Genomic DNA, 43,026 nt, shown 5'->3' with positions numbered 1-43,026 from the left:
GTTGTAAAGAAATCGGAGTTTGGGCTTTCTCCTGTTGAACGACTTTTCAAATTCGTCCGCTGTCTCGTTCAGGGTGGCCCATCTGCTCAACCCTTGTTGCGGCTTCCGGCTTCCTCGTTCTCAGGGCGGCCCGCTCGTTCGAAGGCTTTCACGGCTTTGAGCGTCGTCGGGTTCTGATTGTTCTTTGTCACACCTGGCATATTGTTTCACGTTCCCCGGCATTGGGTTCATAAACTCCGGTTCCTCACCCATTCGCCACCGTGAATCAATCTGCCAACAATTGCTTCCACCGGACCGGGCTACAGCTCGTCTCTTTGGAAGTCTTTAGTTTTTCAATCTTTTTCGCCCATCGGCCCAGCGTCTCGGCTCGCCGCCCGGCCGGTGAAGCACACGTTGGCAGTCGGACGAACGCCTGGATAAAAAGTAGAAAATTGATTTGCTCTTTCAAAAACAAATGTTGTAAAGAAATCGGAGTTTGGGCTTTCTCCTGTTGAACGACTTTTCAAATTCGTCCGCTGTCTCGTTCAGGGTGGCCCATCTGCTCAACCCTTGTGGCGGTTTCCGACTCCCCCGTTCTCAGGGCGGCCCGCTCGTTCTAATGCTTTCACGGCTTTGATCACCGTTTGGTTCTGGTTGTTCTTTGTCACACCTGGCATATTGTTTCCACGTTCCCCGGCATTGGGTTCATCAGCTTCGGTTCCCATCTATTCGTCACCGTGAATCAATCTGCCAACAATTGCTTCCACCGGACCGGGCTACAGCTTGTCCCTTTGGAAGTCTTTAGTTTTTCAACCTTTTTCGCCCATCTGCCCGGCGTCGCGATTCGCCGCCCGGCCGGTGAAGCACACGTTAAGCATCAAAACCAAAAATATGGAATACGTAGCTTACAACTATTTCGAAACCCCTAAAGAAGAAGCCATATATTCTATAGCGTCTGCATTTGTTCGTCCTGATTTTGATATTTCAAATGCAGGTAAGAATGATCCCCCTAAAAAGTTCAACGGTGGAATAAACGATCTTTGTGCCTTGATCAAGGGCGGAACAGAATTGACAAATTACACATTTCTCAAGAGTCGCAAAGCAAAAATAGAGGTAACAATAGCGGTCCATAATGATCCACGATGGGAACATTCGACATTTTCTTTTAGTGGTCCTAATAGAAAGGCAGTTGAGGATTTATGCTTATCATTAAATAGTGTTGTGAATTCATATCTCTGCATTTCTGGTGTATCGGGTCATGGGCCAAAACAAGAGTGGTTGTTTTTGTATCAAAATGGTAATTGCCCAAAATCTTTATTGGATAAATTATTAAATGCTTAACAATCGCTTGCACCCGATCGGGCTACAGCGCCGCATTTTTCAGCGGTGTCGTTTTTCAACCTTTTTCGCTTCTCGGAGGATTTCGTGATTCGACGCCCGCCGGGTGAAGCGTACGTTGGCAGTCGGACGAACGCCTGGGTAAAAAATAGAAAAATTGGTTTGCTCTTTCAAAAAGAAATGCTGTAAACAATTCGGGCAAGGACATTTTCCTGTTCAGCGGCTTTTCAAATTCACCCGCTGTCTCGTTCAGGGTGACCCATCCGCTCAACCCGTGTGGCGGTTTCCGGCTCCTTCGTTCTCAGGGCGGCCCACTCGTTCGAAGGCTTTCACGGCTTTGATCACCGTTTGGTTCTGATTGTTCTTTGTCACACCTGGCATATTGTTTCCACGTTCCCCGGCATTGGGTTCATCACGTCCTGTTCCCCATCCATTCGCCACCGTGATTCAATCTGCCAACAATTGCTTCCACCGGACCGGGCTACAGCTTGTCCCTTTTGGAAGTATTTAGTTTTTCAACCTTTTTCGCCCATCTGCCCGGCGTCTCGATTCGCCGCCCGGCCGGTGAAGCACACGTTGGCTCTTCATATAAAGAAAAAAGAAGTAAAAAATTCAACCGTTCTTTTGAAAAAATATGGAATCTCGATTAAAAGAATTGTTGTAATTTATAAACGAAATTGTGGTTTTAACCGCTGTCTCATTCCTGGTAATTCATGGTTCATGGGTTAATGTGCCTCCAACAGTTTCGTTCCTATGGTGGCCCGCTCTTTCAAACGTCAATGTGAGCTCTGGCATTCTCGTTCTCCGGGTGGCCCGCATTATCAAAGTTTGTATTTGATTTTATCCGTTATTGGTTTTATCAAATAAAATATAAATTCTGGGCGGTGTATCGTCGAAACTGATGCTTTTTCAGGTTTAAATCACTTGTATAATCAAACGGTTTTGCAACTATTATCCGCCAACAACTGGTTGCAGGTGACGCCTCCCGCTGCGCGGTAGTCGCCCCTGAACCAGAGCGTTAGGTCTATAAAGATTGAACTATGGAAAAACTAGAAGATAATCTAAACAATCCAATTCCTCTTAAAAGGTTACGCCAAACAGTAACCCTTTGTGCATTGATATTGGCGATAGCACATCTCATCTGGCCACATATCGCAATTGATGCCATCACTCTTGCTTTGATCGTCATTGCTATTCTCCCGTGGCTGGCTCCGTTAGTGAAATCGCTTGAACTCCCTGGTGGATGGAAAGTCGAATTTCAGGAATTGCAAAGGGCTGCATCTCGTGCTGATACTGCGGGCCTATTGGCAGCCGAGCCATCGCGCACTGAAGATTCATTCTCGTTCCAATCTATTTCAAAAAGAGATCCAAATTTAGCTCTTGCAGGGCTCCGAATTGAAATAGAAAAGAGGCTGTCAAAATTGGCTGAGGTCAATAACATTGAGCAGCGTCGGCCAATGGGCATCGGTCAACTTTTAAGGGCTTTAGCGCAACGGGAGGTACTTACGAATGAGGAGCGTTCTATTCTGTCGGATATGGTAAATATGTTAAATGCGGCAGTTCATGGAGCCACAGTGGACCGGCAGACCGCAGATTGGGCTATTGATGTCGGCCCTCGACTACTTACTTCATTGGACGAACGAATAGAAGAAGCCAAAAAGACCTAACAAGCCCCTTGCACTCGGACCGGGCTACGGCGCGCCCTTTTGGGGGTTTTCATTATTCAACCATTTTCGCTTTTTGGCGGCTATCGCGGTTCCCCGCCCGGCCGGTGAAGGGCGCGTTGGCAGTCGGACGAACGCCTGGGTAAAAAGTAGAAAATTGATTTGCTCTTTCAAAAAGAAAAGTTGTAAAGAAATCGGAGTTCGGGCATTCTCCTGTTGAGCGGCTTTTCAAATTCAACAGCTGTCTCGTTCAGGGTGGCCCATCCGCTCAACCCTTGCGGCGGTTTCCGGCTCCCCCGTTCTCAGGGCGGCCCGCTCGTTCGAATGCTTTCACGGCTTTGATCAGCGTTTGGTTCTGGTTGTTCTTTGTCACACCTGGCATATTGTTTCCACGTTCCCCGGCATTGGGTTCATCACGTCCTGTTCCCCAACCATTCGCCACCGTGAATCAATCTGCCAACAATTGCTTCCACCGGACCGGGCTACAGCTCGTCCCTTTTGGAAGTCTTTAGTTTTTCAACCTTTTTCGCCCATCGGCCCAGCGTCTCAATTCGCCGCCCGGCCGGTGAAGGGCACGTTGGCAGTCGGACGGACGCCTGGGTAAAAAGTGGAAAATTGTTTTGCTCTTTCAAAAACAAATGATGTAAAGAAATCGGAGTTTGGGCTTTCTCCTGTTGAACGACTTTTCAAATTCATCCGCTGTCTCCTTCAGGGTGGCCCATCCGCTCAACCCTTGTTGCGGCTTCCGGCTCCCTCGTTCTCAGGGCGGCCCGCTCGTTCGAATGCTATCACGACTTTGATCAACGTTTGGTTCTGGTTGTTCTTTGTCACACCTGGCATATTGTTTCCACGTTCCCCGGCATTGGGTTCATCACCTCCGGTTCCTCACCCATTAGCTACCGTGAATCAATCTGCCAACAATTGCTTCCACCGGACCGGGCTACAGCTTGTCCCTTTTGGAAGTCTTTAGTTTTTCGACCTTTTTCGCCCATCGGCACAGCGTCTCGATTCGCCGCCCGGCCGGTGAAGCACACGTTGGGCGTCATAAATAATCTATGGAAGAAATAAAAATCATCAAAGATAAGGCCGAATTGGAAGGCACATGTTATATCGAACTCAGTCTTGGTAAGTATCAAGGGAAACATTGGGAAAAAACAAGCCTTTTCTTTGAAGAAGAAGTATTTGGACTTATTGAGCCGATTTTTGAAAAAATTGCACCAAATTATGATCATTACAATATGAATGATATTGATTCAAATTCATGGGATAATATTCTCTCTGAACTAAAGGCATTGAATGCCTTGCTTGAATCGACAAATGATTTTGAAGATATTCTAGGCAAAGTTGGTTTTATTTTTGCTGGTTCCCGTGACTACTTTCAGAATCATTTGTTAAGTTGCAAAGATCAACTTATAAAATTGATAACAGAATTAGTTGAATGGGTTGAAAATAATATAAAAGAACATGGATGTATTGCAGTTTTAGGCATTTAGAAACATTTCAGCGCCCAACAATTGCATGCAGGGGATTGCTTCCGCTGCACTCCAGCAACCCCTGATGCACACGTTCGGCTTAGATTAAAATAAATATTATGACAGATCAAACAATCAAAATAAAATCTCTCAAAGAACATGTAATTGAATCAATTTCGAGTGTCCTTTGGAGCGAAAAATTTCCTTCATGTGATGATACGCCCAATGGTGTGTTGGCTTTGGTTGACGAAATTGCATCATATCACGAAGAAGGAAAAGAGTTGTTTCCTCATATTCTTATAACAACAGACTTCACTGAACTACTCAAGTCTTTGCCATTTATACAAAAAATAATGCTCAAAAAGGATATTTTGAGTGTCAAAGGATTTCAAGCCGCCTTAAAGCTGTGTGCCCCTTTGGCGGTTGATGGTTGGATAATTTTCATTGAATTAAATATCTCTGAGAAAAGTATAAAATACGGTTTATTGTCTTCTGAATTATCAGAAACAAGTCCTTCATTACATCGTCAGTTACTCGGGGATTTGTCTACAGAAAATGCCAATTTACCATTTATTTACATATCAAATATTGGACAAAGAACTGTTTTAATAGAAGGAGTAAAAAATAGGGTTGCAGTTTCTTTATCATTAAAAATGATTGAAGAAATATCATGTGATTCAGTCAATCTATTATCAGAAAATGTCACAACAAAAATAAGATCAGAAATTCGCGACACTATAAGCTTCTATTTCGAAAAATTACTTAATACATCTCTTAAACAATGCCATGGAACATTGATTGGAGTTGTTGAAGATGATCAATCATCAATTGAATTTTTAAAAGAAAAACTTGAAGATGGAATATATCTTGACGAACCTATAGATTTTGCATTTTTAGTCGAAAACTCAGAGCAAGAAAAGTCAAGAGAAGCTTCAAGTATGGTTAGAATATATTCAAGCATTGTTCACAATATGTTAAATTTTGACGGTATCACCGTCTTATCTACTGGTGGAAAAGTTATCGCCTACCATTGTTTTGTCAAGCAAGGTGACAACCAAGAGGATTTGGGTGGAGCAAGATCTCGCGCATTTGAGGCAATGATCCATTCTAAAGCTTTTGTTTGTTGTTTGTACAAATCGCAAGATGGTAATGAGAAATTTTGGAGAAAAAATGACTGATAAAGCATTAATATGGAAAGGACCAGCAGGATTACCGTTACCTGTTACAGCAACAAGTGCAAACGATATCGTACCCTATGCCCAAGCTTTAACAGAAAAACAAAAAAACCATGTCATAAGGGCCTTTAACGATGGGGCTTTTGACATGGGAGCTGAGTATTTATGGCGCAGGTCTATGATAAAATTACGTAACGCTCTGCAGTCATTGGGAATGAAATTTATTGGAGAGATGCTTGGTAATACGGACATTGATGAATTTTCGAACATCGAATCTGTCCTGACAGACTACGATACAATTAAGCTCTCCGAACAGCTTGGCGTTGTCAACAGTACAGGGGCTTTGAAATTAAAACAATCCCTGGAGATAATAAACCATTTCTTCTCAAGAAAAGCCGAGGAAGATGGTGAAGAGCTTTCAGCTGTTGATGGGATACAAATTATTACAACATGCGTAAAATATATTTTAGGCGAACAGAACCTTGGGGTTGCCCTTGAATTCTCTGAATTCAGGAAAAGACTTTACAACGAAACTCTTTCACATGATGACTTACAAGTTCAGTATCTGCTTAACTCTCCAACTTTTTATGTTCGTACCGTTGTAAATGTCTTGCTTTCTGTAATTCGAGAATCCGAAGGTGCGAAGCTTGAACATTCCCTTGCCAACTTAAATACAATTATTCCATTATTATGGTCGAGTATGGCCGAAACAGATAGGTGGGGTATAGGAACTGCTTATAGGGATGTTACGTCTGATGGAAATATCATTGCGGCTAAAGGTTTGAAGGAGGCATTGCTTAAGGTTTCTGGTTTTGATTATGTACCAGAAAATTTAAGATCAACTACATTTAAAAAAGCCGCTAAAGCAATTATAGAAGCACATTATAATAACAATAACTTTTATACAGAAGGACCGCTGGTAAAGGTTCTAAACAACCTTGGTACGACAATTCCAGCACCAGCAATTATAGATTGTATTCAAGCATATCTGTGTGTTTATTTCGGTAATTCTTATGGCGTATCATTTACAGCCGGTCCTTTGTCACTCATCGGCATAAACAATATAACACCTGACAGGTGGCAATATTATTTAAATAACGCAATCCACACTGATGAAGTTATTTTGGATAAATTAGCCTGGATTAGCAGGGCCCCCTCCAGATTCGTCCAAATTATTACTGAAAAATTAGACATTAGTGTATTAGATACGCTTTCAAAAAATAAAAATAGACGATTGGTTCAATATATTTTTGATAACAATACATCTAAAATTCAATCCGTTGCAAAATCAATGTATGACGAGCTGAAGCAATGAGACAACCGCCGAACAAATCGCTAAACTCGGATTGCCAAAAGCCGCGCCGCTTCGCTCTGCAACTTTTGGCAACCGGTTAGCTCAAACGTTAGGCATCAAATCAGCAACGATAGAGATAAACAATGAGCGCAGGGACATATGAGGAACCGCTACCTTGCGGAGGAAAGTTGAAGGTAACAAAAACATCATGGGAGATATCGTACTACTTCTCCGGCCCTGACTTGAGATATAACGGAACATTCGTTTCTGTTCACGGGAAATCTGTTGAACAATACATTTCTGCCTTTCATGACAATTGGGAAGAGTATAAGAAATTGAAGGAATCTATACCCAAGGGTGGCGAATTTTCGAAAGCCGGTAAAATGGGTATGTCAATTCGCATTGGTAAATTCGCGCAGGGTGTGTGCATCCAGTCGTATCACATGCCCATTAGCTCTGAACAGCAGCTTGAGAAAATTATTTCCGGTTATCGGTATGCGGCACAGCGAGCACCACAAATTCAACAATTCCTTGCCTCTTTGTAGGCTGGGAGTATTGCCTAACAAGGCTTTTGCAGCGGAGCGCAAAAAGCCGCGCCCGCTGAAAAGCAACGTTAGCTTTCAAAAAGTATGAAAAAGAAGAAGTATAAAGATAAGAAGATCCCAATAATCCAATATATTTTTCCGATTCTAATCATTCTGTCATGTTTAGCCAAATTGGATTCTATACAAAAAAAAGGGTACTATGTTGAGCCAAGAGGAGATTATTTAGTTGAAGGTTTTGGCATAGCCAAACCCCTATATTCATTAATAACAATATCTTCAATGGTGATAATTTATTATTTATTAAAAACAATCTATATTCTAATTTTCATCAAAAAAGAAGATAGAATAGATAATTTTCCGCCACCTTATGTGACTTGCGTAAAGTGTAAAAAAACTTATGACTCATACAAAATTCACGATTTAACTTGTACTGAATGTGGCGGTGATCTTGAAGATTTAAAAGGATTTTACGAACGACATCCAGAACTAAAATAAAAGCTAACCAACAAATGCACTGGACCGTGCTACTGCTTGCAGTGATTGCAGGCTGTCTTTTATCAACCGTTTTCGTTCACAGGCCGCTTTCGTGATTCGCCGCCCGGCCCGTGATTTTGGCGTTAGCATTTCACAGGAGAATTTAATTGCAGAATTTCATCCATGGCTTTTTAGAAAATGTCTACAATAAATTTCTTATCGATATATCAAGTTTACCGTCTCTATGTGATTTAAAAAAATTAAGATTTGATGATCCAAATGTCCAACCTAATTATGCTGATGTTACAACACAACGTCTATATCTTCTGAGATATGGATATGCATACTTTTCAGAGTATTATTATTTGTATAGAAACATATTTGAAAAAAACAGAGGCAAAAACATAAGAATATTATCTATTGGTGCGGGTTGTGCAATAGATTATTATGCAGCATATTACGCAAATTTAGACAATAAAGTGAATTTAGAATATTGCGGAATAGACATAATAAATTGGGTGGATAGAGAAAATATCGGTAATTATCAATTTCTTATAGAAGATGTAGCAAAAATTGATTTATCGCAATTTTCAAGAACTAACATTCTCATTTTTCCAAAGTCACTTTTTGAATTCCCAGAAGATGTTGCAAATAATTTTTTTCAGGCTATTCAACAAAATTCATTTTTAAGCGATTCCTCATTAATCATATCATCTCAAAGACCATATTTTTTCAATAATGATAGTAACCGCTTTAATACTCTTGTTCAATCATTTCATAAATTAGGATATGTTAAAGAATCAGGAAATGTAATTAAGGCACCTTCTGGTTATACTTCTTGCTATCATATAGTTCATTTTTCGTGCCCAGATTTTATCAGGCCTTTACTGGAATCACTTGCCGATAGATGTAAAAATATTGAATTATGTCCCAATGGATATGGCCGCGGAATATGCGACTCAAGAGACCAACTCAATAGAGGTCCAATGTTTAGTCCAAATCTAATGAACATTGAGTATGCTTTGGTAAAAAAGGTAATTAAATGATTTTAAGTGTAAGCAGAAGAACTGATATACCAGCCTTTTATTCAGAATGGTTTTTTAACAGGATCAAAGAAGGCTTTTTGTATGTTAAAAACCCTATGAATAGAAAACAAATATCTAAAATCTCGATTAAACAAAATGTCATAGATTGCATCGTTTTTTGGACTAAAAATCCAAAACCGATGCTCGACAATTTAGATCTATTAAACGAATATGCATATTATTTTCAATATACTCTAAATCCTTATGGAAAAACAATTGAACAAAATGTGCCATTTCTGGATGAATCAATCAATATTTTTAAAAAATTATCAGACAAAATAGGGCCAGAGAAAGTAATCTGGCGTTATGATCCAATTTTTATAACAAATGAATTTAACTCTAAAAAACATATATCCTCTTTTGAAAAAACTGCAAAAAGCCTTTCCAAGTATACAAATAAATGCGTTATCAGTTTTTTAGATGTTTATAAAAAGTGTGAACGTAATATGAAAACATTAATGTATCGAACTTTAACTGATGAAGAAATATTGATACTTTCATCTGAAATTTCAAAAATCGCCATGGAACATGGAATTATTCTTGAAACATGTGCAGAGGAAATTGATCTTACTTCAATCGGCATTAATAAAGGCAAATGTATTGATGATGAACTTATATCAAAAATATCAAATAAGAATTTAATAATTGGAAAAGATAAGAATCAAAGGGAAATTTGTGGTTGTGTTGCCAGTATTGATATTGGGGCCTATAATACCTGCAAACACAATTGTATTTATTGTTACGCGAATTACGATTCGGATACAGTTTTAAAAAATTCAAATGAACATGACAATCATTCAGCACTTTTGTGTGGTTCTTTATTAGGTGATGAAAAAATTACCGAAAGAAAAATGGTCAGTAACTTTGCATCCAAAGGTAAAGGATGTCAATTGGAGTTATTTTAAAAAAAGATGCTAACAATAGCATGAACTCGGACTGGGAAACGGCGCGCCGCTTCGCTCTGCGCCATTCCCCAGCCGGTTATGCTGAGCGTTGGCAGTCGGACGAACGCCTGGGTAAAAAGTAGAAAATTGTTTTGCTCTTTCAAAAAGAAATGTTGTAAAGAAATCGGAGTTTGGGCTTTCTCCTGTTGAACGACTTTTCAAATTCGTCCGATGTCTCGTTCAGGGTGGCCCATCCGCTCAACCGTTGTTGCGGTTTCCGGCTCCTTCGTTCTCAGGGCGGCCCGCTCATTCGAAGGCTTTCACGGCTTTGATCTGCGTTTGTTTTTGGTTGTTCTTTGTCACACCTGGCATATTGTTTCCACGTTCCCCGGCATTGGGTTCATAAACTCCGGTTCCTCACCCATTCGCCACCGTGAATCAATCTGCCAACAATTGCTTCCACCGGACCGGGCTACAGCTTGTCTCTTTTGGAAGTCTTTAATTTTTCAACCTTTTTCGACCATCGATTCAGCGTCTCGATTCGCCGCCCGGCCGGTGAAGCACACGTTCGGTTTTAAACAAGAATCATAGACTTTAAGGAATTTATGAACAGGAAAATTTTATTTATAATTTCAATATTGTTTCTTACAGTTTTTTGGGGCTGTGGTGATGATAAATCAGAGAATATTGTATTGCAAGGTGAATGGATAAGTAATTGCAACGAATCTTTGATTGAAGATGGATTAGGATCGAGAGTAGCATTTTGTAAAACTCAATTTTCGTTTAAACCTGATTCTTCAATGCATGTTGGAATGATTTGTTCAAACGATGAAAATTGTATTTCAGAGGAATATGATATTCAACCTTTATGTGAATATGAATATGTCCTCGGTGAAAAGGTTCAAACTGTTGATGGTCAACCCGCTCAAATAATGGATCTTACATATATTCATCCTGAGGGAGGCCCAACACCAGCTCCTAGTATCATATTCAATATCACGGGAAACAACCTATATTTAGGTACAATCAATGAAGATAGCACATATACTTTAAATTTAGATATCCCTTATACCAAGATTTAAGAAATATTAACCGAACAAGCTGGCTGCTGCACATTATACTTCTTTAATTTTGGAAAAATCGGGTAAATTTCCTGGGCAACCTCACCGGCAAGGTCTATCCCACCGGCCATCGGTATGTTTTATGGACTGTTTGATCACTGATCAAATGACTGGACGGCTGCGGCCCGCCCAAATAAAAAAGGGTCAAGCTTTTCGGCTTAACCCTTTTGATTTCATTGTGGTAGCGGGGACAGGATTTGAACCTATGACCTTCGGGTTATGAGACCAAAGGGATTGATTAATCTGAATTTACCTCAATTTACATTAACCATTAAAAATAAGATAGTTATCCATTTACCATTTGCCTTGACTTATCCTGTTTTACCTGTATATTTATCAAAAAGGTTGGAAATAGGGTTGGAAAAATGAATATTGGAACTATTTGAAATCGTTGATTGTGTCTTTTGGGGGCCATATGTCAAAACGGGAAAAAACAAACTATCCGGGCGTGTTTTTCAGAACCGTTGATCGAATCGGCGGCAAGGGCGAGGAGAAGGTTTATTACATCGTTTTCAAAAAAGACGGCAAGGTGATTGAAGAAAAAGTTGGCCGCCAATACATCGATGACATGACCCCGGCAAAGGCAGCCGGTATCCGCGCCGAACGGATCGAGGGTAGACGAGAATCCCGAAAGGAAATCAAGGCCAGGAAAGACGCGGTGAAACTGGCCGAAAAGAACAGATGGACCATCAAGCGCCTGTGGGAAGAATACAAGGCCGGCAATCCGAACATGAAGGGTTTTGTCACAGATGAAAACCGCTTCGTCAATCACATCGAACCAGCTTTCGGCTCCAAAGAGCCCTTTGAAATCCTTCCCCTGGACGTTGACAGGGTACGTTTGAAGCTTTTGAAAAGCCACTCCAAGGGGACGGTAAGAAACGTCCTTGAACTGCTCCGCAGGATTATCAATTTCGGTGTCAAGAAAAACCTGTGTAATGGCCTGAACTTCACTATCGAAATGCCCAAACTGAACAACGAAAAGACGGAAGAACTTTCACCTGAACAGCTTGACGCCCTTTTAAAGGCACTCGACGACGAACCCAATCGGCAGGTTGCAAACCTGATGAAAATGGCCCTCTATACAGGTATGAGGCGCGGTGAGTTGTTCCGGTTGAAATGGCAGGATATCGACTATGCGCGTAACACCATCCATCTGAGAGATCCCAAGGGCGGTATCGACCAAAAAATACCCCTTAGTGATTCGGCACGGGCGATACTTGAAGGCCATGAAAAGACAGGCAGCCCATTTGTTTTCCCAGGAAGGGGCGGGGGCCAGCGGAAGGACATCAAAAAGCAGGTGAACCGGATTAAAATAAAGGCAGGGATTCCCGATGACTTCCGGGCTCTACACGGACTCCGACACGTTTACGCCAGCACCCTTGCAAGTTCCGGTAAGGTGGATATGTATACCATCCAAAAACTGATGACCCACAAATCACCTCAGATGACCCAACGATACGCCCATCTGAGAGACGAAACCCTTCAAATAGCCTCGAACGTCGCAGGGGATATCATAGACCGGATCGGAAAGAAGGAGCCGGAAAAGGTCAAATCACTTCGTGTAAAGCGGAAATAACACAGCTTGACAAATTATCACCAGATGATAACATGTCGCAGGATGAATATGGATACAGGCAAAGACGGTTCACTTGATACCTTGCTGGACTTGAACGGTGAAATCTTCCCCATGGATAACGGGTATTGGGTGAAATTCAGCGCCAAGCCCACCGAACCAAACCCGCACATTCCGCACGGGATCAGGTATTCGTTGACCCTTCATGACCGTTACAACAACAGGGTTGTGGGCTTTGACAATGCCCATGCCGTGAAGCCCACCAGAAAGAAGGGGTTCACCGGACGAAAGGTCACATGGGATCACACACACCACATGGATAAAGTTGAACCGTATGCTTTTGAATCCGCCGGTCAGTTGCTTGAAGACTTTTGGGCGGCGGTGGATCAATACATGGAAGGATAAAGCCTTATGCCCGGAAAAATCATGAAGATTGGCATCATGTCAAAAGACGCTTACCGAAAAAGAACCATTGCTATTGCCAAAGGCGAATACAAAACCCGGAAGGATGAACCCAAGGTCTGGTTTGAGTCCATGGAGTCTTTGGGGCAGGTTTTAAGCGGCCAGAATCAACAGCTCTTGAAGCTGATCCGGGACCATCACCCGGCATCCCTGGTTGAACTGGAAGCCCTGTCCGGCCGAAAAAAATCCAACTTGTCACGGACGTTGAAAACCCTTTCCAATTATGGAATTGTCGATCTGATCAAAGACAAGGGCATGGTTCGGCCTGTAGTCAATGCGACAGACTTCCGGGTTGAATTGCGGATATAGGCCCGTCATCGTAAAAATGGCGGAGGTCCAGGCAGGAGCAGGGACCGCAACCGTGACGCGGATGCTTGCGGAGAAGGTCAACGAGGGGGCGGCGCAGGGGGATAGGGTTAGTGGTGAGGCGTTAAAGCAAAAGGTGTTTAGGCACGAGGGCGTTATTGGTACGAACCGTACTAATAACACGCCCGTAAAAGAACCCCCATCCCCGACAACCCCCACCGAACAAATCCGGGCCGGGCTTCGTGGATCGGGACTTATGCAACGGAAGGGTTATTTGCGGAATTTCCGCAAATAACCAGCCCTTAAAAGGTCCATTGGACCAAATAAAGATGGCTTATCTGCTCAGAACGAGCAAATAAAACCCCAAAGAGATGATTTTAAAATGACGGAACGTCATAATAACACACCCGTACAATACCGATGTTTTTAAGATTTCACAGTGAGAAAATTAAACCCAAGGGGTGGACGAATCTATTTGGACGAAACGTCCAAATAAAACAGAGGGGGAATCTGTGAGAACCGCACAAATAAAATCAGGAATCCTGAAAATAACACGCCCGTAAAAGAAACGCCGATCCCCATAAAGCCCACCGAACCAATCCGGGTTACACCTCCGAGACCAGTGAGTTGATGGACGTGCGACGGGTTATTGTTGATGGGCCGGTTGAGATCAGGGGGCAGGATAGCGGAAAAAGAGGTTTGTACACCCCGAAAATAAAAAAGGCCCGGAGTTTCCCCCAGGCCCTTGTTCGATTAAATAGCTTTTACGCCATCAACAGATCATCCGCATGCCCCATGGTCATTCGGATACTGCTTTCGAGTTCGTATATTTGGGCCGTCAGAAGATAAGCCAAAGCCTCGGGGTCAATTTCTGAATTTTCTTTCTTGTTCAGGGCATCGCTGAAAACTTCACGCACACAGGCCAAGTGCTTGACGTGCGATTCCAGTTCCTTCTTGATTGCGCTTGCGGAAAAATCGATCTTTTCTTTCAAGGTGGGGTTTGTTAAAACGTGCGTAGTCATGGACGAACCTCCTGTTTAGGTTTGTGTGTGATTAGGCCCTGGTTGGTGTTGCGAGCACCAACCAGGGCCGCTTTAATTTCCTAAAAACCTATCAGCATCAAATCCCTTTGTAAAGACTTTTTTCATAAAAAAATCATTGTTTAAAGACCTGTGAATATTGATCTTTTTCTTGTTTCTGATTCGCTTCAAACCATCGCTTTATCTGGCCAAATAAGCCGTTTAAGGACATCATGAAGGTTTATAAATAGACAGGTTGCCAGATAATATTATTACTGGACAGATGGCCAATTATTCGTTATTTGATTTAATACACAACAAGCAATAAAAGCCTAAATATCGAAAACATCAAAAAGTTTCCATACACGACAGATCACATTTAAGGACTGGACTTTTGAATGCCAAATAAGGTTCATAAACAATGAAAATAGAACAGTTTTTTATTAAGATAACAGCCTTCATGGTTATATGTCTGGCATTTTGTGGTTGCCCGCAAAAGATGGTTCATCCAAATATTCGACCAGATAAACAAAAAGAGCAGTATAAAACTGCATACGATGAATGTTTTGCATGGGCTTATGGCCAAATCCCGGCAAAGCAAATCCACCTTAACAGCAAAGGTGACTCTTCTTCAATTGGTACTTTCTCAGGCAATGATAACCAAGGAACGACTTATTCGGGCACATATAACACCCAAACGCAATATAATGATCCGGCCGCAAATATTGTCGATATAGCGAATCTGACATCCTCACTCGCTTCAACATTGGCAAGGGCCAAGGCTATTGAGCAATGCATGAAATCAAAAGGATGGCGAGAACAATCACAAGGGCAGGCCTCGTTCTGGAGGATTTTAAATGAAAAAAAACCTGGATGGATAGATATTGAGAATGATCAAGATTTCCAAATTTGGCTACAGGATAATATTAAAGTTGTGGATTATTCGGATGCAGTTAGAGGCTACGACCACGAATTTGTCATATCGATAATGGATGAGTGGGAGAATGAAGTTAGGGATATCAATGATGTTTTAAAAACTGACCTCTTCCATAAGTGGCTCCAAGATCAGCCGGAGTATTTTAAAACCGTCGCAACCTCTGGTAGGCCACATCAGAAAAAAGCACTTTATGAGCATTATAAGACGGTTGTAATGCGTGAAGGTGTCTGTGATATTCCATATGATTTTTTGTTTAAAGACATTGGTATATGGAGTGCAGGCATGCAAGCTTTAAATGAAAAGAAGAATAGAGAAGCATTTTATTATTTTGGAGGTTTGGCGGCATGGGGGAGGATACCTCTATATTATGATTTAGCGTCTCTTGCATTGGATAACCTTGGCTTAAACGATAGGGCTTTTTTGTGGGATATTAAATCAGCGGAGGAGGGCTTCCCCAACTCACAGTATTATGTTGGAGCAGCATATTTTTATGGTGGAAGGATGGTTGAAAAAAATTATAATTTTGCCTTTAAATATCTGTTTGATTCTGCAGAACAAGGTTATCCCCAAGCGCAACAACTTATTGGGCTTATTTATTATTTTGACAGAAATAGACACTCACCTAAAAAAATATTTTATTACAGTATGCTATCTGCATTACAAGGAAATCCTGAGGGCCAATCATTGTATGCTGCATGCTATGGAGAAGGAATTTTTACACCCAAAAGTTATTACAATGCGTATAAATGGTATTGTATCGCAAAGGCAAACGGGGCACAAAATATTAAAGAAGTAATAAACGCCGTAGAACGAATGTTATCGAATCAAGAGACTTCTGAGGCCCAAGAAGAAGCATCTCGATATATTAAAATACACCGAGAGAAAAATTTTGGGCAAGGGTTCGTCGTCGCAATGCATAAATCCTTTTCTGAATCCATTCATATTTCCTACACGTTAATCAACCCCGACCAGTATCTTGAAATAATGAATGCGATACACGATGATATATCATACGAATTGGTTGCCACCGTGAAAACAGATCGAGTTGAGCGCCTTTATAGAGATATTAAGGACTATTTATATGAATTCAAAACTGACCCAGCGATTTATAATATCGATAACGAAAAACTAAAACAGGTTTTAGAAAAGAGTCTTGATAGTTCAGAAAAGGTCATCTATTATTAACGCCTTTGGACCAGCGAAACCTGCGCACGAACTGAAAAATAATAAAAAGTATTAGGCTGTGTTTTTAAAACCCACCTCCCCCTGAAACTTTTTTCCTGTCAAATTTCGCAAAATTTTGACCCCCTTGAAATCCGTGAAAATCAATACAAAATGCTGTTTTTATTAATTATACCCATGAATACCTTTTGATTTTGTTGGTTGACAAAAGTCGTGCAACCACAATATGTAGATTTTTTTCCGATTTACACCACACGGGATTGTGGCTATGCTCCAAATACGGGGATAGTCCGCGACTGATCATTGCGGGCGACAAGGTGGCCCCCTGAGCCATTTTCCCCGATCCTCTTTTTTCAGGGCCAATCATCAGGGGGGATTCATGCCACAGATTACAGATCGTCAAACCAACCGTTCACAACTATTCAGCCCAGAGATCGCCAGTCCCATTATCAAAAATGCCAATAGGCACATTTCGTTAGCAACCAGTTTCACAGACATAAGTATTGCGTGCAGACAAGCATTAAATGATGGGTGCATATGCCTTGATAGTCTCCCTGGACTTATGTCTTTCGAGAAACAATATCCAGATAGCACAATAGAGCATATTTACAATCAATGCGGCTGTGATAGCCGTCGGCCTCTCCAAAAACATGACCCGAAATGGAAGTTTAGGGCGTGGTGGGATATATTTTATCGTGTTGCACACGGTGTAATTCAAGGAAGCCCAACCACCCAAAAAAGTGTGTATAAAAAGATCAATACTATAGGCGACCCGTCAATAGTTCGTCTTATCGACTTGGAGGCGTTTTTAATAAACGAATTCAAAATCCCATTGCCGCGAGCCTTATTCCTTCAATGGCCTGGGGAGCCGTTTATGGTAGGCAACGATTCTGACGGGGAATTTTATGTAAGGTCTGTCGATATTGAACATCCCGACGAAGACCCGGAAGAATATCAAAAGATCGCCCACCTATTGAGCGATGAAGCCCAAATAAATCGAAAAGAAAATGCAATGGCTATGCGTGAGCACGGGGCAATCAGCCTTTATGGGGCAGCATATGCTTTATCCATGAGTTCGGAACACTCAAAGATGCTTGAGGCCCTGTGGGCACTTTGCGGCTTTAATTCCGGCTTTTCAGTCGAATTTCCAAAATGGGATGATGTAATTCGTGCCGATCCAGTCTACCGTGTTCGTGCTTGGTTCTGGATATTGGCCCGGTTGACGGTGAACGAAAACGGGAGTTTTTATTTTGCCGCCTTAAAAAAACAGCACCCAGATGAAGATGGGAAAATCAATTTAAACGCTTTTAAAATCACCCTATACAAGGAAGTTGATTCTGGCGGCTTCCGGCCAATCGATCCTTTTATGATTAAAATTGACAGTGAAGGCCGACGGATGCCCCAAGATTATTTCACGCCCGATGATCTCATATTCTTGGATGAACTCACCGACACGCTTACAGCCATCCACAGAACATTTAAAAGCAAGTTCGCCGGAGTGCCCCTACCCGGCCCACTGTTTTCAACCGATCCGACTGGAAGCCAGGATGTTGGACCGGGTGCAGGGGAGCAAAAGACGAATAGGGAAACAAAAAAAGACCGTCTCATTAAAAAAGTCGGCAGAGAATCACTTGCAGAAATATCCAGCGAAATAATAAAGTCTCACGACTCAGCGATCAAAAACATTCCATCAACCGACATCGAAGCCCCTGAAAAATGGAAACGGGGGCTTGAGGATGAAATTTCTAACGAATCTTATCGGTGGTTCGATAAAGAAATAATTAGCGCCCTATCGTATGCGTACACAACCAGCAACAAAAAAAGGGATTACGCGGGCGATGCCCTGGGGAGAATCCTTATAACCAAGAGAGGCATTAGGGCCGAGGACATCCCATCCGAAAAAACTTGCGGTAAAATCGTGCTTGAGCATTCGAAGTAACAACACAGATCCGCGACAATAAGGGCCGATTTGCAGCGTATGTAAATCGGCCCTTTTTTATTTCCCCAAACAACCCAAGACATCGACCCACACCCCGACCCATCGACCTATACCACGACAAGGTCGAGACGGGCATAAAAACAATGGGTTATACAGAGTCATACAACAACCATTGAAGAAAGGGGTACAAAAAAATGAACGAAAAATTACTAATCGGAGAGAGAGAAGCGGCCCACATGACGGGACGAGCGGTTCAAACCCTTCGGAATGACCGGCACAGGAGCCAGGGCCTACCTTATTGCAAAATTGGACGGCGGGTTCTGTATTCGGTCGAGGACATCCGGGCCTTCATTGAAACCCACAAAATCACACCTGCGAATTAAAAAGGACTACGCACATGAACCAAAATATGCCAACACCGAGCCCAGCACCGTCGCTTGTCGCAATCAGCAACGGAAGGCCCACCACAACGTCTCTGAGCGTCGCAAGCGTGTTTGATAAGTCTCATAAAAACGTGATGCGCGACATTGAATCTCTTTGTTGTTCATCTGAATTTTTCAGGCTCAACTTTGAGCCCAAAATTTACAAAGCCCGGAAAGGCAACGGGGCTGGTTATTTGAGCAATGAAGCGATGTACGAGTTGACCCGCGACGGTCTGGTTTTTGTCGTGATGGGCTACACTGGCCCCAAGGCCGCCGCCATTAAAGAACGCTACATTGCCGAGTTCAACAGGATGGAGGATCTTCTTAGGGGACCGAAGGTGCAAGTCTATACCCCTATCGGCAAAGTTCAATCCGATGTTGCCAGACATTTCCGGGCAACACTTTCAATCGCCAAAAACGCTGGTATCCGGGGACCACAGGCGATCATCCGGGCGAATCACATCACAAAACTCGAAACGGGCCGTAACTGCCTTGAGATGTTGGGGGTCAAGGCCCTTCCCGCACCTGGGAATGAGCAGGATTTCGTACCGAGTGATCTTGGTAAGAAGCTGGGGGGAATATCTGGACGCTCTGTCAATGCGCTTCTCGAGCGAAAAGGTTTTCAAAAAGCCTTCCGCACACACAGTGGAAAAATCCAATGGGTTCCAACCGAGCAGGGGAAAAAATACTCGGCAATCAAAGAGTCAGAACGGCGGCACTGCTCCGGGACATGCCAGCAGGTTTTTTGGCGTGAGTCAGTTCTTGAACACCTGGCGGAATAAAAGGCGAGGACCGGATGACTGCAATCAAACGGGCACATGCAAACCCTAAAACACAAAACTTGCAGCAGAGGAGAATACTTACATGAAAAAAACAAAGAATACGAGCCTTAAAGCAACAGCTAAATCACTAAATATGGAGCACAAGTCCCTGATTGATAGCTTGCTCCGTGACGAGCTCTTGATCAGAATCGACGGGAAATTAGAGCCGCGAGCGAAGGCGATTATCAAGGGCTATTTTACGCTTGAAACAGGAACCTTCGGGCGGATCAAAAACCGGGTCCGGGTCACGCATGAGGGGTGGCATATGATCGCAGATTCTTATTGCAGCGAGCTTCGGGAAGTGTGAGCCGGTCTCGTAAAACGGCGAAAGTCCGGACATGGGGCCAACCATACCGGACTCTCGGGAACTCAATGTTTAAACTTGTAAAAGGAACATACCCGAAATGTTCATAGAACACAAATGCTATTTTAAATTGAAATATTACAGCGCCTTGGACAGTATCATGCTTTTTCTCATCAGAGTATGGCGTGGTTCACTGGAAAGCCGGATCGACTTCAACCGGTTCGATCAGGATCTTTCCCAGAAAATTGACACAGCTCTGGACGCCGAAGAGGTAGCCCATGAATTCTGATATCCGGTTGTCGATCGGCTTCAAAAACCACCGGAAACGGAAGAAGCTTAGAAGGCTTGTAGGTGATCGGGCCGATTCGTATCTAATCGACCTTTGGTTGACCGTTGCTCTTGATCGGCCTGACGGGGTTCTCACCGGCTGGAACGCAGATGACGTTGCCGATTCATGCGGATGGGAGGGCGAGCCCAAGATGCTGCTTGATGCTCTGACGGAATCTGGGTGGATTGACGTTGCCGAGGACGGCCTGATGGTTGTCCATGATTGGTCTGAACATCAAAGTTGGGCATGTAAAGCCGGTTTACGATCAGAACTCGCCCGTAAAGCCGCCGAAAAGCGATGGTCCCCCCAAAATGACAACAAACACAATTCAAGCGAATCACATTATAATTCAAGCGGTTCAGATGCAAGCGACGGTAAAAAGGAATGCGGACAGAATGCGGACAGCATGCCGCCCGTATGCGGAGTGCATGCAAACGGCAATGCCCCTTTCCTTGCCTTACCTATCCTATCCAAAGATAATACGGGCTCATCAAGCAAATTCAAAAAGCCGACCATGGAAGAATTGACAGACTACTGTTCGACACATGGCAAAGATGTTGATCCCGATGCATTTTTTGATCACCATGAATCCAATGGCTGGCGGGTTGGCAAGAAAAACACACCCATGCGAGACTGGAAGGCGACAGTGCGGACATGGCAACGCAACCACGACAAATGGCATCCAAAGCCTGTTCAAGAGCCAGAAAAGCCATGTAAACCCATCTATATGGCATGTGATGGATATGCAAATCTGGCTTACGACAGGCTGGCTATGAACTTCAAACAACCTATTGAATATCCGAACATGATTACACGCCATTGGGAATCCTTCACCCACGAGCGAAAGAAAGAGGTTTATCAAAACACCTTGGAATTTTTAGCCACTTACGATCCAGAATACAGGTTACCTTATGAAATTTCTTGAAAAGATGGCTGAATACAGCCTTTACCCTGGTGAGATAAAAGATCTCGGAAGGATTCAGCGTTTCCCGGTTGATGGCCGGAACCTTGACGGGTGGCTTTTTTATAATCAAACCGATGGTGCTTCTTATGGCTGCTTTGGTGATTGGTCTACCGGTCTTTATGTCAAGTTCACCGATTTTGGGGAGGGGAAAACAGCGCAGGAAATCGAAGCTGTAAAGGCTGAGTTCGAAAAAATCAAAGCCGATTGCGAATTGATCCGGCAGCAAGAGAGTATGGCCGCTTCCGAAAAAGCAGAAAAGATTTGGAACGAATCACAAGAATCAACCCATGAATATCTCGAAAGGAAAAAAGTTTTGCCCCTTGGGACACGGGTTTATCGTGATTCGTTAATTGTCCCTGTCAGAAAAAATCATAAAATCATGAGCCTCCAGTTCATCGGCCCGGATAAGTCCAAAAAGTTTCTTTCGAATGGCACGACTAAAGGCGGTGCGTTTTACATCCCTGGATGCAAGGAAATATTTGTAATTTGCGAGGGGTTTTCAACAGGTGCAAGTATCCATATGGCGACCGGGTTTAGTGTTGTGGTGGCGTTTTATGCAGGGAATTTAACCCCTGTGGCTATCAGTTTACGTGAGGCTCTGCCAAAGGCAAAGATTGTAATCGCATGCGACAACGACCAATACAAAGACATCAACACAGGCGTGAGATATGGAACCGAAGCTGCAAACGCAATAGGTGCAAAGATCGCAATACCCGAATTTAAAAGTACATCAACGAACCCCACAGATTTTAATGATCTGCATATCTTGGAGGGATTAGAAATGGTCAAAACTCAATTGTCTGGAAAAGAAAACACCCTATACGACGATGTGAAGGAATGGTGCTGCCGTCATACCGGGGAGTTTATGTTTTCCGAGATCGTCTCTCATTTTGGCTACAGAGAAAAATCCCAGAAAGACGCGCTCGATAAAGCCATCCAGAGGCTAAAGAAAGAAAACATTGTCAAGGGTCACGAGACAAAGCGCAATACATTTAGGGTCGTAGAAACTGAAGAGCAACAAATCGATATTACCAAAAATATCAAAATCAACCCCCTGAATATCAAGCTGCCGTTTGGATTGCATCGATACGTTGTGATGCAACCGAAAAATATTATCGTGATTGCAGGGGAGTCCAACGCAGGCAAAACCGCTATCATGCTGGAAAACATGCGCGAAAATATCATTGAATCAGAATTTCAAAATCCTCTCTATATCTCGTCTGAAATGGGTGAATCCGAATTTAAAATGCGTGTAGTCGGCATTGATCCTGATTTAGAGATGTGGTCAAAAGCTGAAATAATAGACAAATCTGATAATTTTCAAGACGTTATATCCAACGGAAGAAAAAACAAGCTCGTCTACATTGATTATCTGGAGCCGCCTTCTGACGCTGGGTATGCGGGTATTGAGAACAGCATAAAAAGCATAAGAGACGCATTGGACAAAGGCGTTTCAATGATAGCACTCCAAAAAACGAAGGGCAAGGACACGGCCAGGGGTGGAGACGGTACGCTTGCAAAAGCGAGGCTCTATCTATCGTTGCACCACTGTTACCAAGGGATATATGGGACCGTAAACCGATGTAAAATTGAGAAATGCAAAATGGTTAAAGAAGGTTTTAACAACCCGACCGGGAAGACGATTTTTTACAGCATAACGAAGGGCGGGGGGATTCGAATAGAATCTAACTGGGGCTATATTAAAAATCTTGATCTTGAAATTACCCGGATGAAGGAGATTAACCCGGAGGCCTCCGACTCTGACCCGATATTGTTCAACAACGAACAATACAGTGGTGAATTTTAGAATGAAAAGGATACCACAAGGCCCCAAGGAAAAACCAAGCGGCAAGGACCGCCCCAATATCGACCGGGGCAAAATTTTAACACTCAGAATCAAAGGGCAAAGCCAATGGACCATTTTTGAACATCGAAATTTTCATAAACACTTACTCGAACAAGAAAGGAAATAAATATGGCAGGCTTACAAATTCCGGGCATTGAACCGGTTTTCGAAAACAAGACAACAGGGCTTGACCGTGCGACACAGCTTATGAGTCAGGCAAGGTCAACAGCCGGGGGGATGCAGCCGAATATCCCGAGGCCGGACAAGACCGTGGGCCAGGGCTTGACGGCAGGGCTTGCAGGGGCAGGGGCCGGGGCATCTATTGGCGCGGCACTGACAACCGGGGCGGCGACGGGCGCGGGACTCGGGCCAGTTGGGGCCGGTGTCGGGGCTGCCGTTGGCTTACTTGGGTATTATTTATCATAAACATCGGCGGGCCTCGCTTTCCGGGGGCCTGTCATAAAAAGCCAAACGAAGGGAAAAATTAAATGAAAAAAATCTGTCTCTTAACAATCATCCTTATCTTGCTGACCGTTTCAAACGCTCTATGCGCCAGGGTTGAGGCGCAACTTGTAGACCTTGGAAACAACGGGACGACCGACCAGCGGACCGTTGTATATTTCGACGACCAGGGCAGGATTTACCGGCAGGACTTCGACGAGAACGTGGATGGAACCCCTGAAAGCTATCGGGCGGACACTTACCTTTCGGGGGTCCGAATCAGCACCAGCAGACGGTTCGAATACGGAACTGACACTCTCCTTTCCGGTGGGGCCTGGACATATGACGGGTCCGGGCGTCTCTTGACTCAGACTATCGACACAACCGGGGATGGACAGCCGGAGCATACCTACACCTATGTTTACGGAGACGGTGGCAGCTACACGATGACGGAGACGAGCGGAAGCGGGGTTATCCTGCAAGTCAAGACGGTCACGGCTGTTCAGCAATAAAGCGGGTCAAACGGGGGCATCGTCACGGTGTCCCTTAACCCTAAAAAGGAATCCTCATGGACTTTCAAGCATCAAGCACGGAGCGGGAAATGTTGACGGGAGAACTGAACTACTTCTGTGAACTGATCGAAGCGTTTCAGGACACCGGCGCGTACGAGCATAACCCCATGATCACCGGGGCCACAAGACGGATCAAGACGGGAATCGTCAGTCTCAGAACAGGCCTTGAAAATGAAATGGTGGGGCCTGAACCGGAAAAGAGCATGATTGTGAACGCTATCCGGAGGGGACGAAAGCATGAACATTGAAACGGCATCCCCATTCCCAAAGCTGGATGTCCCGATGAAGCCGGGGGCCTTCGTCCTTTTTTGGTGGGGGTGGTCTGAATACCTGGGAGCCCTCACGGGAACACGTCACACAGGACAAGGTGGTGGCATGGCCGTGGGCTGGATTATGGGAAAAATGAGGGACGGTAAATAATGAAGAAACTGACCGCAAAACAAGAAATGTTCGTCAATGAATATATCATTGATCTGAATGCAACACAGGCGGCGATAAGGGCTGGATATTCTCCGAAAACAGCGGCAGAGCAAGGCGTAAGGTTGTTAAGAAATATTAAGGTCCAAGAGGCCATTCAGGCTGCGATGGCTGAACGAGCCGAAAGAACCGATCTTAAAGCGGACACCGTGGTGGACGAACTGAAAACCGTTGCTTTTGTCCCCCTTCATGAAATTTCAGAGAGAGGGGGTTCATGGGCCGTGAAGGTCCGGGCCTTGGAACTCCTGATGAAGCACCTTGGTTTGTTCGAGAAAGACAACAGCCAGCAGGACAAAGGGATGACTATCAACGTTGAGTTTGTCGATGGGACTGGTAATGCCGTCGCCGATTTGATGGGTTGATTATGGCAACACCCGAAACATGGCCGGGGCAAGATTTTTTGGGGGTCATTACGCGAGCTGATAGCCGATCAAGGTGGTCTTTGAATAACAACACATAAAAAACAGATAAGGATTTGATATGACAAAGAAAGAGATCAACAGACACAAGATTATTGAATACATTGGCGATGCAGAACACCCGTTCCCGGATCGGCGGACTATCGCCCTAACCGTTTGCGGATACAAGAATCACGAAACGCTGTACAAACATTTTGCACCGGCTGAACTCTCAGAGATCGAGGCCGAGGGACTGAAGTTCAGGCGTGAAAAGTATGCCCCTCATCTGGCAAGTGCGGACCGGGCTTTGCTCAAAAAAGCGGCTGAGGGCGACGTTCAGGCGGCGAAGCTTTGTTATCAGAGGTTTGAGGGGTGGTCTGAAAAAACAAAGCTCGACGTTGGTGTGACTATCGGTGATGTCCTGGCCGGGCTTCCACCTGAGATCCAGAAGCTTTTGAAAGAGGCAATGGCTCAGAAACTTCAAAGAATGTGATCGTGACGGACAGGGGCGGGTGGTTCGCATGCCTCCCCTGTCACCGCAACAAAACATTGGTTGACCGATGCCGTCAGTGGGGTTACAGTTTGACATAACCCTTACCCTGCGAGGCCACCATGGAAAAACAGGATAGCAAAGACCCCAAAGACGAGAACCACGAAACAGCCACCAGGCTCAAAGTCGAATACCGCACCAAGGACGGCCAGACGCTTCAGGATTTTTTGAAGAATGCCCCCAAGGGCACAACGATCAAAATCAACGGCAAGGTGTTCACGATTTAAAACTCCATCCCTACTTTTCCAACCGTATTTCCAACCCCCCAGGCATTCAAAAAACTGTTCGTCTATTTTCCGTGTCACCTTAACCCGATCCAGGCCCCTTACCAAAAAAAAATATGGCTGAACAAAATAATAGATGAAAACCCTTGGTTTGCCGTGCGGGTTGGAAATAGGGTTGGAAAACATCAAACACCCAATAAAAAAAGGGCTAAGCATTTACGCCTAACCCTTTGATTTCATTGTGGTAGCGGGGACAGGATTTGAACCTATGACCTTCGGGTTATGAGCCCGACGAGCTACCAGACTGCTCCACCCCGCATCAAGTGTTGGTACTTATATAAGCGGGCGGGGTGAATGTCAAGGGTTTGTTTGGGTTTTTTCGGAGGTCAGAGCCAGGAGCCGGGATCTTATGTCGGCCTTTTCGGAGGAGGGGTCGCCCTGCCCCGGGCATCGGATCAGAAGCTGTTTGTTTCGGCCGGTGTGGCCGGAAACGATTTCGATGGCGGATTTGGGCAGTTTAAGCGTTTTGGACAAAAAGGCGATGCAGAGTTTGTTGGCGGCGTTGTCCACGGGGGGAGCCGTGAGCTTGAGTTTGAGGGCGCCGTCATGGATGCCGGAGATCATGTTCCGCGAGGATTTGGGCAGCACGAACACGGAAACGATCACCCCCTGTTTGTCGTCTCTCATGTCAAGCGTCGTCGTCTCTGGCGGGTTCATCAGTAGAGGTTTTTTCTGCCGTCGAAGGGGTTCCGGGCGGCGGAGGCGCTTGCTCCGGAATAAGCCATCAGTTCAAGGATCATCTCCTTTTCGGACACCCGGGCCGTGCCCGGTTTGCCCACCACGATCCCGGCGGCCACGTTGGCCACGACGGCGGCGTCTTTGAACGATCCTCCGGTGGCCAGGGCCAGGGCCAGGACCGCCACCATGGTATCCCGGGCTCCGGTCACGTCAAAGACCTGACGGATCTCGGAGGGGATGACAAAGGGTTGCGATCCGCGACCGAAAAGCACAAGCCCGTCCTTGCCGCAGGTGACAATCAGACCTTCGGCCCGGGTGATCCGTAAAAGTTCGGTTCCGGCCTTGAACAGCGAGGCCTGATCGGTGACGGCAAGGCCGGTTTCCCGGGCCACTTCCCGGACATTGGGCGTCAGCAGAGTGGCTCCGGTGTACCGCTCGAAGTGCGATCCCCAGGGATCCGCGATGATGACCTTGTTCTGTTTGCGGCAAAGGGTGACGATCTCGGTCATCATCGGCCGGGTCAGGGTCCCCTTGCCCCGGTCCGAAACGACGACGATGTCCATCCGGGGCAGAATCTCACGGAGGGACCGGATCATGGCGCTCTCATGGGCACTGGTCATGGGGCGGGAACTTTCGCGATCGATCTGGAGCACCTGCTGACCGGCCGCCGTGATCCGTGTTTTCCGGGTGGTCATCCGGTTGGGGTCGGTACAGACACCCGTGGCATCGATCCCGGCATCGCCAAGAATTTTTTTGAGCAGATCGGCGTCGGGTCCGGCCCCGGTCAGGCCGACGACCGACACCCTGGCCCCCAGCTCTGCAAGATTGTGGGCCACGTTGCCCGCACCGCCCAGGGAAACCCGTTCGTCGGACACGGTCACCACGGGGATGGGCGCCTCCCGCGAGACGGACTCCACGGCTCCCTCGATGAACTCATCGATGATCAGATCACCGAAAACAAGGACCTTACACGTCTTGAATTTCGAAATGTCGATGGCCATGGGCGTGACTCCCCGGGTTAAGCGAGCGATTCCATCGCGTTTTCAATATGACCCCTCAGCTGGTCGTAATCGGTGGTCACCGGAAACTGGGGGAACTCGTCGATCACATTCTGCGGCGGGCAGAACAAAAAGCCGCGGTCCGCCTCCTTGAGCATGTTCACGTCGTTATAGGAGTCACCAAAGGCGATGACCTTGTAATTCATGCTTTTCAAACCCATAACGGTCTTGCGCTTGGCATCGGCCTGACGAAGCCGGTACCCGGCAATGCGGCCGCCCCCGTCGATCAGAAGTTCATGACAGAACAGCGTGGGCATGCCCAGCTTCTTCATCAGGGGGCCTGCAAACTGGAGAAAGGTGTCGGACACCACGATCAACTGGGTCACAGACCGCATCCAGTCCATGAATTCCCGGGCGCCGGGAAGCGGATCGATGGTGGCGATCACGTCGGTGATGTCCTTGAGCGTAAGACCCTTGTCATCAAGAATGGCAAGCCGCCGTTTCATCAACACGTCGTAGTCCGGGATGTCCCGGGTGGTCAGTTTCAGGTCTTCGATCCCGGTTTTACGGGCAACGTTGATCCAGATTTCAGGGACAAACACCCCTTCAAGATCGGAACAGATAATATTCATGGTGTCCTCTGATTCGTTTAATGTCCGGCATCCTCGCCGATGCGGATAATCACGGCGTTGCCGTCGGTGATGGTCAGCCGGTTGATCTCGGCGACGGCTTTTTTCACGTCCGACTCCATGGCCGGGCCGGTCACCATCACAATGGGGACGGGGCCGTCACCGTCCCCTTCGGCCTGCTGAACCGATTTGATGCTGATGCCCATGTTGCCCAGAATACCTGAAATGGTGGACAGGACGCCGGGGCGGTCCACCACGGTGAACCGGAAATAATAGCGGGACATAATCCGGTCCATGGGAATCACGGGGATGGTTTTGATATGGCCGTCCTGGAAGGACAGAAGCGGCACGCGCTGGCTGGTGCAGGACAGAATGTTCCGGGAAATGTCGATCAGGTCGCTGACCACGGCGCCGGCCGTCGGCATCATCCCGGCTCCCCGCCCGACAAAGAACATGTCACCGACGGCGTCTCCGTTGACGTTGACGGCGTTCACCGAATCGTTGACGCTGGCGAACAGGTTGTCCGCGTGAATCATGGTCGGATGGACCCGGGCCTCGACCCCGTCCCCGACGTGTTTGCTGATGGCGAGAAGCTTGACCCGGTATCCCAGCTGTTCGGCGAAACGGATGTCCTCCTGGGCGATGCCGCTGATGCCCTCCACGTAGATATCCTCCAGATTGATGGTCATGCCGTAGGCCAGGGCCGTCAGGATGGCCAGCTTGTGAGACGCGTCGATCCCCTCGATATCCAGGGTGGGATCGGCCTCGGCGTAGCCGTTGTCCTGGGCGTTTTTCAAAGCCTCGGTGAAGGTGCTGCCTTCGGACGTGATTTTAGACAGGATGTAATTGCAGGTCCCGTTCAGGATGCCCGATACCGAATAAATCCGGTTGGCGGCCAGGGATTCCTTGATGGATTTGATGATGGGGATGCATCCGGCCACACTGGCTTCGAAACCGATGTCCACCTTGTGTGTCCGGGCGGCGGTGAAAATATCCAGGCCGGACCCGGCCAGAAGGGCCTTGTTGGCCGTAACCACGTGCTTGCCGTTTTCGATGGCCGAAAGGGTCAGCGCTTTGGCGACGGTGTCCCCGCCGATCAGTTCCACCACGATATCAACGTCCGGATCCGTCACCACCTTTTGGGCGTCGGTGGTCAGAACACCGGGGGCCAGGACAACGCCCCGGTCCCGTTCGATATCCAGATCCGCCACATGTTTCAAAACCAGTTCCGCACCGATCCGTGACGAAATAATCTCCCGGTTTTCCGTGAGCAGCCTGGCCACGCCGGTACCCACCGTTCCGAAACCGATCATCCCAACTTGAATACGTCTCATACACCTCTCCCGGACCGATGATCGTCACCCCGTCGGCAATCGATCTGCGGTCAAAAAACGCCATATCGGCTGAAAATCAAAAAACATGCCTGAATTCATTTTTTTCCAGTTGCGCAAAGCCCCTATTTACCTACAATAAGAACCCTTTGATGTCAAAAAATTTGTTTTGACTTTTGGCCTGAATCGGTTTAGCTATTAATGTTTTATAACTGTTTGACCATACACGTCTGGTCTGACCGCAAATATGAGATTCAAGTTTTTCCGATGATAACAAGGGTAAAAAATCTATGAGTAAATCCATGACCTACGCAGAAGCAGGTGTCGACGTTGATAAAGCCAACAAGCTGGTCGACGCCATCAAATCCATCGCCAAACAGACCAAACGCCCCGGTGTGATCGGCAGCATCGGCGGGTTCGGCGCTCTGTTCGCCCCCAATTTATCGGATATGGAAAAACCCGTTCTCGTCAGTTCCACCGACGGCGTGGGAACCAAGCTCAAGATCGCCTTCATGATGGACAAGCACGACACCATCGGCATCGATCTGGTGGCCATGTGCGTCAACGACATCGCGGTCCAGGGCGCCGAGCCCCTTTTCTTCCTGGACTACATTTCCATGGGTGAGCTGAAAAACGACACGGCCACCGACATCATCAAAGGCATCGCCGAAGGCTGCAAGCAGGCCCGCTGCGCCCTGATCGGCGGTGAAACGGCCGAAATGCCCGACATGTACCAGAAGGGCGAATACGACCTGGCCGGGTTTGCCGTGGGCGCCGTGGACGACCATAAAATCATCGACGGGTCGGAAATCCGCATGGGCCAGAAAATCATCGGCATCGCCTCAACCGGCCTGCACAGCAACGGCTATTCCCTGGTCCGCAAAATCTGTTTCGACAAGCTGAAGCTCAAAATCGACGACCATGTGCCCGAGCTGGGAAAAACCATCGGTGAAGAACTGCTCACCCCCACCAAGATCTACTCGGACCTCATTCTGAGCATCATCAAGACCCATCCCGTGTACGCCTTTGCCCACATCACCGGCGGAGGCATCAACGAAAACATCATCCGCGTGATTCCCAACGCCTGCAAGGCGGTCCTGACCCAGGGAAGCTGGGAGGTCCCGCCGATTTTCAAATTCCTGCAGGATGCGGGCAACGTCACCGACCATGAAATGAGGCGGACCTTCAACAACGGTATCGGTCTGATGGCGGTGGTGTCCGAAGACTCGGCCCAGCCCCTGCTGGAAATGATGAACGCCATGGATGAAAAGGCCTTCGTCATCGGCGAGATCGCGGGTCGCAAGAAAGACGAACCCCAGGTCGAATGGGTCTGATCGCCGTCCGGTTAATTTCATGATTGTTTTAGGCATCGAAACGTCCTGTGACGAAACCGCCGCAGCCCTGGTGCGCGACGGAAACACCATTCTCTCGTCCGTGGTGTCCTCCCAGGTTGCCGACCACCATGTCTACGGCGGCGTGGTCCCTGAAATCGCGGCCCGCAAGCACCTGGAAGCCGTCGTTCCCGTGGTCCGGGCCGCCCTTTCCGACGCCGGGCTTGACATGGAGGACATCGACGCCCTGGCCGTCACCCAGGGCCCTGGCCTGGTGGGAGCCCTTCTCATCGGATTTTCCTTTGCCAAAGCCTTTGCCTATGCCCGAAACATTCCCTGGGTGGGGGTCAATCACCTGGAAGGCCACATCACCTCGGCTTTTCTAAGCGAGTCCACCCCCGGGTTTCCCTATGTGGCCCTTCTGGTTTCCGGAGGCCACACCAGCATTTATCATGTGCTGTCCCACACCGAATGCGAGCTGATGGGCCAGACCCGGGACGACGCCGTGGGCGAGGCCTACGACAAGGTCAGCAAGATGCTCGATCTGGGTTATCCCGGCGGAAAGATCATCGACGACCTGGCCCGCAGGGGCGATGCCGCAGCCATCCCCTTTCCCCGGGCCTGGCTGGACAAATCCTCCTATGATTTCAGCCTCAGCGGATTGAAATCCGCCGTCCGCAGGTACATCGACGACCATCCCGATTATGCGGACCGCCTTCCCGACATCGCCGCCGGATTCCAGGAGTCGGTGGTGGAGGTTCTGACCTACAAACTGATCCACGCGGCCCGTGAAAAAGGCTGCCGGGACATCTCGGTGGTGGGCGGCGTGGCGGCCAATTCCCGCCTGCGCTTCGCCGTCACCGAAAAGGCCTCACGCTACGGCCTGCGGGTTCACATCCCGCCCGTCAGCCTCTGCGGCGACAACGCCGCCATGATCGCCGCAGCCGGATTTCACCAGCTTGAAAGCGGCCGCCGTTCCGACCTGCCGGACGATGTCTATTCCCGCGCCAAAACCCCCATGGGTCAAAAGCATCGCTGACGGCTCGGCGCCCGGCTCTGCGATCCCGGCCCGGCCCGCCCATGGAAATCGAACAATACCCATTGAAAAAACACGGCTTAACCGCTATAACAGATCAAATTTTTTCTGATTCCCAGGATGCGACCATGATCAGGCAGATCCTCAAAACCACCTTGATTTTCTTCTCGTTTCTCGTGATGACCGGGGTCTTTTCCTACCTGGCCCTGACCTATTTCATACGAAACGAAGACAGCGTGGTGGTCCCGGAACTGGTGGGCAAAGAGGTGGTTCAGGTGCTTGAAATGCTCAGCGGGCTGGGCCTGAACACCAAAGTCAGCGGCACGGAATACTCCTCTCTGATTGCCCGGAACCACGTCATCTTCCAGGATCCGGAACCGGGGACCATCATCAAGAAGGACCGGGACGTCCGGATCGTTTTTTCAAAGGGCCCGAAGACCGTGTTTGTCCCGCCTCTGGTACGACAGACTTTCCCGGAAGCCCAGCGTCTGCTTTCAGACAAAGGATTGATGCCGGGCAGGCTGGCCCGGGTGTACCATGACGACATTCAGGAAGACACCATCATCAGCCAGTACCCCGAACCGGGCGAAGCCCTGGAACGGAACAGCACCGTGGATCTTCTGGTCAGCCGGGGGAAACGGCCCCAAACCTTCGTGATGGAGGATCTGACGGGAATGGAGATTGATCAGGCCATCGGCTCCATCGGCCGCCGTCGCCTGACGGTGGGAACCATTACAGGGGTTTCGCTGCCGCGAACGCCGCTGAACGTGATCACCGAGCACGATCCCCCGCCCGGCTCCCGGGTCACCGAAGGGGCCACCGTCAATCTGTCGATCAACCGGCCTCAGGAAGGGAAAAACCGGATTTACGACGCCGATGCGGGCACCCGCCTGTTTCGCCACACCCTGGGACACGGCTTTCTGAAAAAACAGGTCCGGGCACAGATGAGTTGCGACGGAAGCGTTTATGAAGTATACAACCAGGAAGCCCGGCCCGGGGAAGAGATATGGATCATGGTTCCGGTAAACAGCGAAGCCACCGTGTTTCTTTACGAGGACGACACCCTGGTCCAGACCCGGTTTTATGACTGAAAACCCAATGTCGTTTAAGGATAGACCATGAAATTTATTGCCCCTTCCATTCTCTCAGCCGACTTTTCCAGACTGGGCGAAGAAATCTCAGCCGTTGAAAACGCCGGTGCCGACTGGATTCATATCGATGTGATGGACGGTCGTTTCGTGCCCAACCTCACCTACGGACCCATCATCGTCCAGGCCGCCAAAGCGTCCTGCCGTCTGGACCTCGATGTGCATCTGATGATCGAAAAACCCGACGGTCTGATTCCGGACTTTGTCACGGCCGGGGCCGATCTGATCTCCGTTCACGCCGAAGCCTGCACCCATCTGAACCGGACCATCCACCTGATCCGGGATCTCGGGGCCCGGCCCGGGGTGGCCCTCAATCCGGCCACGCCCCTTTCCGCCATTGAATGGGTACTCGAAGACCTGGATTTCGTTCTGATCATGAGCGTCAACCCCGGCTTCGGCGGACAGGCTTTTATTGAAAACAGCCTGGACAAGATCCGCGCCCTCAAACAGATCATCACCCAGCGGGGACTTTCCACCCTGATCCAGATTGACGGGGGCGTCAACGGCAAGACCATCGCAACCATCGCCGATGCCGGTGTGGACAGCTTCGTGGCCGGGTCCGCCATTTTCGGCAGCGCCGACTATCGGGCCACCATTGCCGATTTCCGGGACAAGATCAAAGGAAACGCAAAAGCCCGTGATTGAGAAGGCCCCGTCACATTAACCACCGATATCGAGGAGCGTTCACCATGAAGCCGTCCGATCACCCCCTGACCGTTCTCGTCATCAACGGCCCCAACCTGAACATGCTGGGCAAACGGGAACCCGAGATTTACGGCCGCGATACCTTAGACGACATCAACGCAGATCTGGCCGCCTTCGGCGCCGGCATGAACATCACGGTCGACTGTTTCCAGTCCAACTACGAAGGGGCCCTGGTCGAACGAATCCAACAGGCCATGGGCCAGGTCCACGGCATCATCATCAACCCGGCGGCCTACACCCACACCAGCGTGGCCATCCGCGACGCCCTCCTGCTGCACACGGTGCCCGTCATTGAGGTCCATCTGTCGAACATCTACAAGCGTGAGGAATTCCGTCATCATTCCATGGTGTCCGGCGTGGCCACAGGCCAGATCGCCGGCCTGGGCATCCAGGGCTACCGACTGGCCCTCACCGCCATCCGGAACATGGCCTGACCGGGAGGCACGCACCGTGACGCCGTCCAAAACGTTTCTGAATCTCGACCCGGCCAAACAGCAGGCCATCATCGAGACCGCCCTGGCCGAATTCGGTGAAAAGGGCTACCAGGCGGCCAGCATCAACACCATGGTCAAACGGCTGGGCATCGCCAAGGGATCGGTCTATCAGTACTTCAGCGACAAGGAATCGCTGTTTCTCTATCTTTTCGCCCGTTCCATGGACGAGGTCAAACACTACCTCCGAACCGTCCGGGACCGCAGTACGGAACGCCCCCTGGCCGACCGGCTGCGCATGACCCTGTCCGAAGGGGTGCGGTTCATCGAAAGCCGGCCGGCCATCTACACCCTTTATGTCACCCTTTACCACGACCGGACCCTTCCCCTGCGCGAAACCCTCCTCAAGTCCATCCGGGCCAACAGCCTGGACTTTATCGGATCCCTGCTCGAACAGGCCAAAGACCGCGGCGAACTCCGGCCGGGCATCGACATCCCAACGGCGGGGTTCATGATCGACGCGGTGATGGACCGCTTTCTCCTGAGCCGGTCCCTGGCCCACATGGCCGAGGGTACGGATATTTTTACCGGAAACCGCGACACGGTCCAAGACTGGATCGACCGCCTCGTCAGCCTGCTCTGCCTGGGAGTCATCGATGAAGCCGGGTCTTGACATCCTTGTCACCGTTGCCGTCGAGGCCGAAGCCTCAGGTCTTGCGACCCTCTTTTCATCGGCCGTCAGACGGACGATCGGCAGGCGGTCCTTTTATCAGACCACCGTCACGGGACGGCGGACCGGGGTTCTGGTCACAGGCCCGGGCATGATCAACACGGCCCAGGCCATGACGGCCCTGATCGAAGGGCTGCGTCCCGGCCTGATCATCCACGGCGGCTGCGCCGGATATTTCGATCATTCGGGGCTTGGCCCGGGCGACATCGGCATCGCCACCCGGGAAACGGACATCCATACGGGCATCGAATCGGATGATCCGGTTCGGCCCGATCCCCTGCCCTTTCCCTTGCTGGATGACCTCCACGGCCGACCCGGCAGCTATAATCTGGACACCGATCTGGCCGAAACGGCCCTGATCCTGTCACGGGGGATAATGGAACCGACGGGCGCCCGGGCGGTCATGGGGCCCTTTGTCACCGTCTCGACCGTCACGGCCCGCGATTCCAGGGCCGAGGCGCTGGTGAGCGCCCACGCCCCGATCATGGAATCCATGGAAGGTGCGGCGGCGGCCCATCTGGCCCGGTTTTACGATATCCCGTTCCTTGAAATCAGAAGCGCCTCCAACCGGGTGGGACGTCGGGACAAAAACGCCTGGAACCTGCCCCTTGCCTTTGAACGCTGCGGTCTCTGCCTGGACGGCCTGATCCGCTCTTTTCCCTTACCCGGAGAAACGCCATGACTGCCGCACAATCCCTGTCCCTGGCCTATTCCCCCTGCCCCAACGACACCTTTCTGTTCCATGCCCTGATCCACGGCCTTGTTCCCCGCGACGGGCTTGATTACCGGATTGTCATCGAGGATGTGGAAACCCTCAATCAAAAGGCCCTTATGGGAACATACGATATCAGCAAGCTGTCCTTCGCGGCGCTGGGAGGGCTTCTGGATAATTACGGTCTGCTGCGGAGCGGTGCGGCCCTGGGCCGGGGATGCGGACCGCTGATTGTCGCCCGGCCGGGACAGGATCCGGCCGCCCTGAACCGGTCCGCCATTGCCGTTCCGGGGCTCCATACCACGGCCCATCTCCTGCTGGGTCTTTACCTGGACGAGCCGTTTAACGCGATCCCCATGCCCTTCGACCGGATCATGCCCGCCGTGGCCCTGGGCGAGGTCGATTTCGGCGTGATCATCCACGAGGGGCGGTTCACCTTTACGGATCACGGGCTGATCCAGGTCGCGGACCTGGGCGCCTTTTGGGAAGACGTCAGCGGTCTTCCCATCCCTTTGGGCGGCATTGCCGTCAAGCGGTCCCTTGCCCCGGACCTGATCCGGACCATCGAACGCGGCATCGCCGCAAGCGTCACCTGCGCCTTCGAGCATCCCGACCGGTCACGGGCCTACGTCAAGGCCCACGCTCAGGAGCTTGACGATTCGGTCATCCGCAGGCACATCGATCTGTATGTCAACTCCTTTACCGTGGATTTAGGCCCCGAAGGGCATGAGGCCGTCACCCGTTTTCTGGACATGGCCCGACAAAAAGGCCTGCTGCCGCACTTCGACGGGCCGCTTTATGCCTGGTGATGCGATCTGAACAAGCCCTTGAAATGCCGGCACCCTTCATGATAGAATCCAGGCATTGTTCATGACGGCATTCGTGAAAGATTCCATCTGACCGGCTTATTCCATTTTCCTTGCGTCTATCGTCTTTCGACGATCTCTGACCTGACCGCACCCGATCATTCACCCGAAGCCGAGCACCAAACCCCGAACCCAACGCCCCATCACAAGGAGGGAACCATGCTGGAAAGGATCGAAAGCAAGTTCAGTGATCTGACCATATCCAAACGGCGGAAACGCACCGATACCTACAGCGAAATCGTTTTTTTCAACAAAGATTTGAAAAAATGGGACCGGGCCCTGTCCGGGATCCTGGGGCCGCCTCTGAAATCACGCTGGAAGAAACCCGATGAGAACCTTTCCGCCATCACGCGGAGTTTCGGCGGCATCCGGGTGGGGCAGACCCTGTATTACAAAGAATTCGAGGACTGCAAGGTTCTGGCCATGATCTGGCCCTGGAAGGACAACACCCACACCACCCTCAAACTCTCCAAAGTCGCGCCCTGACCTGAACCCGCCTGGGGCCGACAGGCACCCGGCCTCAGGCCAGTTCGAGGGTCACTTTTTCCGGAATCAGGCCCACGGCATGAAGTCCCTCAAAAAAGGCGGCAAGTCCTTTCAGGTGTACTCCGTTCAAATCGCAATTCAGATGCTGAAAGTACTCCCGGCAACGATCCTGAGAAAGCCCGATGCGCTCTGAGGCCGCTTTGACGATCTCATCCCGGCGGATCTCTCCCAAACGTTTCGAGTCCCGAAACAACCGTTTGAGTTCGGCCAGCACCTCGGGATGCTCGGCTGCAAAATCACGACGGACGGCCCAGACCGCATAGACAAAGGGCAGGCCCGTCATCGTTTTCCAGATCTCCCCCAGATCGTACACATGATCAAAGAACCGATCCCAGGGTTCGATCAAAGCCGCATCCCCGATGACCAGCACCGCATCGGTCTTCGGTGCCAGATCGCCGGGATGGGTAATCGCCCGGGTTTCAATGCGGGGCCGGATGCCCCGAAGGGCCAGGATGTAACGGACCAGATTGGCGGCCGTGGCCGACTCCTCGGTAAACATGAGGGTACGTCCGTCCAGATCATCCAGGGTATAATGGCCGGCCAGAAGAACGCTCATCACCTTCCCGTCACTTGAAATGGACACATCGGGCATCAGGATCCAGTCCCGATGATGCCTGGCATAGGCGGCCGACGACACGGGACTCATCACGATCTCCCCCCGTGCAAGCAGGTTGTTCAGAACAGCCGGGGGCCGGGTGACCATGGTCAGCCAGTCCGGCTTGAGCTGCCGGTCCAGGCCGTAGTAAACCGGTGACACATTGATGTAACTGATGCGTCCGATACGCACCTCGCTGATTTTTAAAGCATCGTCACCCATGATACATACTTTCAAAAAGAGTCTGTTTGCTGAGAAAGGCCGGATCGGCATAACAGAGCACACCGGAATATCCCGGGGCCAGGCGTCCGAAGCGGTCGGCAAAACCCAGGGCACGGGCTCCGTTTTCCGTGGCCATGCGAAAAATGGCTTTGGGAGCTATGCCGGGAAACCGATGGGCCAGAAGGGCCATGTCATCGACCAGATTGAGCGTGGGGATAGAGGCCAGACTGTCGGTGCCCAGACACAGACAAAGTCCCTGGTCGATCATGGCCGGAACGTCCGGCAGACGCTGGTGAAGGGCAAGGTTGCTGCGCGGGCAGAGACAGACCGGCGACCGGGCCTGACGGAGCAGCGCCAGGTCCCTGTGATCGGCCCTTAGAACGTGCACGCAGAGGGTGTTCTCGTCCAGAAGCCCCAGATTGTCCAGGTGCTGCACCGGACTTCGGGCCGGCAGGCCCCAGTCTGAAAAATCAATGCTGCGAGACGTGAGAAACTCCGCCCAGGGTCCCTCTGAACGGGTGATGAAGGCCATTTCATCGTCGGATTCCGCCAGATGGATGGAAAAGGGGCGAGGGTGTTTTCGACACCTTTGTTTCAGGGCCGCCAGCAGATTCGGTGAACCGGTATGGGGTGCATGCCCGGCCAGGGACCGGACAAAGGACCCGTGCGCATCGACCTCATCGTCGGGCGGGACGGTGTTGCCCAGATATTCCCGGAACAAAACCCCGGACAGACCGCTGTTCGTCAGGGGCCCTGCAACGATCCCCAGGGTCGAGATATCGCCGACAACACCGGTGCCCGATTCGATCAACTCACGGCAGCCCGAAAGGACTCCCTGGGTCAGGGCGTCAAGACCCAGGCCGTCCCGAACCGAAAGGAGCTGACGGACCCAGGATTCGAACCCCTCGGTGACAGACAGCCTGCCTTTGAGGGCACTGAGTTCGAGATGGGTGTGGGCGTTGACCAGGGCGGGCATCAGCAGGCCGGGACCATGGTCGACAATCCGGCCGTCCGGATGTTGGGTAAACGGCCCCGCATACGTGATCCGGCCCCGTTCAATCCGGACGCAGCCGTTTTCGATCACGGAGTCGGCATCGCAGACCAGAAAACCGGCCCGATGAATTTCCGGCGCATCGCCCGCCGGCAGAACGGATCTGGGCATCGATTCAATAATCCCTGACGGTGCCGTAAAAACAATCCCGCTGACGGGGAACGAAGCCCGCCGTCGCAATCAGCCGGATCAGTTCGTCTTTGGGAATCATGTAATCCACCCCGGCGGCGGACACCACGTTCTCTTCGATCATGGTGCTGCCCAGATCATTGGCCCCGAAGGCCAGAGAGGTCTGGGCGATTTTGTCGCCCTGGGTCACCCAGGAAGCCTGGATGTTATCGACATTGTCCAGAAAGATCCGGGACAGGGCCAGCACGCGAAGGTATTCCAAGGCGGTTTTCGGCACCACGTCGATTCGGGTGTTCCGGGGCTGGAAGGTCCAGGGGATGAAGGCGGTAAATCCACCGGTCTCATCCTGGAGCGAGCGGATCCGATCCAGGTGCTCGACGATCTGAGCCGGCGTTTCCAGATGGCCGAACATCATGGTGGCCGAGCTGCGGAGCCCCAGTGTGTGGGCCACCCGCATGACCTGAAGCCAGGTGTCAGAGCCGCACTTGTTGGGGGAAACCCGGCGCCGCACCTCGTCGACCAGAATTTCTGCACCGCCGCCGGGAATGGAATCCAGACCGGCGTCCATCATGGCCCGTATCAGCTCCTCGTGGGACAAACCGCATTTTCCGGCGATAAAATCGATCTCCGTCGGAGAAAACCCGTGGATATGGATGGGGAAACGCTCCTTGATAAAGCGAAGCATGGACAGGTAAAACGTTAGATCCAGATCCGGATTCATGCCCCCCTGAAGGAGAATCTGGGTGCCGGAAAGGGCCAGGGTTTCCTCTATTTTCCGGGCCAGATCATCCCGGCTGATCACGTAGCCCCCGTCTCCTTTCTTGCAGAAAAAGGCGCAGAACCGGCATTCGGACACGCAGACGTTGGTATAGTTGATGTTCCGGTCGATGACGAAGGTCACCGCAGGCTCCGGATGTTTCTGCCGGCGGATCCCGTCGGCCAGAGCGGCCAGGGTGAGAACGTCGCCGTGGACCAGAAGGGAAAGGGCCTCATCCGTATCGATGCGCACGCCGTTTTCAATTTTATCCGCGATGCGGTCCATCATGCCTCCTTGTCCGGCCTTGTCACATCGTTGTAGAAGGAATCCCGCTCCACGGGCACAAGGCCCGCCGAACGGATCATGTGCTCCATGGTGTTTCGGGTGAGCCCCTTGGCGGATGTGGCCCCGGCCGTATGGGTGATACGCTCTTCGATGATGGTGCCGTCCAGATCGTCCGCGCCGAAAAACAGGGCCGTCTGGGCCAGTTTTTCCCCGATCATCACCCAATAGGCCTTGATGTGGGGAATATTGTCCAGAAGAAGCCGGGCAATGGCGATGGTTTTCAGATCGTCAAAGGCCGTGGTGGACGGAATGTGGGAAAGTTTCGTATTCGCCGAATGAAACGCCAGGGGAATGAAGGCGGAAAACCCGCCCGTCCGGTCCTGGAGATCCCGAAGGGTCAGAAGATGACCGACCCGCTCCTCCAGGGTCTCGATATGGCCGTAAAGCATGGTGGCATTGGTTTTCAGACCGGTCCGGTGCACCGCCTCGGTCACTTCCAGCCAGCGGTCCTTGCCGATTTTTTTCGGAAACAGGGCGTCATGGACCCGATCACTCATCACCTCCGCCCCGCCCCCGGGCATCAGCATCAGCCCGGCGTCTTTGAGAGTCAATACCGTCTCTTCCAGGGTTTTCCCGGACAGGGTGGCCAGGTAATCGATTTCAACGGCCGTGAAGGCCTTGACGGCCGCCTGGGGCCTCACCTCCCGGATCATGGTCAGCATGTCGGTAAAATAGGAAAAGGGCAGATTCCGGTTCAGCCCGCCCACGATGTGCAGTTCCCGGATGGGCTCGTCGATGCGCTCGACAATGCGCCGGCGGATCTGATCGATGGACCAGGTATAGGCCTTGTCGCTTTTCTCTTCTTCGGCGTAGGCGCAGAACGAGCACATGTTCGAACAGACATTGGTGTAATTGATGTGCTGGTTGTAGACAAAAAAGGCCTTGTCGCCGTATGTTTGCCGCCTGATGCGGTTGGCCATGCCGCCGATGCCGATCAGATCCCGGCTTCGGTACAGAGCCATCCCGTCGTCGGCGTCCAGGCGCTGTCCCGCCTCGACCTTTTCGGCGATGGGCAGCAGCGTTTTATCGCGAAGGGGTATCGGTTTCATTGTATCCATCCGTATTGTATGAATGCCGGGTCAATTCCGCTTTCATGAACATTTCCTTCTCCGGTTGATGGGCAAAAAGTCATGTGACCACCCGGTCACTTATACCCGGGTCGCGATGTCGAAATCAAGGATTTTATCTCTGCGGATGGGAAAAAGGGATTGATGCAAGACGGGTTAAACGCTATGGTGGGCAAGACTCTCAAACCGGCCGACATCCCTCCTAATCGGATGTACAGCGGCGCAACCCACACCACAACCCCCATGAGGCTCCCATGATCATCAACACCCATCACACGATCAATCAGGAACTGTGCGGAACCCCCATACGGGTGAAAGACCGTCACTGCACCGTCACCTTCACCGCCATCGACTCCATGGCCGCCGATGATTCGGGGCTGGTCCACGGCGGTTTCATTTTCGGGCTGGCCGACTATGCGGCCATGCTGGCCGTCAACCACCCCAACGTGGTTCTGGGCGGGGCATCGGTGCGGTTTCTAAGGCCGGTCAAGGTGGGCGAGACGATGGTGGCCGAGGCGTCGGTCACCGCGGTGGAAGGGAAAAAGCATCAGGTGGTTGTCACGGTCAAACGGGACGATGAGACGGTCTTCGAGGGGGATTTCGCCTGTTTCGTCCCCGGTCGGCATGTGCTCGACCCCCGGCCCGCATGACCGAAACCGGGGGGAAACACCAGGCCCCGACGCCGCCGGGATGAATCAGGATCTGCGCCGCCGGACCAGGCGTTTCTTTTTCGGCGCTGCGCCGTCCGGGGCGGAAGCCGTCGGCGTCGCCGCTTGCGGCGGCGGAGCCTCACCCGGTCGGCCCAGACCCGCCTGGGAATAGGAACAGGTGGCCAGGGGGCACTTCAGCCCCACCGTTCCATCGGGTCGGTGAAACTCTAAAAGGTAGGGGTTTCGGCATTGGGGGCAGGCAAACAGATGGGGTTTGTCCCAACTGATGAACTTGCATACGGGGTTGCTGCATTTGTAATAGGTCCGGTTGCTGTCGGTGGTTTCCTGAAGAATTTTCCCGGTGTGGCACAGGGGACAGGTCACCGCCTGCTCCCGCTCGAAGGCCGCGATCTGCTCTTCGATGGACAATTCGCGGTCGGACGATTCCGCTTCCAGACGCTCTTTTTCGAGCCGTTCACGCTCCAGACGCTCACGGACCTCCTGTTCAAGCCGGAGCCGTTCCTGCTCTTCCCGTGCGAGGGCCTCCTGACGTTCCTGCTCACGCCTCTCCTGTTCCTGACGCTCGCGTTCCAGACGATCCTTTTCTTCCTGCTCCCGGGCCAGGCGTTCAAGTTCCTGTTTTTGGCGTTCCAGCTCTTCCCGTTCTTTTTCAAGGCGCTCCCGTTCCAGGCGTTCCTGTTCCAGCCGTTCCCGCTCCTGGGCTTCCCTGATTTTCTGGGGAGACACTTCCTTGATCTGAATATCATCCGCGCCGAGGGCCCGCCTGGTCACCACCATCGGCTCCTCTTTTTCGCGCAACAGGGTTTTTCGAAGACTGGCGATCTTCTCACTGTAAATGACCTTGAGTTTCTCCGATGCCTTGCGGGACTCCTCCCGCTCCTGGGCCCGCTTGAGCCGTTCCTGGGCTTTCTGGCTTTCGGTTTTCTTCTCGGTGCGAAGGTGCACAAAGGTCAGCGGGCGCCCCCGGGACTGGAGGGCTTTGTCGAACTGATCGACCCCCTTGTCCAGGTCCTTGCGTCCGGTCAGAATTTCTTCCATGGTCTGGATCACATAGGCAATCAGGTTCATGCCCGGCATGCCCGGAAACATTTTATTGATGTTGCCGACGACATCCTTGGCGGCCATCTGGGCGTGATAGGCCCCCGCCCCGTCGATGACCACGCATCCGTTATCCAAGACGGCCTGGATCTTC

The 43,026-nt window shown here is 49.9% G+C and carries 48 protein-coding genes and 1 tRNA gene (1 of these 49 cut by a window edge); 36 read left to right on the top strand and 13 right to left on the bottom strand.

Features of this window, described 5'->3' with window-relative positions; translation table 11 throughout:
* Nucleotides 1-870 precede the first annotated feature (870 nt).
* Nucleotides 871-1,320: a hypothetical protein gene (locus ACYQ11_RS13255; protein ID WP_459924278.1), complete on the top strand. Its 450-nt coding sequence runs from the start codon at nt 871-873 to the stop codon at nt 1,318-1,320.
* 1,037 nt (nt 1,321-2,357) lie between these two features.
* Nucleotides 2,358-2,984: a hypothetical protein gene (locus tag ACYQ11_RS13250; RefSeq protein ID WP_459924277.1), complete on the top strand. Its 627-nt coding sequence runs from the start codon at nt 2,358-2,360 to the stop codon at nt 2,982-2,984.
* A 543-nt stretch (nt 2,985-3,527) separates the two neighbouring features.
* Here the strand turns inward: ACYQ11_RS13250 and ACYQ11_RS13245 are convergent.
* Nucleotides 3,528-3,677 carry a hypothetical protein gene (locus ACYQ11_RS13245; protein WP_459924276.1) on the bottom strand — a complete coding sequence of 50 codons (150 nt, stop codon included), beginning with the start codon at nt 3,675-3,677 and terminating at the stop codon, nt 3,528-3,530.
* Between the two features lie 359 nt (nt 3,678-4,036).
* Here ACYQ11_RS13245 and ACYQ11_RS13240 point away from each other — a divergent pair, with 359 nt between their 5' ends.
* The 8 genes from ACYQ11_RS13240 (at nt 4,037) to ACYQ11_RS13205 (ending at nt 10,992) form a co-directional block, all read left to right on the top strand.
* Entirely contained in the window at nt 4,037-4,474 is a 438-nt protein-coding gene (locus ACYQ11_RS13240; RefSeq protein WP_459924275.1) for a hypothetical protein, read from the top strand.
* 98 nt (nt 4,475-4,572) lie between these two features.
* Nucleotides 4,573-5,631 (top strand): hypothetical protein, encoded by a 1,059-nt coding sequence (locus ACYQ11_RS13235; protein ID WP_459924274.1) that lies wholly within the window; start codon nt 4,573-4,575, stop codon nt 5,629-5,631.
* Nucleotides 5,624-6,943 (top strand): hypothetical protein, encoded by a 1,320-nt coding sequence (locus tag ACYQ11_RS13230; protein WP_459924273.1) that lies wholly within the window; start codon nt 5,624-5,626, stop codon nt 6,941-6,943. Before ACYQ11_RS13235 ends, ACYQ11_RS13230 begins: the two co-directional genes overlap by 8 nt.
* Before the next feature lie 167 nt (nt 6,944-7,110).
* Nucleotides 7,111-7,467, top strand: coding sequence for a beta/alpha barrel domain-containing protein (locus ACYQ11_RS13225; RefSeq protein ID WP_459924272.1), 357 nt, complete (start codon nt 7,111-7,113; stop codon nt 7,465-7,467).
* Between the two features lie 84 nt (nt 7,468-7,551).
* Nucleotides 7,552-7,962 carry a hypothetical protein gene (locus ACYQ11_RS13220; protein WP_459924271.1) on the top strand — a complete coding sequence of 137 codons (411 nt, stop codon included), beginning with the start codon at nt 7,552-7,554 and terminating at the stop codon, nt 7,960-7,962.
* 146 nt (nt 7,963-8,108) lie between these two features.
* Nucleotides 8,109-8,987, top strand: coding sequence for a hypothetical protein (locus ACYQ11_RS13215; RefSeq protein ID WP_459924270.1), 879 nt, complete (start codon nt 8,109-8,111; stop codon nt 8,985-8,987).
* The gene (locus ACYQ11_RS13210) at nt 8,984-9,931 is read left to right on the top strand and encodes a DUF1848 domain-containing protein (RefSeq protein ID WP_459924269.1); all 948 of its coding nucleotides are present in this window, start codon (nt 8,984-8,986) and stop codon (nt 9,929-9,931) included. Before ACYQ11_RS13215 ends, ACYQ11_RS13210 begins: the two co-directional genes overlap by 4 nt.
* Before the next feature lie 584 nt (nt 9,932-10,515).
* Entirely contained in the window at nt 10,516-10,992 is a 477-nt protein-coding gene (locus tag ACYQ11_RS13205; RefSeq protein ID WP_459924268.1) for a hypothetical protein, read from the top strand.
* A gap of 457 nt (nt 10,993-11,449) precedes the next feature.
* Here ACYQ11_RS13205 and ACYQ11_RS13200 read toward each other — a convergent pair whose 3' ends face one another.
* Nucleotides 11,450-11,803 carry a hypothetical protein gene (locus ACYQ11_RS13200; protein ID WP_459924267.1) on the bottom strand — a complete coding sequence of 118 codons (354 nt, stop codon included), beginning with the start codon at nt 11,801-11,803 and terminating at the stop codon, nt 11,450-11,452.
* Between ACYQ11_RS13200 and ACYQ11_RS13195 the strand changes: the two genes are divergently transcribed.
* The 3 genes from ACYQ11_RS13195 to ACYQ11_RS13185 are packed head-to-tail and all read left to right on the top strand — an operon-like array spanning nt 11,762 to nt 13,375.
* Nucleotides 11,762-12,607 carry a tyrosine-type recombinase/integrase gene (locus ACYQ11_RS13195; RefSeq protein ID WP_459924266.1) on the top strand — a complete coding sequence of 282 codons (846 nt, stop codon included), beginning with the start codon at nt 11,762-11,764 and terminating at the stop codon, nt 12,605-12,607. The two genes, ACYQ11_RS13200 and ACYQ11_RS13195, sit on opposite strands and share 42 nt — an antisense overlap.
* A 48-nt stretch (nt 12,608-12,655) precedes the next feature.
* A complete protein-coding gene (locus tag ACYQ11_RS13190; RefSeq protein ID WP_459924265.1) occupies nt 12,656-13,009 on the top strand; it encodes a toxin-antitoxin system TumE family protein in 354 nt (117 codons plus the stop codon).
* Between the two features lie 21 nt (nt 13,010-13,030).
* Nucleotides 13,031-13,375 (top strand): HVO_A0114 family putative DNA-binding protein, encoded by a 345-nt coding sequence (locus ACYQ11_RS13185; RefSeq protein WP_459924264.1) that lies wholly within the window; start codon nt 13,031-13,033, stop codon nt 13,373-13,375.
* A 761-nt stretch (nt 13,376-14,136) separates the two neighbouring features.
* On the opposite strand, the gene ACYQ11_RS13180 is transcribed toward ACYQ11_RS13185, so the two are convergent.
* Complete coding sequence (locus ACYQ11_RS13180; protein WP_459924263.1) at nt 14,137-14,394, bottom strand: hypothetical protein; 258 nt, start codon at nt 14,392-14,394, stop codon at nt 14,137-14,139.
* A gap of 418 nt (nt 14,395-14,812) precedes the next feature.
* On the opposite strand from ACYQ11_RS13180, the gene ACYQ11_RS13175 reads away from it, so the two are divergent.
* The 13 genes from ACYQ11_RS13175 to ACYQ11_RS13115 all read left to right on the top strand — a co-directional run bounded on the left by ACYQ11_RS13175 (nt 14,813) and on the right by ACYQ11_RS13115 (nt 25,799).
* The gene (locus tag ACYQ11_RS13175) at nt 14,813-16,513 is read left to right on the top strand and encodes a tetratricopeptide repeat protein (protein WP_459924262.1); all 1,701 of its coding nucleotides are present in this window, start codon (nt 14,813-14,815) and stop codon (nt 16,511-16,513) included.
* 376 nt (nt 16,514-16,889) lie between these two features.
* On the top strand, nt 16,890-18,449 hold the full coding sequence (locus tag ACYQ11_RS13170) for a hypothetical protein (RefSeq protein ID WP_459924261.1): 1,560 nt from the start codon (nt 16,890-16,892) through the stop codon (nt 18,447-18,449).
* A 194-nt stretch (nt 18,450-18,643) separates the two neighbouring features.
* Complete coding sequence (locus ACYQ11_RS13165) at nt 18,644-18,832, top strand: helix-turn-helix domain-containing protein (protein ID WP_459924260.1); 189 nt, start codon at nt 18,644-18,646, stop codon at nt 18,830-18,832.
* A gap of 14 nt (nt 18,833-18,846) precedes the next feature.
* Nucleotides 18,847-19,653, top strand: coding sequence for a Rha family transcriptional regulator (locus tag ACYQ11_RS13160; protein ID WP_459924259.1), 807 nt, complete (start codon nt 18,847-18,849; stop codon nt 19,651-19,653).
* A gap of 82 nt (nt 19,654-19,735) precedes the next feature.
* Nucleotides 19,736-19,999: a phage antirepressor KilAC domain-containing protein gene (locus ACYQ11_RS13155; RefSeq protein ID WP_459924258.1), complete on the top strand. Its 264-nt coding sequence runs from the start codon at nt 19,736-19,738 to the stop codon at nt 19,997-19,999.
* Between the two features lie 157 nt (nt 20,000-20,156).
* Complete coding sequence (locus tag ACYQ11_RS13150) at nt 20,157-20,285, top strand: hypothetical protein (RefSeq protein WP_459924257.1); 129 nt, start codon at nt 20,157-20,159, stop codon at nt 20,283-20,285.
* Nucleotides 20,275-21,249, top strand: coding sequence for a hypothetical protein (locus ACYQ11_RS13145; protein WP_459924256.1), 975 nt, complete (start codon nt 20,275-20,277; stop codon nt 21,247-21,249). Before ACYQ11_RS13150 ends, ACYQ11_RS13145 begins: the two co-directional genes overlap by 11 nt.
* Nucleotides 21,236-23,095, top strand: coding sequence for a toprim domain-containing protein (locus ACYQ11_RS13140; RefSeq protein WP_459924255.1), 1,860 nt, complete (start codon nt 21,236-21,238; stop codon nt 23,093-23,095). The genes ACYQ11_RS13145 and ACYQ11_RS13140 overlap by 14 nt, the downstream gene beginning before the upstream one ends.
* 527 nt (nt 23,096-23,622) lie before the next feature.
* Nucleotides 23,623-24,087: a hypothetical protein gene (locus tag ACYQ11_RS13135; protein WP_459924254.1), complete on the top strand. Its 465-nt coding sequence runs from the start codon at nt 23,623-23,625 to the stop codon at nt 24,085-24,087.
* Nucleotides 24,088-24,143: 56 nt separating this feature from the next.
* The gene (locus ACYQ11_RS13130; RefSeq protein ID WP_459924253.1) at nt 24,144-24,395 is read left to right on the top strand and encodes a hypothetical protein; all 252 of its coding nucleotides are present in this window, start codon (nt 24,144-24,146) and stop codon (nt 24,393-24,395) included.
* A gap of 171 nt (nt 24,396-24,566) precedes the next feature.
* Entirely contained in the window at nt 24,567-24,986 is a 420-nt protein-coding gene (locus ACYQ11_RS13125; protein WP_459924252.1) for a terminase small subunit, read from the top strand.
* Between the two features lie 118 nt (nt 24,987-25,104).
* Nucleotides 25,105-25,515, top strand: a complete 411-nt coding sequence (locus ACYQ11_RS13120; RefSeq protein ID WP_459924251.1) for a hypothetical protein — start codon at nt 25,105-25,107, stop codon at nt 25,513-25,515.
* Between the two features lie 119 nt (nt 25,516-25,634).
* Nucleotides 25,635-25,799: a hypothetical protein gene (locus ACYQ11_RS13115; RefSeq protein ID WP_459924250.1), complete on the top strand. Its 165-nt coding sequence runs from the start codon at nt 25,635-25,637 to the stop codon at nt 25,797-25,799.
* Between the two features lie 239 nt (nt 25,800-26,038).
* Here ACYQ11_RS13115 and ACYQ11_RS13110 read toward each other — a convergent pair.
* From ACYQ11_RS13110 to ACYQ11_RS13090, 5 genes are all read right to left on the bottom strand, one after another.
* Nucleotides 26,039-26,115, bottom strand: a tRNA-Met gene (locus ACYQ11_RS13110).
* Between the two features lie 38 nt (nt 26,116-26,153).
* Nucleotides 26,154-26,483: a DUF167 domain-containing protein gene (locus ACYQ11_RS13105; protein WP_459924249.1), complete on the bottom strand. Its 330-nt coding sequence runs from the start codon at nt 26,481-26,483 to the stop codon at nt 26,154-26,156.
* Between the two features lie 29 nt (nt 26,484-26,512).
* Nucleotides 26,513-27,535 (bottom strand): bifunctional heptose 7-phosphate kinase/heptose 1-phosphate adenyltransferase, encoded by a 1,023-nt coding sequence (locus ACYQ11_RS13100; protein WP_459924248.1) that lies wholly within the window; start codon nt 27,533-27,535, stop codon nt 26,513-26,515.
* Between the two features lie 17 nt (nt 27,536-27,552).
* The gene (gene thrH, locus ACYQ11_RS13095; RefSeq protein ID WP_459924247.1) at nt 27,553-28,164 is read right to left on the bottom strand and encodes a bifunctional phosphoserine phosphatase/homoserine phosphotransferase ThrH; all 612 of its coding nucleotides are present in this window, start codon (nt 28,162-28,164) and stop codon (nt 27,553-27,555) included.
* A 17-nt stretch (nt 28,165-28,181) separates the two neighbouring features.
* Complete coding sequence (locus ACYQ11_RS13090) at nt 28,182-29,495, bottom strand: homoserine dehydrogenase (RefSeq protein ID WP_459924246.1); 1,314 nt, start codon at nt 29,493-29,495, stop codon at nt 28,182-28,184.
* 287 nt (nt 29,496-29,782) lie between these two features.
* Between ACYQ11_RS13090 and purM the strand changes: the two genes are divergently transcribed.
* The 9 genes from purM to ACYQ11_RS13045 all read left to right on the top strand — a co-directional run bounded on the left by purM (nt 29,783) and on the right by ACYQ11_RS13045 (nt 36,937).
* Complete coding sequence (gene purM / locus ACYQ11_RS13085) at nt 29,783-30,826, top strand: phosphoribosylformylglycinamidine cyclo-ligase (protein WP_459924245.1); 1,044 nt, start codon at nt 29,783-29,785, stop codon at nt 30,824-30,826.
* A gap of 19 nt (nt 30,827-30,845) precedes the next feature.
* Nucleotides 30,846-31,862, top strand: a complete 1,017-nt coding sequence (tsaD, locus tag ACYQ11_RS13080) for a tRNA (adenosine(37)-N6)-threonylcarbamoyltransferase complex transferase subunit TsaD (protein ID WP_459924244.1) — start codon at nt 30,846-30,848, stop codon at nt 31,860-31,862.
* Nucleotides 31,863-31,987: 125 nt separating this feature from the next.
* A complete protein-coding gene (locus ACYQ11_RS13075; protein WP_459924243.1) occupies nt 31,988-32,950 on the top strand; it encodes a PASTA domain-containing protein in 963 nt (320 codons plus the stop codon).
* A gap of 27 nt (nt 32,951-32,977) precedes the next feature.
* On the top strand, nt 32,978-33,652 hold the full coding sequence (rpe, locus tag ACYQ11_RS13070; RefSeq protein WP_459924242.1) for a ribulose-phosphate 3-epimerase: 675 nt from the start codon (nt 32,978-32,980) through the stop codon (nt 33,650-33,652).
* Between the two features lie 44 nt (nt 33,653-33,696).
* Nucleotides 33,697-34,146, top strand: a complete 450-nt coding sequence (aroQ, locus tag ACYQ11_RS13065) for a type II 3-dehydroquinate dehydratase (protein WP_459924241.1) — start codon at nt 33,697-33,699, stop codon at nt 34,144-34,146.
* A 16-nt stretch (nt 34,147-34,162) separates the two neighbouring features.
* Nucleotides 34,163-34,816, top strand: a complete 654-nt coding sequence (locus tag ACYQ11_RS13060) for a TetR/AcrR family transcriptional regulator (protein WP_459924240.1) — start codon at nt 34,163-34,165, stop codon at nt 34,814-34,816.
* On the top strand, nt 34,800-35,555 hold the full coding sequence (gene mqnB, locus ACYQ11_RS13055; RefSeq protein ID WP_459924239.1) for a futalosine hydrolase: 756 nt from the start codon (nt 34,800-34,802) through the stop codon (nt 35,553-35,555). Before ACYQ11_RS13060 ends, mqnB begins: the two co-directional genes overlap by 17 nt.
* The gene (locus tag ACYQ11_RS13050) at nt 35,552-36,394 is read left to right on the top strand and encodes a 1,4-dihydroxy-6-naphtoate synthase (protein ID WP_459924238.1); all 843 of its coding nucleotides are present in this window, start codon (nt 35,552-35,554) and stop codon (nt 36,392-36,394) included. The genes mqnB and ACYQ11_RS13050 overlap by 4 nt, the downstream gene beginning before the upstream one ends.
* Nucleotides 36,395-36,610: 216 nt before the next feature.
* Nucleotides 36,611-36,937 carry a hypothetical protein gene (locus ACYQ11_RS13045; RefSeq protein WP_459924237.1) on the top strand — a complete coding sequence of 109 codons (327 nt, stop codon included), beginning with the start codon at nt 36,611-36,613 and terminating at the stop codon, nt 36,935-36,937.
* A gap of 34 nt (nt 36,938-36,971) precedes the next feature.
* Here ACYQ11_RS13045 and ACYQ11_RS13040 read toward each other — a convergent pair whose 3' ends face one another.
* From ACYQ11_RS13040 to mqnE, 4 genes are read right to left on the bottom strand one after another with little or no spacing between them, the layout of a single operon-like run.
* On the bottom strand, nt 36,972-37,814 hold the full coding sequence (locus ACYQ11_RS13040) for a menaquinone biosynthetic enzyme MqnA/MqnD family protein (RefSeq protein ID WP_459924236.1): 843 nt from the start codon (nt 37,812-37,814) through the stop codon (nt 36,972-36,974).
* The gene (locus ACYQ11_RS13035) at nt 37,807-38,976 is read right to left on the bottom strand and encodes an amidohydrolase family protein (protein WP_459924235.1); all 1,170 of its coding nucleotides are present in this window, start codon (nt 38,974-38,976) and stop codon (nt 37,807-37,809) included. The genes ACYQ11_RS13040 and ACYQ11_RS13035 overlap by 8 nt, the downstream gene beginning before the upstream one ends.
* Before the next feature lie 4 nt (nt 38,977-38,980).
* A complete protein-coding gene (mqnC, locus tag ACYQ11_RS13030) occupies nt 38,981-40,039 on the bottom strand; it encodes a cyclic dehypoxanthinyl futalosine synthase (protein ID WP_459924234.1) in 1,059 nt (352 codons plus the stop codon).
* Complete coding sequence (gene mqnE / locus ACYQ11_RS13025; protein ID WP_459924233.1) at nt 40,036-41,145, bottom strand: aminofutalosine synthase MqnE; 1,110 nt, start codon at nt 41,143-41,145, stop codon at nt 40,036-40,038. The genes mqnC and mqnE overlap by 4 nt, the downstream gene beginning before the upstream one ends.
* Nucleotides 41,146-41,417: 272 nt before the next feature.
* On the opposite strand from mqnE, the gene ACYQ11_RS13020 reads away from it, so the two are divergent.
* Entirely contained in the window at nt 41,418-41,813 is a 396-nt protein-coding gene (locus ACYQ11_RS13020) for a hotdog domain-containing protein (protein WP_459924232.1), read from the top strand.
* Between the two features lie 45 nt (nt 41,814-41,858).
* Here the strand turns inward: ACYQ11_RS13020 and ACYQ11_RS13015 are convergent, their stop codons facing one another.
* On the bottom strand, nt 41,859-43,026 hold the 3' portion of the coding sequence (locus ACYQ11_RS13015) for a hypothetical protein (protein WP_459924231.1). Its footprint extends 278 nt past the window's final position; only the last 1,168 of its 1,446 coding nucleotides appear in the window; its start codon lies off the right edge, out of view; the stop codon is at nt 41,859-41,861.

It is taken from the genome of Desulfatiferula olefinivorans (genome assembly GCF_054657895.1).
This window is presented reverse-complemented; position numbering and strand designations above follow the sequence as displayed.

Bases quoted from the DNA above. Each gene is read 5' to 3' on its own strand.
- ACYQ11_RS13255 (WP_459924278.1), top strand. From the start codon at position 871: ATGGAATACGTAGCTTACAACTATTTCGAAACCCCTAAAGAAGAAGCC.
- ACYQ11_RS13250 (WP_459924277.1), top strand. From the start codon at position 2,358: ATGGAAAAACTAGAAGATAATCTAAACAATCCAATTCCTCTTAAAAGG.
- ACYQ11_RS13245 (WP_459924276.1), bottom strand. From the start codon at position 3,677: ATGAATTTGAAAAGTCGTTCAACAGGAGAAAGCCCAAACTCCGATTTC.
- ACYQ11_RS13240 (WP_459924275.1), top strand. From the start codon at position 4,037: ATGGAAGAAATAAAAATCATCAAAGATAAGGCCGAATTGGAAGGCACA.
- ACYQ11_RS13235 (WP_459924274.1), top strand. From the start codon at position 4,573: ATGACAGATCAAACAATCAAAATAAAATCTCTCAAAGAACATGTAATT.
- ACYQ11_RS13230 (WP_459924273.1), top strand. From the start codon at position 5,624: ATGACTGATAAAGCATTAATATGGAAAGGACCAGCAGGATTACCGTTA.
- ACYQ11_RS13220 (WP_459924271.1), top strand. From the start codon at position 7,552: ATGAAAAAGAAGAAGTATAAAGATAAGAAGATCCCAATAATCCAATAT.
- ACYQ11_RS13210 (WP_459924269.1), top strand. From the start codon at position 8,984: ATGATTTTAAGTGTAAGCAGAAGAACTGATATACCAGCCTTTTATTCA.
- ACYQ11_RS13205 (WP_459924268.1), top strand. From the start codon at position 10,516: ATGAACAGGAAAATTTTATTTATAATTTCAATATTGTTTCTTACAGTT.
- ACYQ11_RS13195 (WP_459924266.1), top strand. From the start codon at position 11,762: ATGAAGGGTTTTGTCACAGATGAAAACCGCTTCGTCAATCACATCGAA.
- ACYQ11_RS13190 (WP_459924265.1), top strand. From the start codon at position 12,656: ATGGATACAGGCAAAGACGGTTCACTTGATACCTTGCTGGACTTGAAC.
- ACYQ11_RS13185 (WP_459924264.1), top strand. From the start codon at position 13,031: ATGAAGATTGGCATCATGTCAAAAGACGCTTACCGAAAAAGAACCATT.
- ACYQ11_RS13180 (WP_459924263.1), bottom strand. From the start codon at position 14,394: ATGACTACGCACGTTTTAACAAACCCCACCTTGAAAGAAAAGATCGAT.
- ACYQ11_RS13175 (WP_459924262.1), top strand. From the start codon at position 14,813: ATGAAAATAGAACAGTTTTTTATTAAGATAACAGCCTTCATGGTTATA.
- ACYQ11_RS13170 (WP_459924261.1), top strand. From the start codon at position 16,890: ATGCCACAGATTACAGATCGTCAAACCAACCGTTCACAACTATTCAGC.
- ACYQ11_RS13165 (WP_459924260.1), top strand. From the start codon at position 18,644: ATGAACGAAAAATTACTAATCGGAGAGAGAGAAGCGGCCCACATGACG.
- ACYQ11_RS13160 (WP_459924259.1), top strand. From the start codon at position 18,847: ATGAACCAAAATATGCCAACACCGAGCCCAGCACCGTCGCTTGTCGCA.
- ACYQ11_RS13155 (WP_459924258.1), top strand. From the start codon at position 19,736: ATGAAAAAAACAAAGAATACGAGCCTTAAAGCAACAGCTAAATCACTA.
- ACYQ11_RS13150 (WP_459924257.1), top strand. From the start codon at position 20,157: ATGCTTTTTCTCATCAGAGTATGGCGTGGTTCACTGGAAAGCCGGATC.
- ACYQ11_RS13145 (WP_459924256.1), top strand. From the start codon at position 20,275: ATGAATTCTGATATCCGGTTGTCGATCGGCTTCAAAAACCACCGGAAA.
- ACYQ11_RS13140 (WP_459924255.1), top strand. From the start codon at position 21,236: ATGAAATTTCTTGAAAAGATGGCTGAATACAGCCTTTACCCTGGTGAG.
- ACYQ11_RS13135 (WP_459924254.1), top strand. From the start codon at position 23,623: ATGAAAAAAATCTGTCTCTTAACAATCATCCTTATCTTGCTGACCGTT.
- ACYQ11_RS13130 (WP_459924253.1), top strand. From the start codon at position 24,144: ATGGACTTTCAAGCATCAAGCACGGAGCGGGAAATGTTGACGGGAGAA.
- ACYQ11_RS13125 (WP_459924252.1), top strand. From the start codon at position 24,567: ATGAAGAAACTGACCGCAAAACAAGAAATGTTCGTCAATGAATATATC.
- ACYQ11_RS13120 (WP_459924251.1), top strand. From the start codon at position 25,105: ATGACAAAGAAAGAGATCAACAGACACAAGATTATTGAATACATTGGC.
- ACYQ11_RS13115 (WP_459924250.1), top strand. From the start codon at position 25,635: ATGGAAAAACAGGATAGCAAAGACCCCAAAGACGAGAACCACGAAACA.
- ACYQ11_RS13105 (WP_459924249.1), bottom strand. From the start codon at position 26,483: ATGAGAGACGACAAACAGGGGGTGATCGTTTCCGTGTTCGTGCTGCCC.
- ACYQ11_RS13100 (WP_459924248.1), bottom strand. From the start codon at position 27,535: ATGGCCATCGACATTTCGAAATTCAAGACGTGTAAGGTCCTTGTTTTC.
- thrH (WP_459924247.1), bottom strand. From the start codon at position 28,164: ATGAATATTATCTGTTCCGATCTTGAAGGGGTGTTTGTCCCTGAAATC.
- ACYQ11_RS13090 (WP_459924246.1), bottom strand. From the start codon at position 29,495: ATGAGACGTATTCAAGTTGGGATGATCGGTTTCGGAACGGTGGGTACC.
- purM (WP_459924245.1), top strand. From the start codon at position 29,783: ATGAGTAAATCCATGACCTACGCAGAAGCAGGTGTCGACGTTGATAAA.
- tsaD (WP_459924244.1), top strand. From the start codon at position 30,846: ATGATTGTTTTAGGCATCGAAACGTCCTGTGACGAAACCGCCGCAGCC.
- ACYQ11_RS13075 (WP_459924243.1), top strand. From the start codon at position 31,988: ATGATCAGGCAGATCCTCAAAACCACCTTGATTTTCTTCTCGTTTCTC.
- rpe (WP_459924242.1), top strand. From the start codon at position 32,978: ATGAAATTTATTGCCCCTTCCATTCTCTCAGCCGACTTTTCCAGACTG.
- aroQ (WP_459924241.1), top strand. From the start codon at position 33,697: ATGAAGCCGTCCGATCACCCCCTGACCGTTCTCGTCATCAACGGCCCC.
- mqnB (WP_459924239.1), top strand. From the start codon at position 34,800: ATGAAGCCGGGTCTTGACATCCTTGTCACCGTTGCCGTCGAGGCCGAA.
- ACYQ11_RS13050 (WP_459924238.1), top strand. From the start codon at position 35,552: ATGACTGCCGCACAATCCCTGTCCCTGGCCTATTCCCCCTGCCCCAAC.
- ACYQ11_RS13045 (WP_459924237.1), top strand. From the start codon at position 36,611: ATGCTGGAAAGGATCGAAAGCAAGTTCAGTGATCTGACCATATCCAAA.
- ACYQ11_RS13040 (WP_459924236.1), bottom strand. From the start codon at position 37,814: ATGGGTGACGATGCTTTAAAAATCAGCGAGGTGCGTATCGGACGCATC.
- ACYQ11_RS13035 (WP_459924235.1), bottom strand. From the start codon at position 38,976: ATGCCCAGATCCGTTCTGCCGGCGGGCGATGCGCCGGAAATTCATCGG.
- mqnC (WP_459924234.1), bottom strand. From the start codon at position 40,039: ATGATGGACCGCATCGCGGATAAAATTGAAAACGGCGTGCGCATCGAT.
- mqnE (WP_459924233.1), bottom strand. From the start codon at position 41,145: ATGAAACCGATACCCCTTCGCGATAAAACGCTGCTGCCCATCGCCGAA.
- ACYQ11_RS13020 (WP_459924232.1), top strand. From the start codon at position 41,418: ATGATCATCAACACCCATCACACGATCAATCAGGAACTGTGCGGAACC.